The organism is Micromonospora sp. NPDC048898 (assembly GCF_043198035.1).
Taxonomy (GTDB): Bacteria; Actinomycetota; Actinomycetes; order Mycobacteriales; family Micromonosporaceae; genus Micromonospora.
Genome location: NZ_JBICUF010000001.1, coordinates 1,034,122 through 1,083,214 on the forward strand (window position 1 = coordinate 1,034,122; position 49,093 = coordinate 1,083,214).

At 71.9% G+C, this 49,093-nt stretch carries 46 protein-coding genes, 1 tRNA gene and 1 pseudogene (1 of these 48 cut by a window edge); 17 read left to right on the forward strand and 31 right to left on the reverse strand.

Annotated features, from left to right (window positions below; translation table 11 throughout):
- The 5 genes and pseudogenes from ACGFIQ_RS04830 to ACGFIQ_RS04850 all read left to right on the forward strand — a co-directional run.
- Nucleotides 1–21: the 3' portion of an HIT family protein gene (locus ACGFIQ_RS04830; RefSeq protein ID WP_393239216.1), read on the forward strand. Its footprint begins 402 nt before the window's first position; only the last 21 of its 423 coding nucleotides appear in the window; the start codon falls outside the window, past its left edge; the stop codon is at nt 19–21.
- A 76-nt stretch (nt 22–97) separates the two neighbouring features.
- The gene (gene msrA, locus ACGFIQ_RS04835) at nt 98–760 is read left to right on the forward strand and encodes a peptide-methionine (S)-S-oxide reductase MsrA (RefSeq protein WP_393239219.1); all 663 of its coding nucleotides are present in this window, start codon (nt 98–100) and stop codon (nt 758–760) included.
- A 40-nt stretch (nt 761–800) separates the two neighbouring features.
- Nucleotides 801–1,142 carry a hypothetical protein gene (locus ACGFIQ_RS04840; RefSeq protein WP_393239222.1) on the forward strand — a complete coding sequence of 114 codons (342 nt, stop codon included), beginning with the start codon at nt 801–803 and terminating at the stop codon, nt 1,140–1,142.
- 3 nt (nt 1,143–1,145) lie between these two features.
- A complete protein-coding gene (locus ACGFIQ_RS04845) occupies nt 1,146–1,799 on the forward strand; it encodes a nucleotidyl transferase AbiEii/AbiGii toxin family protein (RefSeq protein ID WP_393239227.1) in 654 nt (217 codons plus the stop codon).
- A 29-nt stretch (nt 1,800–1,828) separates the two neighbouring features.
- A pseudogene (locus tag ACGFIQ_RS04850) lies at nt 1,829–1,956 on the forward strand (peptide-methionine (S)-S-oxide reductase); the annotation flags it as partial.
- A 19-nt stretch (nt 1,957–1,975) separates the two neighbouring features.
- On the opposite strand, the gene ACGFIQ_RS04855 reads toward ACGFIQ_RS04850, so the two are convergent.
- On the reverse strand, nt 1,976–2,194 hold the full coding sequence (locus ACGFIQ_RS04855; protein ID WP_393239230.1) for a GntR family transcriptional regulator: 219 nt from the start codon (nt 2,192–2,194) through the stop codon (nt 1,976–1,978).
- Nucleotides 2,195–3,049: 855 nt separating this feature from the next.
- On the opposite strand from ACGFIQ_RS04855, the gene ACGFIQ_RS04860 reads away from it, so the two are divergent.
- Complete coding sequence (locus tag ACGFIQ_RS04860) at nt 3,050–3,979, forward strand: ribonuclease Z (protein WP_393239233.1); 930 nt, start codon at nt 3,050–3,052, stop codon at nt 3,977–3,979.
- Nucleotides 3,976–4,485 carry a GNAT family N-acetyltransferase gene (locus ACGFIQ_RS04865; protein WP_393239236.1) on the forward strand — a complete coding sequence of 170 codons (510 nt, stop codon included), beginning with the start codon at nt 3,976–3,978 and terminating at the stop codon, nt 4,483–4,485. Before ACGFIQ_RS04860 ends, ACGFIQ_RS04865 begins: the two co-directional genes overlap by 4 nt.
- A gap of 174 nt (nt 4,486–4,659) precedes the next feature.
- Here ACGFIQ_RS04865 and ACGFIQ_RS04870 read toward each other — a convergent pair whose 3' ends face one another.
- Nucleotides 4,660–6,030 carry a cystathionine beta-synthase gene (locus tag ACGFIQ_RS04870; RefSeq protein WP_393239239.1) on the reverse strand — a complete coding sequence of 457 codons (1,371 nt, stop codon included), beginning with the start codon at nt 6,028–6,030 and terminating at the stop codon, nt 4,660–4,662.
- Between the two features lie 72 nt (nt 6,031–6,102).
- Complete coding sequence (locus ACGFIQ_RS04875; protein ID WP_393239242.1) at nt 6,103–6,459, reverse strand: YkvA family protein; 357 nt, start codon at nt 6,457–6,459, stop codon at nt 6,103–6,105.
- Between the two features lie 150 nt (nt 6,460–6,609).
- On the opposite strand from ACGFIQ_RS04875, the gene ACGFIQ_RS04880 reads away from it, so the two are divergent.
- The 3 genes from ACGFIQ_RS04880 (at nt 6,610) to ACGFIQ_RS04890 (ending at nt 9,799) form a co-directional block, all read left to right on the forward strand.
- A complete protein-coding gene (locus ACGFIQ_RS04880; RefSeq protein WP_393239245.1) occupies nt 6,610–7,659 on the forward strand; it encodes an SGNH/GDSL hydrolase family protein in 1,050 nt (349 codons plus the stop codon).
- The gene (locus ACGFIQ_RS04885) at nt 7,656–8,468 is read left to right on the forward strand and encodes an SGNH/GDSL hydrolase family protein (protein WP_393239247.1); all 813 of its coding nucleotides are present in this window, start codon (nt 7,656–7,658) and stop codon (nt 8,466–8,468) included. The genes ACGFIQ_RS04880 and ACGFIQ_RS04885 overlap by 4 nt, the downstream gene beginning before the upstream one ends.
- 68 nt (nt 8,469–8,536) lie before the next feature.
- Complete coding sequence (locus ACGFIQ_RS04890) at nt 8,537–9,799, forward strand: acetyl-CoA C-acetyltransferase (protein WP_393239249.1); 1,263 nt, start codon at nt 8,537–8,539, stop codon at nt 9,797–9,799.
- A 252-nt stretch (nt 9,800–10,051) separates the two neighbouring features.
- Here ACGFIQ_RS04890 and ACGFIQ_RS04895 read toward each other — a convergent pair whose 3' ends face one another.
- The 4 genes from ACGFIQ_RS04895 to ACGFIQ_RS04910 form a co-directional block, all read right to left on the reverse strand.
- Nucleotides 10,052–10,372, reverse strand: a complete 321-nt coding sequence (locus ACGFIQ_RS04895; protein WP_393239251.1) for a hypothetical protein — start codon at nt 10,370–10,372, stop codon at nt 10,052–10,054.
- Nucleotides 10,373–10,560: 188 nt separating this feature from the next.
- On the reverse strand, nt 10,561–11,319 hold the full coding sequence (locus ACGFIQ_RS04900; RefSeq protein WP_357078945.1) for a Bax inhibitor-1/YccA family protein: 759 nt from the start codon (nt 11,317–11,319) through the stop codon (nt 10,561–10,563).
- Between the two features lie 151 nt (nt 11,320–11,470).
- Nucleotides 11,471–12,286 (reverse strand): Bax inhibitor-1/YccA family protein, encoded by an 816-nt coding sequence (locus ACGFIQ_RS04905; protein WP_393239256.1) that lies wholly within the window; start codon nt 12,284–12,286, stop codon nt 11,471–11,473.
- A gap of 108 nt (nt 12,287–12,394) precedes the next feature.
- Nucleotides 12,395–12,475 (reverse strand) — tRNA-Leu (locus tag ACGFIQ_RS04910).
- A gap of 101 nt (nt 12,476–12,576) precedes the next feature.
- On the opposite strand from ACGFIQ_RS04910, the gene ACGFIQ_RS04915 reads away from it, so the two are divergent.
- Nucleotides 12,577–14,436 (forward strand): hypothetical protein, encoded by a 1,860-nt coding sequence (locus tag ACGFIQ_RS04915; RefSeq protein WP_393239259.1) that lies wholly within the window; start codon nt 12,577–12,579, stop codon nt 14,434–14,436.
- Between the two features lie 21 nt (nt 14,437–14,457).
- Here the strand turns inward: ACGFIQ_RS04915 and ACGFIQ_RS04920 are convergent, their stop codons facing one another.
- The 13 genes from ACGFIQ_RS04920 to ACGFIQ_RS04980 all read right to left on the reverse strand — a co-directional run bounded on the left by ACGFIQ_RS04920 (nt 14,458) and on the right by ACGFIQ_RS04980 (nt 26,325).
- Nucleotides 14,458–15,789 (reverse strand): NAD(P)/FAD-dependent oxidoreductase, encoded by a 1,332-nt coding sequence (locus tag ACGFIQ_RS04920; RefSeq protein WP_393239262.1) that lies wholly within the window; start codon nt 15,787–15,789, stop codon nt 14,458–14,460.
- Between the two features lie 102 nt (nt 15,790–15,891).
- Nucleotides 15,892–16,455: a hypothetical protein gene (locus ACGFIQ_RS04925; RefSeq protein ID WP_393239265.1), complete on the reverse strand. Its 564-nt coding sequence runs from the start codon at nt 16,453–16,455 to the stop codon at nt 15,892–15,894.
- Nucleotides 16,452–17,891 carry a DUF58 domain-containing protein gene (locus ACGFIQ_RS04930; RefSeq protein ID WP_393239268.1) on the reverse strand — a complete coding sequence of 480 codons (1,440 nt, stop codon included), beginning with the start codon at nt 17,889–17,891 and terminating at the stop codon, nt 16,452–16,454. The genes ACGFIQ_RS04925 and ACGFIQ_RS04930 overlap by 4 nt, the downstream gene beginning before the upstream one ends.
- Nucleotides 17,891–18,898, reverse strand: coding sequence for a MoxR family ATPase (locus ACGFIQ_RS04935; protein WP_357078927.1), 1,008 nt, complete (start codon nt 18,896–18,898; stop codon nt 17,891–17,893). The genes ACGFIQ_RS04930 and ACGFIQ_RS04935 overlap by 1 nt, the downstream gene beginning before the upstream one ends.
- The gene (locus ACGFIQ_RS04940) at nt 18,898–19,482 is read right to left on the reverse strand and encodes a hypothetical protein (protein WP_393239271.1); all 585 of its coding nucleotides are present in this window, start codon (nt 19,480–19,482) and stop codon (nt 18,898–18,900) included. The genes ACGFIQ_RS04935 and ACGFIQ_RS04940 overlap by 1 nt, the downstream gene beginning before the upstream one ends.
- The gene (locus ACGFIQ_RS04945; RefSeq protein WP_393239274.1) at nt 19,479–20,261 is read right to left on the reverse strand and encodes a DUF4129 domain-containing protein; all 783 of its coding nucleotides are present in this window, start codon (nt 20,259–20,261) and stop codon (nt 19,479–19,481) included. Before ACGFIQ_RS04945 ends, ACGFIQ_RS04940 begins: the two co-directional genes overlap by 4 nt.
- Nucleotides 20,262–20,282: 21 nt before the next feature.
- Entirely contained in the window at nt 20,283–21,023 is a 741-nt protein-coding gene (locus ACGFIQ_RS04950; RefSeq protein ID WP_393239277.1) for a uracil-DNA glycosylase, read from the reverse strand.
- Nucleotides 21,016–21,702: a dienelactone hydrolase family protein gene (locus tag ACGFIQ_RS04955; protein WP_393239280.1), complete on the reverse strand. Its 687-nt coding sequence runs from the start codon at nt 21,700–21,702 to the stop codon at nt 21,016–21,018. Before ACGFIQ_RS04955 ends, ACGFIQ_RS04950 begins: the two co-directional genes overlap by 8 nt.
- 197 nt (nt 21,703–21,899) lie before the next feature.
- Nucleotides 21,900–22,694, reverse strand: coding sequence for a hypothetical protein (locus ACGFIQ_RS04960; protein WP_393239282.1), 795 nt, complete (start codon nt 22,692–22,694; stop codon nt 21,900–21,902).
- 130 nt (nt 22,695–22,824) lie between these two features.
- Nucleotides 22,825–23,871: an HAAS signaling domain-containing protein gene (locus tag ACGFIQ_RS04965; RefSeq protein ID WP_393239285.1), complete on the reverse strand. Its 1,047-nt coding sequence runs from the start codon at nt 23,869–23,871 to the stop codon at nt 22,825–22,827.
- On the reverse strand, nt 23,868–24,200 hold the full coding sequence (locus tag ACGFIQ_RS04970) for a PadR family transcriptional regulator (RefSeq protein WP_357078910.1): 333 nt from the start codon (nt 24,198–24,200) through the stop codon (nt 23,868–23,870). The genes ACGFIQ_RS04965 and ACGFIQ_RS04970 overlap by 4 nt, the downstream gene beginning before the upstream one ends.
- Before the next feature lie 150 nt (nt 24,201–24,350).
- Nucleotides 24,351–25,289, reverse strand: coding sequence for an exopolyphosphatase (locus ACGFIQ_RS04975; RefSeq protein WP_393240350.1), 939 nt, complete (start codon nt 25,287–25,289; stop codon nt 24,351–24,353).
- Between the two features lie 52 nt (nt 25,290–25,341).
- The gene (locus tag ACGFIQ_RS04980; protein ID WP_393239288.1) at nt 25,342–26,325 is read right to left on the reverse strand and encodes an ArsR/SmtB family transcription factor; all 984 of its coding nucleotides are present in this window, start codon (nt 26,323–26,325) and stop codon (nt 25,342–25,344) included.
- 106 nt (nt 26,326–26,431) lie between these two features.
- Here ACGFIQ_RS04980 and ACGFIQ_RS04985 point away from each other — a divergent pair, with 106 nt between their 5' ends.
- Entirely contained in the window at nt 26,432–27,304 is an 873-nt protein-coding gene (locus ACGFIQ_RS04985) for an alpha/beta hydrolase family esterase (RefSeq protein WP_393239290.1), read from the forward strand.
- 1 nt (nt 27,305) lies between these two features.
- Here ACGFIQ_RS04985 and ACGFIQ_RS04990 read toward each other — a convergent pair whose 3' ends face one another.
- The 4 genes from ACGFIQ_RS04990 to eno are packed head-to-tail and all read right to left on the reverse strand — an operon-like array spanning nt 27,306 to nt 30,372.
- Nucleotides 27,306–27,827: an amino-acid N-acetyltransferase gene (locus ACGFIQ_RS04990; protein WP_393239293.1), complete on the reverse strand. Its 522-nt coding sequence runs from the start codon at nt 27,825–27,827 to the stop codon at nt 27,306–27,308.
- On the reverse strand, nt 27,824–28,381 hold the full coding sequence (locus ACGFIQ_RS04995) for a DUF501 domain-containing protein (RefSeq protein ID WP_357078896.1): 558 nt from the start codon (nt 28,379–28,381) through the stop codon (nt 27,824–27,826). Before ACGFIQ_RS04995 ends, ACGFIQ_RS04990 begins: the two co-directional genes overlap by 4 nt.
- A gap of 34 nt (nt 28,382–28,415) precedes the next feature.
- Nucleotides 28,416–29,057, reverse strand: a complete 642-nt coding sequence (locus ACGFIQ_RS05000) for a septum formation initiator family protein (RefSeq protein WP_393239295.1) — start codon at nt 29,055–29,057, stop codon at nt 28,416–28,418.
- Nucleotides 29,058–29,088: 31 nt separating this feature from the next.
- A complete protein-coding gene (gene eno / locus ACGFIQ_RS05005; protein ID WP_184181511.1) occupies nt 29,089–30,372 on the reverse strand; it encodes a phosphopyruvate hydratase in 1,284 nt (427 codons plus the stop codon).
- A 213-nt stretch (nt 30,373–30,585) separates the two neighbouring features.
- Here eno and ACGFIQ_RS05010 point away from each other — a divergent pair, with 213 nt between their 5' ends.
- Together ACGFIQ_RS05010 and nudC are read left to right on the forward strand one after the other, a co-directional pair.
- Nucleotides 30,586–31,278 carry a hypothetical protein gene (locus tag ACGFIQ_RS05010; RefSeq protein WP_393239299.1) on the forward strand — a complete coding sequence of 231 codons (693 nt, stop codon included), beginning with the start codon at nt 30,586–30,588 and terminating at the stop codon, nt 31,276–31,278.
- Complete coding sequence (nudC, locus tag ACGFIQ_RS05015; RefSeq protein WP_393239302.1) at nt 31,275–32,135, forward strand: NAD(+) diphosphatase; 861 nt, start codon at nt 31,275–31,277, stop codon at nt 32,133–32,135. Before ACGFIQ_RS05010 ends, nudC begins: the two co-directional genes overlap by 4 nt.
- A gap of 21 nt (nt 32,136–32,156) precedes the next feature.
- Here the strand turns inward: nudC and ACGFIQ_RS05020 are convergent, their stop codons facing one another.
- The 4 genes from ACGFIQ_RS05020 to mfd form a co-directional block, all read right to left on the reverse strand.
- Nucleotides 32,157–33,776 (reverse strand): DUF885 domain-containing protein, encoded by a 1,620-nt coding sequence (locus ACGFIQ_RS05020; protein ID WP_393239305.1) that lies wholly within the window; start codon nt 33,774–33,776, stop codon nt 32,157–32,159.
- 90 nt (nt 33,777–33,866) lie between these two features.
- Nucleotides 33,867–34,859 carry a nucleoside triphosphate pyrophosphohydrolase gene (locus tag ACGFIQ_RS05025; protein WP_393239307.1) on the reverse strand — a complete coding sequence of 331 codons (993 nt, stop codon included), beginning with the start codon at nt 34,857–34,859 and terminating at the stop codon, nt 33,867–33,869.
- Between the two features lie 2 nt (nt 34,860–34,861).
- Nucleotides 34,862–35,686, reverse strand: coding sequence for a hypothetical protein (locus tag ACGFIQ_RS05030; RefSeq protein ID WP_393239310.1), 825 nt, complete (start codon nt 35,684–35,686; stop codon nt 34,862–34,864).
- Between the two features lie 140 nt (nt 35,687–35,826).
- Nucleotides 35,827–39,456 (reverse strand): transcription-repair coupling factor, encoded by a 3,630-nt coding sequence (mfd, locus tag ACGFIQ_RS05035; RefSeq protein WP_393239313.1) that lies wholly within the window; start codon nt 39,454–39,456, stop codon nt 35,827–35,829.
- A gap of 931 nt (nt 39,457–40,387) precedes the next feature.
- On the opposite strand from mfd, the gene ACGFIQ_RS05040 reads away from it, so the two are divergent.
- Nucleotides 40,388–41,299, forward strand: coding sequence for a cyclase family protein (locus ACGFIQ_RS05040; RefSeq protein WP_393239315.1), 912 nt, complete (start codon nt 40,388–40,390; stop codon nt 41,297–41,299).
- A gap of 114 nt (nt 41,300–41,413) precedes the next feature.
- Here the strand turns inward: ACGFIQ_RS05040 and ACGFIQ_RS05045 are convergent, their stop codons facing one another.
- Both ACGFIQ_RS05045 and ACGFIQ_RS05050 read right to left on the reverse strand, forming a co-directional pair.
- Nucleotides 41,414–42,064, reverse strand: coding sequence for a response regulator transcription factor (locus tag ACGFIQ_RS05045; protein ID WP_393240353.1), 651 nt, complete (start codon nt 42,062–42,064; stop codon nt 41,414–41,416).
- A gap of 5 nt (nt 42,065–42,069) precedes the next feature.
- Nucleotides 42,070–43,344 carry a sensor histidine kinase gene (locus ACGFIQ_RS05050; protein ID WP_393239318.1) on the reverse strand — a complete coding sequence of 425 codons (1,275 nt, stop codon included), beginning with the start codon at nt 43,342–43,344 and terminating at the stop codon, nt 42,070–42,072.
- A 294-nt stretch (nt 43,345–43,638) separates the two neighbouring features.
- On the opposite strand from ACGFIQ_RS05050, the gene ACGFIQ_RS05055 reads away from it, so the two are divergent.
- The gene (locus tag ACGFIQ_RS05055; RefSeq protein ID WP_393239321.1) at nt 43,639–44,799 is read left to right on the forward strand and encodes a serine hydrolase domain-containing protein; all 1,161 of its coding nucleotides are present in this window, start codon (nt 43,639–43,641) and stop codon (nt 44,797–44,799) included.
- A 61-nt stretch (nt 44,800–44,860) separates the two neighbouring features.
- Here ACGFIQ_RS05055 and ACGFIQ_RS05060 read toward each other — a convergent pair whose 3' ends face one another.
- On the reverse strand, nt 44,861–45,901 hold the full coding sequence (locus ACGFIQ_RS05060) for a S66 peptidase family protein (RefSeq protein WP_393239324.1): 1,041 nt from the start codon (nt 45,899–45,901) through the stop codon (nt 44,861–44,863).
- A 302-nt stretch (nt 45,902–46,203) separates the two neighbouring features.
- Here ACGFIQ_RS05060 and ppc point away from each other — a divergent pair, with 302 nt between their 5' ends.
- Nucleotides 46,204–48,990 carry a phosphoenolpyruvate carboxylase gene (ppc, locus tag ACGFIQ_RS05065; RefSeq protein WP_393239325.1) on the forward strand — a complete coding sequence of 929 codons (2,787 nt, stop codon included), beginning with the start codon at nt 46,204–46,206 and terminating at the stop codon, nt 48,988–48,990.
- Nucleotides 48,991–49,093: the final 103 nt, after the last annotated feature.

The window sequence follows — 49,093 nt, forward strand, 5'->3', positions numbered from 1 at the left end:
GCGCTCCCCGGTGGGGCCTGACTCACTGTCACGCGGGTAAGGAAGCTGGACCCTCCGGTGTTACACGCTGGGAGAGGTACGAGAGGAGATCCCCACCGTGTTTTTGCGTCGCATGAACGCCGAGATGGTTTCGCCCGACCAGGCCCTGCCTGGCCGCTCGATCGCCATGCCGATCGCCGATCGCCACGAGGTGCTGGGCACCCCGCTGAAGGGCCCGTTCCCGGAGGGCCTACAGGTCGCGGTCTTCGGCATGGGCTGTTTCTGGGGGGCCGAGCGGCTGTTCTGGACGCTGCCCGGCGTCTACACCACCTCCGCCGGCTACGCGGGCGGCAGCACCAAGAACCCGACGTACGAGGAGACGTGTTCCGGCCGCACCGGGCACGCCGAGGTCGTCCAGGTGGTGTACGACCCCAGCAAGATCAGCTATGAGGATCTACTGAAGGTCTTCTGGGAGAACCACGACCCGACCCAGGGCATGCGCCAGGGCAACGACGTGGGCACCCAGTACCGGTCGGCGATCTACACGACCACCGACGAGCAGCGGGCCGTCGCCGAGTCGTCCCGGGACGCCTTCCAGCCGATCGTCACGCGGGCTGGCAAGGGTGAGATCACGACCGAGATCGCCCCGCTCGGCAGCTACTACTTCGCCGAGGACTACCACCAGCAGTACCTGGCCCCGACGAAGAACCCGAACGGCTACTGCAACCACGGCCCGAACGGGCTGAGCTGCCCGGTCGGCGTGGCCCGTACCGCCGGCTGAATCCAGGCGTTAGCCTGATTCGGACGCATGGGAGGGCACGATGAGCGGCGACAGTGCTAGCCGTCCGCACGGTTACGCCAAGCCGGTCGTTGTGCCCGAAACCCTTGATCAGCTTCGCGGGCCCACGTCCGGGGTGGTAGTTCTACCACGCCACTTGAAGTGGTCCGGCAACTCCCGTTACGACCTTGCGCAGCCCGGGCGCATCGGCGACCTGTACCGGACGGTTCTCAACGAGGCCGCTAGTTCGACCGACCTCTACGCCTACGTCAGTCGCGACTCCCTGATCCAGCTCTGGCCGTCGATGTGGTTGCCCCAAGCCGTGCGCCGCGCTTGGGAAGAGCGCTTCCCCGAACTCCGCAGCGCCCCTCGACGCGCGGCCTGAACGATGCTGCCGAGCCATATCAAGATCACCAGAGTCGCACTCGCGGCGGCCGGCAGATTTGGCTTTGCCCTGGCCGGTGGCTACGCGGTGAGCACGCACGGCATGGGCAATCGACTCAGCGGTGATGTGGATCTCTTCACGGCCTGGCACCTTCGCGCCTCGTTCCCGGAAGCGGTCGACAACGTCATCGCGGCTCTAGAAGACCACCGATACGCGGTCACCGCCCTGATTCGGAATGACACGTTCGCCCGTCTGCTCGTCGCGGATCTTAATGAGCCAGAAAGGGAGCCGGACAAGCTGGAGATGTCGGCGGACTGGCGCGCGAACGACCCCGTGATGTCCGCCGTCGGCCCTGTTCTCCATCCCGACGACGCCGTCGCCAACAAGATGTGCGCGCTCTTCGGTCGCGCCGAAGCCCGAGATTTCCTCGACGTGGACGCCGCCCTCCTCAGCGGCCGATACACGAGGAAACGCCTGCTCGAACTGGCCGCGGCCGCAGACCCCGGCTTCGAGCCGCGCGCCTTCGCAGACGCACTGGGCGCGTTGACCCAGATCACCGACGCTGACTTCGACTGCTACGGGGTACCAGCCGCCGAGCTACCCGCTGTTCGCGAGCGTTTCGCGCACTGGCGACGCGAGCTCACCGACGCTCCGTAGGCACAGTTGCTGAGGCCGCGTCTGCCCGGCTCGGCAGCTACTACTTCGCTGAGGACTACCACCAGCAGTACCTGGCCCCGACGAAGAACCCGAACGGCTACTGCAACCACGACCCGAACGGGGTGAGCTGCCGGTCAGCGTGGCCCGAATCGGCGGTGGGCCGGAGGCGGCGCCTGCTACGTCTCGGCGACGTACACGCCCGACCCCCGGACGCCGACCACGATTCCCCGCGCTTTCAACCCCTCAACAGCCCGCGCCACGGTGCGTCGGGCCGAGCCGTATTCATCGGCCAGCGCGTCGTACGTCGGGAGGCGCCGCCCGCGCGGAAACTCGCCAGCGCTGATGCGCCGCAACAGATCAGCCTCGATCTCATGCGCGGTGTGAGGTATCGGCACGCACACAGGCTGCGCCTACCCACAGCTGGGACTACTGACACCCATTGCCCTACTGGCACTACTGGCACTAATATCGATTCTGCGTAATGGGTAGTGGATCCGGGATCGGTGCCCGTCGCTGCACTCAAGGGGCGTCCGCTGGTCTCGCCGATCACGCGGGCGCCCCTCCCATGGGAGGAAGTAGCGATGTTCAGTGCGCGGGCGGGGGGCGATCAGCCGGTACGGGTGCCAGTTGATCTAGGGGTGTCGACATGGAACCTCGTCATCACCGGCCGGGTTACGTGCGGCAAATGCTGGCGGGCGCTACGGATAGACACAGCCACGACACCCGGCGAGATTGCCGAAGTTGTCGGCGATCACCAGAAACGCTGCGCGCGGACGCAGCTACGGCCGGCACGCTAGCCCGCCTTCGCTGCGGCCGGCCGCAGTGACTTCGCCCTGGCTGGCGGGTACGCGGCGAGCGCTCACGGCGCGGGCAGCCAACTCCGCGACGTGACGCGTCCTGACGACCACCCCTGAGCCGGTTGACACCTGGCTGGGCATTCCCGTTTGGCCCTGTGATCGAAATCCGTTGCAGACCCCGCCGGAGACTCGATAACGTGGCCGTACACGTGAAAGGAGGTGGTCCAGACTTGTATAGCAATCGGACTCGTGAGGTGGCTGTCAGCTAGCCGCTGTCCTCGACAGTGATCGGTCCGCCGCAAGGCGGGCACCAGCACCATCGTCGAGACCGTGTGGCAGCGGTGCGGCGAATCCACGACAGCCACCCGACCCCCGGGGTGCCGGCCAAGTCCAGCCGGCCCGCGCACCAGCGCGGAGCGCCCCGGGGGTCGCTCCATATCCGGGGGAGCGGCGATGTCCATGCGCGAGCTGGTGATCCTCGGAACGGCCAGCCAGGCGCCAACCCGTCAGCGCAACCACAACGGGTACGTGCTGCGCTGGGACGACGAGGTGATCCTCTTCGACCCGGGCGAGGGCAGCCAACGCCAGTTCCTCTACACCACCGTCACGGCCACCGACCTGACCCGGATCTGTGTCACCCACTTCCACGGGGACCACTGCCTCGGCCTGCCCGGCACCATCCAGCGCCTCTCCCTGGACCGGGTTCCGCACCCGGTCGCCGTGCACTTTCCGGCCGGCGGCGCCGAGTACTTCGCCCGTCTCCGGCACGCGACCTCCTTCCACGAGACCGCCGAGCTTCAGGTCACCCCGATCGAGGAGGACGGGCAGCGGATCGCCCTGCGCTGCGGCACGCTGGAGGCACGCCGGCTGCGGCACCCCATCGAGACGTACGGTTATCGGCTTGTCGAGCCGGACGGGCACCGGATGCTGCCGGAGCGGCTGTCCGCGTACGGCATCAGTGGGCCGGCCGTCGGCGAGCTGATCCGCGTCGGGCACCTCGACCTCGACGGGCGTCGCGTCACCCGCGACGAGGTGAGCGTGCCCCGGCCGGGGCAGCGGTTCGCGTTCGTGATGGACACCGGCCTGTGCGACGGGGTCTACGCCCTCGCCGAGCACGCCGACCTGCTGGTCATCGAGTCGACGTTCCTGGAGTCGGAGGCCGCGCTGGCCGCCGAGGTCGGCCACCTGACCGCGGCGCAGGCCGCGCGGGTGGCCACCGAGTCCGGGGTACGCCGGCTCGTGCTCACCCACTTCTCCCAGCGCTACCCCGACCCGCGCCGGTTTCACGACGAGGCGCGCGCACACTTCGACGGTGATCTGATCATCGCCGAGGATCTGACCACGGTGCAGCTCCCACCTCGCCGGGTAGCCTCGGCCGGGTGACCGTCACGCTCCGCCCCGCGACTGCTGCCGACATGATGGCGGTGGGGGCCCTACACCAGCGCTCCCGGGTCGCCGCCTACTCCGCCTTCCTCCCCGCCGACGCGTTGGCCGACCCGACACCTGAGGCGATGGGGCGGTACTGGGCGGAGCGGTGGCAGTGGGAGCGGGACACCCACCGGATGATTGTGGCCGAGCGGGCCGGGGCGCTGGCCGGGTTCAGCCACCTGGGCCCGGACGACGAGGGCGACCCGGCCACCGGGCTGCTCAACGCGATCCATCTCGACCCGGCCGAGCAGGGCCGGGGCACCGGCCGCGCGCTCATGGTGGACGCCCTGGACGCCATGCGGGCCCGTTGTTGGCGTCGCGCGGCGCTCTGGGTGCTGGCCCAGAACGCGCACGCCCGCGCCTTCTACGAGCGCGGTGGCTGGACCCCGACCGGCGACGAGCGGGACGAGGCGATCGGATCAGCACAAACCCGCCAGCTCCGCTACACCCGCCCCCTCTAACCAACCCCACCCCACCCACCCCCAGCCCTGCCCCACCCCAGCCCAGCCCCAGCCCTGTCGATCATGGAGTTGTGGTGGGCGCTTTGGGCACGGGTGCCCGTATTGCACACCACCACAACTCCTTGATCGACCAGGCGTGGGGTGGGGGTGCGGGGTGGGGGCGGGAGTGGGGGTCTAGCGGGCGCCCAGGTGGGCCAGGAGGTCCTGGCGGGTGAGGACTCCCTTGGGCTTGCCGTCGACCAGGACCAGGGCGGCGTCGGACTTCTCCAGCATGCCCACCGCCTCGCTCACCGGCTGACCACCGCCGATCATCGGCAGCGGGTCGCCCATGTGCCGCTCGATGGTGTCGTGCAGGTGCGCCTGGCCGGTGAAGAGCGCGTCGAGCAGGTCCCGCTCGGCGATCGAGCCGGCCACCTCACCGGTCACCACCGGCGGCTCGGCCTTGAGCACCGGCAGCTGCGAGACGCCGTACTCGCGCATGTAGTCGATCGCGTCGCGGACGGTCTCGGTCGGGTGCACGTGCACCAGCTCCGGCAGCCCGCCCGGCTTGCTGGCCAGCGCGTCGGCCACCGTCGGCTCGGCGCCGGAGTTGTCGAGGAAGCCGTACCGGGCCATCCACGAGTCGTTGAAGATCTTGGAAAGGTAGCCCCGGCCGCCGTCGGGCAGCAGCACCACCACCACGTCGTCCGGGCCGGCCTTGCGGGCGACCTCCAGCGCGGCGACCACCGCCATCCCGCAGGAGCCGCCGACCAGCAGCCCCTCCTCGCGGGCCAACCGCCGGGTCATCTCGAAGGACGCCTTGTCGGAGACCTCGACGATCTCGTCGGCGACACCCTGGTCGTACGTCTCCGGCCAGAAGTCCTCGCCGACGCCCTCCACCAGGTACGGACGGCCGGTGCCGCCGGAGTAGACCGAACCCTCCGGGTCGGCGCCGATGATGCGCACCCGACCCTCGGACGCCTCCTTGAGGTACCGCCCGATGCCGGAGATGGTGCCGCCGGTGCCGACGCCCGTCACGAAGTGGGTGAGCCCGCCCTCGGTCTGCTTCCACAGCTCCGGTCCCGTGGTCTCGTAGTGCGAGCGCGGGTTGGCCGGGTTGCTGTACTGGTCGGGCTTCCAGGCGCCGGGGATCTCCCGGGTCAACCGGTCGGAGACGTTGTAGTACGAGCGCGGGTCCTCCGGGGCGACGGCGGTCGGGCAGACCACCACCTCGGCGCCGTACGCCCGGAGCACGTCCTGCTTGTCCTGGCTGACCTTGTCGGGGCAGACGAAGACGCACTTGTAGCCCTTGAGCTGGGCCACCAGGGCCAGCCCGACGCCGGTGTTGCCGCTTGTCGGCTCGACGATGGTGCCGCCGGGCTTGAGCAGGCCGGCGGCCTCGGCGTCCTCCACCATCCGCAACGCGATCCGGTCCTTGACCGAGCCGCCCGGGTTGACGTACTCCACCTTGGCCAGCACGGTGGCCCGGATGCCCTCGGTGACGTTACGCAGACGCACCAGCGGAGTGTTGCCGATCATGTCGACGACGTTGTCGTAGTACTGCACGGTGTGCCCTTCGTTGCGGCACCGGCAACGGCGGCCGGGCAGACGTTTCCTCGTCGCCCAGCGTACGTGTCGTCAGGGCACCAGGCCCCCGGGGATGACCGAGCTGCGCGCCGCCTCCCACTCCAGGAACCTGTCGGTCTCGGCGAGCACACTGCCCGCCAACCACGTGATCATGACCGCGTCGTCGGCCAGCCCGAAGATCGCCAGCGGGATCTCCGGGAGCAGGTCGATGGGCGAGACGATGTACGCCGTCGCCGCCGTCATCAGGGCCAACCGGAGGCCGCCGTCGTACTCGCCCCTGGTGGTGGCCCGGATCATCCGGGGCAGGGCGGCCAGCCGGGTGCCCAGCGACGGCCCCCCGCGTGCCCCGGCCATCAGTGCCCGCGCCAGGGCCGTGAACGCCGCGCTGCGCTTCAGTGTCTTACCCATCGTCGCGCTCCTCTCCGCCGGATCAGCGTGGCGGGTCGGCGCAAATCGGCCGGCCTCTGCCGCAGAGATACCCCGCCGCGTCGGTTTCCAGGCACCCGGGTGCCGTCACGACGACAGCGGCGTGTCGGGGCGGCGCGATAATGTCGCGGTATGGGGGTGGCTGATTCCGTCGTACCCGGTGAGCGCTGGCGGCAGACCTGGCGCTTCGCCCGCCTGGCCGCGATCGGGACGGGCGCCACCGCGGCGGCCGTGGTGGCGACCGGCGGGGTGCTGCTCGGTCAGGCCCGACAGGCCCGGCGCACCATCCCGATGGCCGAGGCGCCGCCACCGCGCTGCGACGGGATCTACGGCGCGAAGTTCCCCGGCCCGGCGCTCACCATGGTCGTCCTTGGTGACTCGTCGGCTGCCGGCTACGGGGTGCACCGCCGTCGGGAGACGCCCGGGGCGCTGCTCGCCACCGGCCTGTCCCGTCGACTGCACCGGCCGGTGCAACTGCACCGCTTCGCGGTGGTCGGTGCCATCTCCGCGGCGCTGCGCCACCAGGTCGAGGCGGCGCTGGAGTGCCGACCCGACATCGCGGTGATCCTCATCGGCGGCAACGACATCACCAACCGAACCCCGCGCGGGCTGGCGGTGCGCTATCTCGTCGAGGCGGTGCGCAGGCTGCGCGACGCCGGGTGCGAGGTGGTCGTCGGCACCTGCCCCGACCTGGGTGCGATCCGCCCGATCCAGCCTCCGCTGCGGTGGTTGGCGCACCGGTGGAGCCGCCAACTCGCGGCCGCCCAGACGGTCGCGGTGGTCGAGGCGGGCGGCTGGACGGTCTCCCTCGGTGATCTCCTTGGCCCCCGGTTCGTGGCGGAACCGACCCGGATGTTCGCCTGGGACCGCTTCCATCCCTCCGCCGAGGGGTACGCGATGGCCGCCGCCGCACTCCTGCCGACGATGCTGTCCGCGCTCGGCGCAGGGCAGGAACGACGGGCCACGCCGACGTGGGCAGAGGGCGTACGGTCGCTGCCGGAGGCCGCGCAGGAGGCGGCCCGGCACGCCGGCACCGAGGTCAGCGGCACCCAGGTCCGGGGCCGTGACCGGGGGCCGGCCGGCCGGTGGGCGCAGTTGCGCCGCCGGGCGTTCTTCGGTGTCGGCGCGGTGCCGCAGCACGGGTCCGCCCCGGACACCTCGACAGTGGAGGGACTGGCATGAACGAGCGCAGCGAGCGGGGCGTGATCACCGGCCTCGCCGGCCGGCTGGGTCGGGCGGCGGCGTTCTCGCTGCTCGCCGGCACCGTCGGTGGGGCCGCCGTCCTGGCCGGTGAGGCGTTCGTCGCCCGGCACCGGCGCTACGCCCAACCGGAGCTGGGGTTGGCCCTGCGGGCCACGATCGGCCGGGCGGGTGCCCCGCCGCTGCGGCTGGTGCTGCTCGGCGACTCGTCCGCGCTGGGGGTGGGTGTCGACCGTCTCGAGGACACCATCGGTGGGCAGTTGGCCCACCTGCTCGCCGAGGGTCCGAGCGGCCGGCGCGTGCACCTGTCCAGCGTCGGCGTCTCCGGTTCCCGCTCGACCGACCTGGCCACCCAGGTGGCTCGGGCTCTGCTCGGTGAGCGGCCCGACGTGGCGTTGATTCTGATCGGCGCGAACGACGCCACCGGGTTGCGCCGACCCGCGGACGCCTCGGCCTATCTCGCCGCGGCGGTGCACCGGCTGCGTGAGGCGCGGGTCGAGGTGGTGGTGGGCACCTGCCCCGACCTCGGCGCGGTGCGTGCCATCGCGCCGCCGCTGCGCCAGGTGGTCGGCTGGTCGGGGCGTCGGATGGCCCGCGCGCAGACCGCAGCCGTGCTGGACGCCGGTGGCTCGGTGGTGGACCTCGCCGCCGAGACCGGGCCGGTGTTCCGGGCCGACGCGGGGACGCTCTGCCACGACGGCTTCCACCCGTCGGCCGACGGCTACCGGGTGTGGGCGCACGCGTTGCTGCCCGCCATCGTCGCCGCGGCGGCGGTCGCGACCCGACGCTAGTCAGGGGTGACATTTCCCGCCGTGCCGGCTTCTTCCGCGCAATGTTACTGGCGGGTTAACGTTGGCTCATGCCGATTGAGTCGTCCCGCGACGCCGTCATCGTCGCCACCGCCCGCTCCCCCATCGGCCGGGCGCACAAGGGGTCCCTGCGCGACGTCCGCTCCGACGACCTCGCCGCGACAATCGTCCAGGCGGCCCTGGACAAGATCCCCCAGCTCGACCCGACCACGATCGACGACCTCTACCTCGGGTGCGGCCTGCCCGGGGGCGAGCAGGGCTTCAACATGGCCCGGGTGGTGTCCACCCTGCTCGGTCTGGACACGGTGCCCGGTGCGACGCTGACCCGCTACTGCGCGTCGTCGTTGCAGACCACCCGGATGGCGATGCACGCGATCCGGGCCGGCGAGGGTGACGTGTTCGTCTCCGCCGGTGTGGAGATGGTCTCCCGTTACGCCCGGGGCAACTCCGACGGGTTGCCTCCCGAGGCGCAGGCCCTGGTCGGCGGCAGCTGGGAAAATCCGCGCTTCGGCTCAGCCGGCGAGCGCTCGAAGCGCCGCGCCCAGGGCGGCGCCGAGGTGTGGACCGACCCGCGCGAGGCCGGTGAGCTGCCGGACATCTACCTGACCATGGGGCAGACCGCGGAAAACCTGGCCCAGGTGTACGACGTGACCCGCGCCGACATGGACGAGTTCGGCGTACGCAGCCAGAACCTCGCCGAGAAGGCCATCGCCGACGGCTTCTGGGCCCGGGAGATCACCCCGGTCACCACGCCCGACGGCACCGTGGTGAGCACCGACGACGGCCCCCGCGCCGGTGTGACGCTCGACGCGGTCTCCGGCCTGAAGCCGGTGTTCCGCCCGGATGGTCGGATCACCGCGGGCAACTGCTGCCCGCTCAACGACGGCGCGGCCGCCGTGGTGGTGATGAGCGCCCAGCGGGCCGAGGAGTTGGGGCTGACCCCCCTCGCCCGGATCGTCTCGACAGGTGTGACCGCGCTGTCGCCGGAGATCATGGGCCTCGGGCCGGTCGAGGCGTCCCGGCAGGCGCTGCGCCGCGCCGGCATGACCATCGACGACGTCGACCTCGTCGAGATCAACGAGGCGTTCGCCGCGCAGGTCATCCCGTCCTACCGCCAGTTGGGCATCCCAGAGGAGAAGCTGAACGTGATGGGCGGCGCGATCGCGGTCGGCCACCCGTTCGGCATGACCGGCGCCCGGATCACCGGCACCCTGCTCAACGCCCTGGAGTGGCACGACAAGACCATCGGCCTGGAGACCATGTGCGTGGGCGGCGGCCAGGGCATGGCCATGGTGCTCGAACGGCTGAGCTGAGCTGACGCCGGGCCCGCCCCGCGGCTCGCCCGGGTGGACCTTCGAGCGCATCGCAGCTCGCGGGGTGGGCCGCAGAGCACGCCGCGGGTCGCGGGATGGGCCTTCGAGCACCGCGGGTCGCGGGGTGGGCCGCAGAGCACGCCGTGGGTCGCGGGGTGGGCCTTCGAGCACCGCGGGTCGCGGGGTGGGCCGCAGAGCACGCCGTGGGTCGCGGGGTGGGCCGCAGAGCACGCCGTGGGTCGCGGGTGAGGCTCAGAGCACGCCGCGGGTCGCCGTCACCTCGGCGGCGGCCCGCGCCAGCACCTCGTCGTCGGCTCCGACGGCCATCAGGTCGGCGGCCACCACCCGTAGCTGATCGGGCAGGGCCAGGTCGTTGTCGAGCCGGGGCACCACCCGGCGTGGCTGCCCCTCGGCGTCGGCGGCCAGGTTGGCGACCTCCTGCACCAGACGGTGCACCAGGTCGGCGCGGGGCACGTTGCCGGTGGTCGCGACCGCCGCCCACCGTGGCTGCTGCCAGTGCCCGACCTGACCGACCAGCAACCGCACGGCCTGGTCCAACTCTGCTGCGCTCATCGGCACCGAGTCTACGGCCGGCCGACGCGTCGCCCGAGATCGACTCGACTTCCTGAAAACCGTGGCATCACCGCGACCGGGACACCCCGACTTCATGAAAACCGAGTCGATCATCCGGCCGAGCGGGGGCGGGCCGGGACCGGGCCAGGCCGGGACCGGGCCAGGCGGGGCAGGCCGCGCCGGGGCGGTCAGCGGCGTAGGTAGCTGAGCAGCCGTAGCAGCTGCCAGTACAGGAAGACCAGCCCGGTGAGCAGGCCGAACGCGCTCAGCCACGCGTACCGGCGGGGTCGACCGTCGCGCACCGACCGCTCGACGAGGTCGAAGTCCAGGATGAAGCTGAATGCCCCGGCGATGATGGCCACCACCGAGAAGGCGTACGGGAGCCAGCCCACCTGCCCACTGACGCTGTAGACCTCCAGACCCGGCCGGCCGGAGATCAGGTACGACACCAGGTTGACCACGCTGAGCACGGCGATCCCGAGCAGCGTCCCGATCACCAGGCGGGCCAGCCGGGGCGTCGCCCGGATCACCCGGGCACGGTAGAGCGCCGCCATGCCGAGGAAGACGCCGAACGTGCCGGCCACCGCCTGCACCACGATGCCCGGGTAGACCTGCTCGAAGGTGCGGCTCGCCACCCCCAGCAGCAGGCCCTGGAGCACGGCGTAACCGACGATCGGCACCGGGTTGGTGATGCCTCGCAACGAGATGACCAGGACCAGCGCGATCGAGGCGAGCGCGCTGCCGGCCAGCGCGGCGCCAAGCCAGGCCGCGTCGGGGATCACCGCCCAGGACACCGCCGCGGCCACGCCGGTGACCAACAGCAGTCCGACGGTACGGGTCACCACGTCGTCGACGGTCATGGGCTCGACGTCGCGGGCACCGAGCACCCGAGCCTCCACCCGGCCGGTCTCGTCCAGCCGGTTGAGCACCGGGTTGTTGCTGCGCACCGCCGCCTCCTTCGCCCGCGTACCCCGCAGGGCGGGTGCCCTCGCAGTCACTCTGCCCCGGACGGACCGGCGGCGGCGGGGAAACGGCGCCGACGACGGCGCCCGCCCCCACCGAAGCGGGAGCGGGCGCCGGTCGGCAGTGCGGACGAGGTCAGTCGTCGCCCTGGAAGTAGCTCAGCAGGCGCAGGATCTCGATGTAGAGCCAGACCAGGCTGACCAGGATGCCGAACGCGGCAGTCCAGGAGTAGCGCTGCGGCAGGCCCATCCGGACGCCGTCCTCGATCTCCTTGAAGCTGAGCACGAAGCTCAGCGAGGCGACCACGATGCAGACCAGGCTGAAGCCGATGGCCAGCGGGCTGCCGTCGCGCAGACCCGTGTTGACGCCGAACAGCGCCAGCACCAGGTTGATCAGCATGACCGCGAAGAGGCCGACCATCACCGCGATCATGCCCTTGACGAACGCCGGGGTGGCCCGGATGACCTTCGCCCGGTAGAGCATCGCCATCAGGAAGAAGATGCCGAAGCTGGCGGCGGCGGCTTGGAGCACGATGCCGTCGTACGCCGTCTCGAACGCCTTGCTGACCATGCCGACGAAGACGCCCTCGACCACCGCGTACACGATGACGAGCGCCGGGTTGGCCATCCGGGAGAACGAGATGATCAGGCCGAGGACGAGGCCGACCACTGCCGCGCCGATCCAGGCGGTGCCGACCAACGAGTCGGGCACGAGCACCCAGGCTGCCGCGGCGGTGATGCCGAGGATGCCGAGGAGAGCGACGGTCTTGACGACGACGTCGTCGACAGTCATCGGCGCCACGGTGGGCGGCGCGGCCGGGTAACCGGCCTGGGACGGGTACTGCTGGGGAATGCCGGGCTGTCCGTACGGCCCGGCCGGGGCGTACCCGGCGGAGCGCTCCCGCTCGGCCGCCTGGCCGAGCCGGGCGAGCACCGGGTTCGAGGTCTTCACTGTCTGGCCTCCCTCAGGGGGTCGTTAGCACGTGAACGTGCCCTTCAAGAGTAAACGGCACAGCCAAGTACTGGTGATCGCGAATGAGAATGGGTCGAGCTGGTTGGGTGCCCGGGGCGGGGGTCGAACCCGCACGCCTTGCGGCAGCCGCTTTTAAGGCGGCCGTGTCTGCCTTTCCACCACCCGGGCAGGTGGCACCGGCGCGCCGACACGCACGGTGCAGTGTCACCGTAGCGGGTTGGCGGCGTCCCGACGTACCCAGCAGGGCTTGCCACATTAGGGTCGAGGCCGTGAGCAGCGCAGCCCCCACGGCCCCCGACGCCGCCCCTGAGCGGGCCCTCCGCCTCGCTGGTCGGGTCGACCGTCGGGACCGCGTCGCCCGGCTGCTGGCCGCCGTCAACCGGCACCGTGCCGATCTGCTCGTCGCTCTGGTCTGGGTGGTGCTCGCCGGCTGGCTCACCCACGGGCTGTGGCCCGATCCGGCCGGCCGCACCCTGGCGCTCAACCCGGAGGACCAGACCCTCTACGAGTGGTTCCTGACGGTCGACGCCCGCGCGCTGCTCGGCGATTTCCACCTGCTCACCGACCGACTCAACGCGCCCGACGGCGTCAACCTGATGGCCAACACCACGGTGATCGCGCTCGGCATCGCCGTCGCGCCGGTCACCCTGCTGCTGGGCGCACCGGTCAGCTTCGCGCTGCTCGCCGCCGCCAACCTCGCCGGCACCGCTCTCGCCTGGTACCTGCTGTTCCACCGGACGCTGCGCGCCCGCCGGCTCGCTGCCGCGCTCGGCGGCGGGCTGTGCGGGTTCGGCCCCGGCATGGTCTCGCAGACCAACAGCCACCTGCACATGACCGCCCAGTGGCTGGTGCCGGTGATCGTCTGGCTGGTGGTCCGCCTGCTGCGGGCAGCCGACCCGGGTCCGGCGGCACCCGACGGAACCGATCGGGCCCAGCCCGTCGGGCCGGACCGCCGGCGGATGTTCACCTCGGCGGCGGGGCTGGCCGGCGCGGTCAGCGCGCAGGTCTTCATCGGCGAGGAGGTGCTGTTCCTCACCGCGCTCACGCTGCTGCTGATGGCGATCGGCTACGCCGTTGCGGACCGGGAGTTGGCTCGGCGCGTACTACCCGGCTTCGCCGGTGGGCTGGCGGTCGCCGCCGGGCTCGCCCTGCTGGTGCTCGCCTATCCGCTGTGGTTCCAGTTCGCCGGGCCACAGGGTGTTGCCGACGGACTGTTCAGGCCGGCGAACTTCTCCGCCGACCTGGGCAGCTGGTGGGCGGTTTCCCCACTGTCGGTGGCCGGCAGCGCCGAGTCCGCCCGGCTGACCACCGGTCCGGCCGAGTACAACACCTTTCTCGGCTGGCCTCTCCTGCTGGCCGCCGTGGCCTGCGCGGTCTGGGTCGGGCGACGCCGGCTGGTCTTCGCCTGCGTGGTGGCGGGCCTGGTGATGGGCACGCTCTCGCTCGGCCCCGAGGTGGTGCTCGGCGGCACCCGGACGGCACTTCCCGGCCCGTACGCCCTGATCGGCGGGTTACCGGTGGTGGACGGCGCGTTGCCGATGCGGTTCGCGCTGGCGGTGCTGCCGATCGTCGCGACGCTGCTGGTGCTGGCGGTCGACCGGGCCCTGCGCGGCACCGGTCGGGCGCGGCGGCTGGTGCCACTGGCCGTCGGCGCGGCGCTGCTGCCGATCTTCCCGACTCCCCTGCCGACGATCGAACGGCCCGCCGTGCCGGAGTTCGTCACCGGCGGGCACTGGCGGCAGTGCGTACGCCCCGGCGGGGTGTTGGTGCCGGTGCCGCTGCCCACGCCCAGGGAACCCGGGCCGATGCGCTGGTCGACCGCCGCCAACGCCGCCTTCGGCCTGCCCGAGGGGTTCTTCATCGGCCCGTACGGGCGGGGTGGCACCGCGGCGATGGGCACGTTCAAGCAGCCCACCTCGGCTCTGCTGGCGGACGTGGCCCGGCGCGGTGACCAGCCGGCCATCGGCGACGAGCAACGCCGCCAGGCCGCCCGGGACGCGGACTTCTGGGGTGCCTCCTGCGTGGCGCTCGCCGACGACGCCCCGCACGTGGAGAGCCTGCGAAACACCCTGGAGCAGCTCTACGGCCCCGCGACCCGAGTAGCCGACGTGTGGGTCTGGCGCGTCTGACCCCCGTCAGGGCGGGGCGGGTCAGACGCGGGGGGCGCCGGCTGGCTGGGACGCCTCGACGAACTCCTCGCGCGGGTCGTGCAGCTGCCCCAGGGCGACCACCTCACGCTTGAGGAAGAACGCCAGCGACCAGTCCACCACGACCCGGACCTTGCGGTTGAACGACGGGATCCGGCTCATGTGGTACGTCCGGTGCATGACCCAGGCCGGCCATCCGGTCATCTTGATCCCGTACACCTGGGCGACGCCCTTGTGCAGGCCGAGGCTCGCGACGCTGCCCACGTGCTTGTGCTTGTAGTTGACCGGCTCGCGGCCACGGATCACGGCCACGATGTTGTCGGCCATCCGGGCGGCCTGACGCACCGCGTGCTGCGCGCTCGGCGAGCAGAAGTTACCCGGCTCCTTGGTGAGGTCCGGTACGGCGGCGCAGTCGCCGGCGCTCCAGGCGCCCTCGACCAACCGGTCGCCGTCGACCACCTGGAGAGTGGGCAGGCAGGTGATCCGCCGACGGTCGTCGCGCGGGAAGTCCGTCGCGTCCAGCATCGGCGACGGCTTCACGCCGGCCGTCCAGACGATCGTGTCGGACCGGAAGCTGTCACCGTCGGAGAGCTTGACCAGCCCGTCGACGCAGGACTCGAGCCGGGTGTCCAGCCGGATGTCCATGTTGCGCTTCAGCAGCTGCTGGACGGTGTAGGCGCCCATGTCCCGGTCGACCTCGGGCAGCACCCGCTGGGTCGCCTCGACCAGCACCCAGCGCACCTCGTCCTGCTTCAGCTCCGGGTAGTAGCGCAGGGCGTCGCGCGCCATGTCCTCCATCTCGGCGAGCGCCTCGATGCCGGCGTACCCACCGCCGACGAAGGTGAAGGTCAGCGCGGAACGGCGGACGTCCGGATCCGGTGTGGCGGCCGCCACGTCGAGCCGGTCCAGTACGTGGTTGCGCAGGTAGATCGCCTCGCCGATGGTCTTGAACCCGATGCCCTGCTCGTGCAGGCCGGGGATCGGCAGGGTGCGGGAGACCGACCCCGGGGCGACGACCACGTGGTCGTACGGGATCTCCCGGGCCGGGCCGCTGATCGGCTGGACGGTGGCCACCTTGCGGTCGTGCTCGATCCGCGTGACCGTGCCGGCCACCATCTTGCACCGGCGCAACTCGCGGCGCAGCGGCACCACGGAGTGCCGTGGGGAGATGTTGCCCGCCGCGGCCTCGGGCAGGAACGGCTGATAGGTCATGTGTGGCTGGGGGTCCACCACCATGACCTCAGCCTCACGGGAGCTGAGCTTCTTCGACAGGCGCAGCGCCGCGTAGAGACCGACGTGCCCGGCACCAACCACAAGGATCCGCTTCGGATTCACGTTGTCTATCTTTCCCCGGCCGGCTCGGGTAATGCCGCTCGCGCCCCCCATCTGTGACGGAGCACAACCCATGTGACCTGCGTAACCCTCCTGTCGCAGGGGTCACCGGCGCCGCAGGAGCCAGCCCAGTAGCCCTGCGGTCCCCACGGCCACCACCAGCCCCAGCAGTGTCACCCACTGGTAGCCGCTGTCCCCACCCATGCCCGCGGCCTGCAACAACACCACCCCCAGCACCGCGCTGCCCAGCAGCACGGCAGCCGCCCGCAGCAACCAGCGGGTGATCAGCTCGGGGTCCACCACCGCGTCGTAGGGCAGGAGTGCGGCGAGCGCGCAGAGGGTGTGCCCCAGGTAGAGCAGGGCGGCGACGGCGAGCAGCCGCCAGAGGGCGACCGGGCGACCGTACCCGTCGGTGGCCAGCAGCCAGCCACCGACGGTGACCAGGGCCGTGAAGGTCGCCCAGATCCGGCGCGGACCGAAGGCGGGCAACAGCGCGGCGACCGCCAGCAAGAGGAGCGGCCGGCCGGACAGCACCTCGGCGGGAAAGGCCAGGGCGAACCCGGCAAACACGATGACGAAGATCCCGGCCCGAACCAGCAGCGGGGCGACGCTGACGCGGGCCACCGCGTTCTTGGCGGCCCGCGCCCGCCCGGTCACCACGTCGATCATCTGCCACCAACCCTCGGAGCCGTCGCCAACCGGGCCACGTCCCGCAGCACCAGGTCCAGGCTGCCGGCACCGGCCCAACGCACCACCGGTACGCCGTGCTCCCGGAGCTGCCCGATCATGACGTCACGATCCAGGCGCCACAGCCGGTACGCCACCTCGGCCCAGCCCCGGTCCTTCGGCGACGGCAGATCGGTCGGCAGTGTGTCGACGGCCACCACGAACCGCCCGGCGCGGGCCAGCCGGGCGAGCATCTGCGCCGACCGTTCGTCCAGCAGCGGAGTCAGCACCACCACCAGCGCGTCCGAGGAGAGCAGTTGTGGGCCGAAGACCTGGTCGTACGGCTCGTGCGAGGACGGGTGGACCCGGACGTCGAGCAGCCACTCCAGCACGGTCAGGTACTGCCGACGCCCGGCGGCCGGACGCAGCCGGCGAGCGGCCGGCCCGTACTCCAGCAGCGACACCCGGTCGCCGCGGTGCAGGTAGTGCTCGGCGATCGCGGCCGTGGCCCGGACTGTGGTGTCCAGCACCGAGGCGGCGCCACTCACCCCGCCGGAGCGGCCAGCCTCGGCGAGCACGTCGAGCAGCACCACCACCTCGGCGTCGCGGTCGGAGAGCGTGGCGGCCACGTGCAACTGCCGGGCCCGCAACGACACCCGCCAGTCGATGCGACGCAGCCGGTCCCCGGGGCCGAAGCGCCGTACGCCGGCCAACTCGCCGCCCTCGCCGGGCCGCCGGGAGTGGTGCGCCCCGACCAGACCGGCGGCGCGGGGCATCGCCTCGACCGCCTCGAACGGCTCGGTACGCGGATAGACCCGCACCCGGACCGGCTCGGTGATCACCGCCCGGGAGACCAGCAGGCCGCCCGCCGTGGCGACCCGGGCACCGGCCGGACCCACCGGATGCCGGCCCCAGCGCAGGGCGTTGCCGGCCAGTTCGAGGTCCACCACGGCGCCGGTGGGCACCGACGTCACGAACGGCCGGTCGGCCACGGAACGGCCCGTGTGGGCCGGAGCCGTCGCATCGGTCGCCGCAGTGGTGCTCGGCGGCACATCCTCGACGCCATCGTTGCGGGCGAAGCCGGCCCGGACGATGCGCAGCCACGGCGACACGCGGGAACGCACCACCACCAGGTCGTAGTCGACCGTGTCCGGGTTGCCGACGCTCACCGCCGCCGTCACGTCGCCGCCCTCGACGAGCGGCCCGCCCGCGTCCTGGGTGACCCACACCTGCGGCAGCGCGGTGGGCCGCCGGCGCAGCGCGTACGCGGTGCCCAGCGCCAACGGGGCGGCCAGCACGATCAGGTCGACCCGGCCCAGCAGCACGCCCGCCACCAGCAGCAGGCCGGCGAGCAGCACCGCCCGGCCGAGCGCCCGGGTGGGTGCCCAGCCGGCAGCCGGTTCCGGCTCGGTGGCCATCGGCACGGTCGGTCCGGTCATCAGTGCCGAGGCCCGCCCGCGGCGTAGCTGGGCAGCGCGCCACTCGCCGGGGCGGGAGTGGACTCCAGCACCTCACCGACCACGAACGCCGGGTCGACCCGGCGCAACCACATCTCCGGGCGCAGGGTGATCCGGTGGGCCAGCGCGGGAGCCGCCACCTCCTTGACGTCCTCCGGCACCACGTAGTCCCGTCCGCCGAACACCGCGCGGACCCGGGCCAGCAGCAGGAGCGCCAGCGAGCCGCGAGGCGAGGCACCGACCAGCACCGACGGGTGCTCACGGGTGGCCGCGGTGAGGGACACGATGTAGCGGCCGATGGAGTCCTCCACCACCACGTCCTCCAGGGCGGCCTGCATGGCCCGCAGCGTGGCCGCGTCGACCACCGCCTTGATGTCCGCCTCCTCGCGGCGACGGCTCATCCGGCGGCGGAGCACCTCCCACTCCTCCTCGTGCTGCGGATAACCGAAGGAGACCCGCAGCAGGAACCGGTCCAGCTGCGCCTCGGGCAGCGGGTACGTGCCCTCGTACTCGATGGGGTTGGCGGTGGCCAGCACGTGGAACGGTTCGTCCAGCTTGTAGGTCACGCCCTCCACCGAGACCTGCTTCTCCTGCATCGCCTCCAGCAGCGCGGACTGGGTCTTCGGCGGCGTCCGGTTGATCTCGTCGGCGAGCAGCAGGTTGGTGAAGACCGGCCCGGCCCGGAAGGTGAAGTCGCCGTTGCGCTGGTCGTAGAGGAACGAGCCGGTGACGTCGGCGGGGAGCAGGTCGGGGGTGAACTGCAACCGGCGGAAGTCCAGACCCAGCGCCTGGGCGAACGAGCGTGCGGTGAGCGTCTTGCCCAGCCCCGGCAGATCTTCGAGCAACACGTGACCGCCCGCCAGGATGCCGGCGAGGACCAGCTCCAACGCGTCCCGTTTGCCGACCACGACGGTGCCGACCGCGTCCAGGACCGCCCGAGCCAGGTGACCAACCTCGGCGGGGGCAATGCTCCGGTCCACGTCGTTCATCAGATTTTCTCCAGTTCGGCGACGATCACCGCGAGGTCGCGCGGCGACGGGGTGCGGTGAGGCGGGGTCTCCAGGAACGTCCACAGCCGGTCACCCAGCAGGACACGGGCACGGGCCGGATCCGACTCACGGGTGACGCCGTGCTTCAGGCGCATCCGCTCGTCGGCCAGTTCGCCGATCCGGGGCAGGACCACCCCGGTGAAACGTTCGGGTCGGGTCATGGACCAGTCCAGTGGCCATTCCCAGCGGTTGATCGCGGTGCGCAACGCGTCCCGGGCGCCCCAGTTGTAGCTGCCGTCGTCGTCACCCGTCCCGGCCCGGCCACCCGCCGGCGGCGGAGGTGGCGGCGCGAGCAGGGCGGTGACCCTGCGGATCGCCAGCACGGCGAGCACCCCGGCGATGAGCACCGGCAGCGAGACCTGGAGGCCGACCGCGCGCAGGCCGACGAGCAGCACCGCGACCACCGCGGCGGCCCACGCGATCGCGCGCACCACCGGACCGGTCCGGGAACGGGGCTCCTGCGGGCCTCTGGGCGCCGCTTCCTCCTCGAACGCGAGCAGGTCGTCGATGCTGGTGCTGCTCATGGGATCACCACCGTGAGCTCTCCGCGCAGCCGGCGAAGTGCGGAGCGGGCCTGGTCGCGGGTGCGTTCGTCGACCGGTCGGGTCGCGTAGCGGGCCTCCCGGTAGACGTGCGCGAACTCGGCCAGCACGTCGGCGCTGACGATCGCCGGAACACCGGCTGCCGGGTCGCCGCGCAGCAGCCGGCTGACCAGGTCGGTGGGGGTGTCCCCGGTGAGCCGTGGCACACCGGCCGCGGCGGCGGCCTCCTCCAGGCGCACCCAGCAGGCGATCACCGCCACCCGGGGATCGGTGTCCCGGTCGTCGAGTTCCACCAGGCCGGCGTCGAGGGCGGCGGCCACCTCGCGGGCGGTGCCCTCGGCGGTACGCCGGGCCCGCTGCGCCGGCAGCGCCCGGGTGGTGCGGCGCAGCGCGCCCCGGATCAGCACCCAGGTCAGGTAACCGAGGGCGGCGAGGATGGCCAGCCCGAGCAGGACCATCGCCACCTTGGCGATCCACTCCGGTATGTGTGCCTGGGTGGCCTGACCGGCATCACGCGGCTCGACCCGAATGGACGGTGACGGCTCGGCGGTCGGATACTCGGGCACCCACGGAACGTTGTCCGCGGCCGGCGGGATCCGGCTGGCCCCGATCGACGAGTGGGCGGACGCCAACGCGGCACCGGCGAGCAGTGCGGCGATCGCGGCGACCGGCCACCACCGGCGAAGCAGGCCGAGCGCCGGGCGCAACACCCCCGGCTCGGTGGCCGCGAACGGCGTGGGGGGCTGTGTCCGGTCTGTCATCGCCACCGCCCCACGCGTGTCTCAGTCCACCCCGGCCAGCTGCTTAGCCTGGCCGAAGACGTCGTCCAGCATCTCTGGTGTCAGCCGCCCGGTGAAGGTGTTCTGCTGGCTGACGTGGTAGCAGCCCAGCAAGTCCGGAGCGTCCGTGCCGGACCAGTGTGCCCCATGACCGAACGCCGGTCGCGGGCTGGGCGGGCGCTGCCCGTACACCTGGCGAAGCACCGGCCACCACGCTGCCCAGGCGAACGCGCCAAGCGCGACGACGACGCGCAGCGTGGGCCGGATGAGCGTGACCTCGCGGTGCAGCCAGGGTGCGCAGGTGTCCCGTTCCGGCGGGGTCGGCTTGTTGTCCGGAGGCGCACACCGCACGGCCGAGAAGATCCGCAGGTCCCGCAGGGCGAGCCCGTCGTCGGCGGCGACACTCGTCGGCTGGTTGGCCAGCCCGGCCCGGTGCAACGCGGCGAACAACACGTCACCGGACCGGTCACCGGTGAAGATCCGGCCCGTGCGGTTGCCGCCGTGCGCGGCGGGCGCCAGCCCGAGAATGGCGATCCGGGCGTCGCCGGTGCCGAAGCCCGGCACCGGTCGACCCCAGTACTCCTGGTCACGGAAGGCGGCCCGGCGGGTGCGGGCCACCTCCTCCCGCCACTGGACCAACCGGGGGCAGGCGAAACAGTCGCTCACCGCCGCGTCCAGGTCGGCCAGGCCGGTCGCCCGCGCCGCGCGGGCGACCACCTGCTCGGGGGTACGCGACTCAGCCAAGCTTGGCCCGGAAGAGTTCCAGGGTGCGGGCCCAGGCGCTGGACGCGGCGCGCTGGTCGAACGCCTCCGGACGGTCGTCGTTGAAGAAGGCGTGCGAGGTGCCCGGGTAGTCGTAGAGGTGGCAGTCGCCGCCGGCCTCCTCGATGGCCCGGCGGGCGGTCTGCACGCCCTCGGTGGCCGAGGTGCCGTCCTCTTCGGAGCAGTGGATGACCGCGGCCTTACCGGCGTAGTCGGCCCAGTCGGGGCGCATCGACTCCCACGGCAGCACGGGATAGAAGCCGACGGTGGCGACGATCCGCTCGGAGATCGTGGCCGACCAGAGGGCGAGGCTGCCGCCGGCGCAGAAGCCCACTGCGCCGACCTTGCCGGTGACCTCCGGCCGCCCGGCGAGATAGTCGGCCGCGCCGGCGATGTCCTTCGCCGCCTCGTCCATCCGCATCGCCATCAGCAACCGCTGCGCCTCGTCCGGCTCGCTCGTCGTCTCACCGTGGTAGAAGTCCGGGGCGAGGGCGACGAACCCGGCCTCGGCGAACCGCTCCGCGACCGACCGGATGTGCGGAACCAGGCCCCACCACTCCTGGATGACGATGACGGCGGGGCTGGCCATGCCACTCGCGGGTATCGCGAGATACCCCTCGCTCGTCCCCCCGTTGCTGCGGTAGGTCACCATTTCGCCCATGGGCCGTCCTCCTAGCGGTCAGTCATCGTTGGCTGGTCGCCCAGTGGTCCTAGTGCCGGTAGCCTGCCATGCCGCGCCGCCCCCGGGAAGACGCCGGAACAGTGGCATTCACCTCCCGTTCGCCCACCGATGACTCTGGGTACGCCGACGGCGGCGGGTAGGCTCCCGCCGCCGTCAATGCTGGTCTACCGCCCCGGTCAGGCCTTCTTGGTCAGGCAGAGCACGTAGCCCGTCTTGCCCGGCTTGATGCTGGAGTAGATGTACCCCTCTTCGCCCGGCTTGAAGAACTGCTCGCAGGCGGTGGGGGCCTTGGCCTGGGCCTCGGTCTGGTCGTCGACCCGGCCGACCACGTTGTACGCCGCCTCGGTGGAGGTGCACTCGACGATCCTGGCGTTGGTGACCTTCTCCTGCTTGGTGCCGGTGACCTCGGGCAGCTTGGCGATGCAGTCACCGGCCTTGGCGGCCGCCGTCTCGTCCCTGTTGACCAGGTTGCCGACCGCCGAGACGACGCCGAACTTCAGGCCGGCGACGACGACCACCGCGAGGATCGCGCCCACGATGCCGAGGGCCTTCACCGCACCGAACTTCTTCGCCTCCGGCTCAGCCGCCTCCGGCTCGCCAGACTCGGGCTCAGCCGACTCGGGCCCGGTCGACTCGGGCCCGGTCGACTCGGGCCCGGTCGCACGCGGCTCGCCCGACTCCGGCTCGGCCGACTCCGACTCCGACTCGGCCGGACGCGACTCGCCCGACTCCGGCTCGCCAGACTTCGGCTCGGCCGCTTGCGACTCGGGTGACTGCGACTCGGGTGACTCCGGCTCGGTTGGACGCGACTTGGTCAGTTCCGGCCCGGTCGACTTCGGCTCGGCGGGACGCGACACCCCCGCCGGCGGCTCGGCCGACCGGGGCGTCTCGACGGCCGGCTCCGGCGTCGCGTTGGCCGGCTCGGCTGGTGCACCATCGGAGGCGGGGGGCGTTGCGACCTGCTCTGGCACGGGGGTTCCTTCCGAGGGGTGGATGAGCAGACGACACCGTAACGATCATTGATTTCCGGTGTCGTCCCGCCCGCCTCGTCCGTTCAGTTATTTCCCACCCTCGCCCGCATGATCCAGTTCACACCGTTACTCAGCTCGTCGGAGTGGGGTTCGGCGTGCCGGCCGGTGTCGCGGTCGGGTCCGCCGAGGGCTCGTCGGTCGCCGTCGGCGTGCTGGTCGGCGTGGCCGGCGGCGTGCTTGTCGGATTTGCCGTCGGCGTGCTTGTCGGCTCCGCCGGCGGCGAGCTGAACGCGGGCGGCGACAGGTTGGGGTTGGACCCGGCCGGAGCGCGAGGGCCGAAGGGCGCCCGACCCACGCAGTACGGGTACGGACGCAGCAAGGGGGCGCCGTAGTCGTTGACCGAACTCGCACAGTCCGGGTAGCCGAGGCGGATCGGGTTGCCGTCCTGGTCGAAGAGCCGGGCGTTCTCCACCAACCGGCCCTCACTGTCGTAGACGAAGACGTCCCGGACCCGGCTGTACTGGCTGTCGACCGAGGTCTGGTCGTAGTAGTAGTCGTTGGCGTGCCGACCCTCGGCGTCGACAAGCCCGACGAGTGCGAAGACCACCAGCACCGCGCCGCCCACCTGCACGGCCGAGCGTGGCCAGCGGGTCAGCCGGGCGGACCGGCGACCGAGCCAGATCGAGGCGAGGACGAAGCCGACCAGCATGATCAGGCCGGCCAGCAACTCGCCACCGAAGCGGGGCAGCAGACCAACGCCGCCGCCGCTGCTGATCACGCTGACCAGCATCGCCGCCAGGTAGCCGCGCAGCACCCACCAGCCGGGGCGCAGCAGTCGGAGGAAGTCGCTGGCGTGCGCGTACCCCAGGGGTGGACCGAGCCGGGTGTCGATCGCGCCCAGCCGGCCGCGGACCCGGACCAGCGCGGCGGCGACCCGTTGGTCGAGGTTGCGCCCACCGCCGCCCGGGGCGGCGCCGGCCGCGGCGCGTAGCTCGGCCGCGTACGTCTCGGGCTCGCCCAGCCGCTCGACGAGGGTGCCCTCGGCCTCGGCGGCGACCTCGGTGAGGTGGTCGGCGAGGTCCTCGGTCAGCTCGTCGCGTTGGGTGGGCGGCAGGTCGGCGAGGGCGGCCCGGACCCGCGCCACGTAGTCGGTGATCTCCTGCTCCGTGACGGTCATGCCGCCAACCCCCGATCGTCGAGCAGAGTGTCCATTGTGGTGGCGAACGAGCGCCAGAGCTTGCCGGAGCGGGTCAACTGGTCACGCCCCGCGGCGTTGAGTGAGTAGTACTTGCGGTGCGGCCCGGATTCGCTCGGCACCACGTAGGTGGTGAGCAGACCGGCGGCGAAGAGGCGGCGCAGCGTCCCGTAGACCGAGGCGTCTCCGACCTCCTCCAGGCCGGCCTCGCGCAACCGGCGCAGGATGTCGTAACCGTAGCCGTCCTCCTCTCGGAGCACGGCCAGGACGGCCATGTCGAGCACGCCCTTCAGCAACTGTGTGGTGTCCACGCAATGCACACTACTGTGCAATGCGAAGTAGCGTCAACGATCTCGGCCCCGACACGCACACGAGCAGGCGCACGCGTGATCAACTCGGTTTTCAGGAAGTCGGGGCGTCCCGGCGACCCGGACACCGCGACTTTCAGGAAGACGAGTCGATCAGGCGGCAGGCTGGAGACTCCAGGCGATGCCGTCGAGGATGTCGTGCTCGGAGGCGACCACCGACGGCATCCCGGCCCGCTCCATGATCACGCGGAGCACGAGGGCACCCGCGCCGATCACGTCGGCCCGGCCCGGGTGCATCACCGGAATCGCCAACCGCTGCGCACGGGTCTGGCCCAGCAGGTCCGCGGTCACCTGGGCGACCGCCTCGTACGACACCCGGGCGTGGTGGATGCGCTCCGGGTCGTACTCCCGCAGGCCCTGGGCGATGGCGACCACGGTGGTGACCGACCCGGCGAGGCCGACCAGGGTGGCCGCCTCGCGGCCGGGCACCACGGCGAGCGCCCGGTCCACCGCGGCCGCGATGTCGGCCTGCGCCGCCGCGACCTGCTCGGCCGTCGGCGGGTCGCCGGGCAGGTGCCGCTCGGTCATCCGGACACAGCCGATGTCCACGGAGATCGCCGCGCGCACACCGTCGGCCCGGTCACCGACCACGAACTCGGTCGAGCCACCACCGATGTCGACGACCAGGAACGGCTCCTTAGCGTCGGCCGGCAGGCCGCGCACCGCGCCGGTGAACGACAGCCGGGCCTCCTCGTCGCCGGTGACGACATCGGGCGCGACGCCGAGGGTGCTCCGCACCATCTCGGTGAAGTCGTCCGCGTTGGCGGCGTCCCGGGAGGCCGAGGTGGCACACATGCGAACCCGCTGTGCGCCCAGCTTCTCGATGTCCGCCGCGTACGACGACAGCGCCACCCGGGTCCGTTCGATCGCCTCGGGCGCCAACCGGCCGGTGCGGTCCACACCCTGGCCAAGCCGGACGATCTCCATCCGCCGGGTCAGGTCGACAAGCGGCGCCGGGGCCCCGGTGGACTCCTCGGGCAGGTCGGCGACCAGCAGTCGGATCGAGTTGGTCCCGCAGTCGATGGCCGCCACGCGCGTCGTCACGGCAGTAACCCTACGGCAGGACGGGCCGGCACCCCGCCGCCTAGCCGGCGGCCGAGCCGCTCGACAACAGGGCGCCGAGCGCGGTCAGGTGATGCCGAACCGCCCCGCCCTCCCGCTCGCTGGCCACCAGACCGGCCGAGCGCAGCGCGGTGGCGTGCTCCGAGGCCGAGGAGAGACTGATCCCGACGGCCTGGGACAGCACGGTGGTGGTCAACCCGCCCTCGGCCGCCAGCCGACGCAGCACCAGCGCCCGGGTGGCGCCGAGCAGCCGGCCGAGGGAATCACCGCCGGTGGTGGCCCCGAGCGCGGGCAGCACCGTCGGATAGACGAGCAGGATCGGTTGACCGGGCTGCACCAGCACCCGGGGGCGGGGTCCGGCCAACGGGGAGGGCAGCAGGATCAGCCCGTGGCCGGTGCCGGGCAACTCCCCACTCCACCACGTCCGCACCTCCAGCACCGGCTCCCGCCACCGGATCGCCGGGTGCAACCCCGCGAAGAGGCCGTCCAGGCCATGCTGCGCCAGCCGTTGGCTGGCACAGGTCACCTGCTGGCGGTACGCGGACGTCAGATCCGGCCAGAGTGGTGCCAGGACCGCGTCGAACCAGGTGCGGACGGCCCCGCCGAACAGGTCCAACACCTCCGGATCGGCAGCCGCGAACCGCCGCCGCAGCGGGGAACTGGCCGAGTGCGCGTACGCCTCGGTGGTCTCGACGCGGATCCGCTCCGCGGGAGTGGCCCGGATCGCGTCCAGGCCGGCCTCGACCGACTCCATGCCGGACAGTGGGGTGACGAAATCCGGCAGCCGCCCCCGGGCGGGCAGCAGGTGCCGCAGCGTCGCGGTGGCAGCCTGTGCGTCGCCGGTGCCCTCGACCGCCGCCGCCCGCTCGGCCAACGTCGGTGCCATCGCCGCGACCGTCGGGTCCCGCAGCCACTGACCGGCCAGCAGTGCGGTGCCGACCGGGTGCAGCCGGTCGGCGAACCGTACCCGGCAGAGGTCGGCCGGCCCGAGTTGGAGACGAAGCATGAGGGACAGCCTGCCTCCCTTCGCCCAGGGCCGAAAGGGTTGATCCGTGCGCGTGCCACCTCCAGAGTGGACCGCAGGTCTACGGGGGGTGGCCGAAGTGCGGCGAATGATGGCAGCGTTAACGGGGCTCTGCCTCATTGTCCTGGTTGCGGCTTGCGGTGAGCGGGGGCGGCCCGCGCCGGCCCCGCCCTCCGCATCCAGCGAACCCCTGACCGCAGGTGACCACGACCTCACCCTGAGCCACAACGGCCAGGACCGCACCTACCTGCTGCACGCACCCGCCGGGTACGACCCGAACCGGTCGCCCGCGCTTGTCATCGCGCTGCACTTCTATCCCGGCAGCGCCACCGGCATCCAGGAGCTGGCCGGCCTGGACGCGAAGGCCGACAAGGACAACGTGCTGGTGGCCTACCCCGACGGGGTGAGCGGCGGCTTCAACGCGCTGGTCTGCTGCGGCAGCGCGGACGACGTCGGCTTCCTCACCGCCCTCACCGACCACCTGGTGCGGACCTGGCACGCCGACCCGAACCGGGTCTTCCTCACCGGCATCTCGAACGGCGGCGACATGAGCTTCCGGGCTGCGGTGGAGAGCACCGGCACGTTCGCCGCGATCGGGGTGGTCAGCGGTGGGTACAGCGGAAAACTGACCACGGCCGAGAGTTACGTGCCGAAGAGCCCGGTCTCCGTGATCACCTTCATCGGCGGCCAGGACCGGTACGCCTCGACGTTCCAGACCGGCATGAAGACCTGGCAGCAGCGGCTCTCCTGCCGGCCGGGCCCGAAGGCGTCCGGGGTGCCGGGCGTGACGCACACGGTGGCGAGCTGCGCGGACGGCAGCGAGGTCAGCGTCTACACCCTGCCCGAGATGGGCCACAGTTGGCCGGGGGCGACGATCGGGTCGCTCGCCGCGTCCTCCGCGGGGCTGTCGGCCACCGATCTGATGTGGGAGTTCTTCGCCGCGCACCCCCGCAAGGCCTGACCTACAGGCGCAGCAGCATCCGGGTGTTGCCCAGCGTGTTCGGCTTGACCCGCTCCAGGTCCAGGAACTCCGCGACACCCTCGTCGTACGAGCGCAGCAGCTGCTCGTACACCGGTTGCGGCACCGGTGCGCCGTCGATCTCCTGAAAACCGAACGCGCCGAAGAACCGCGTCTCGAAGGTGAGCACGAAGATCCGGGCCACCCCCAGCTCCCGGGCCGCGTCGATCAGCTCACCGACCAACCGGTGCCCGATCCGCCGGCCCCGACAGACCGGATCCACCGCGACCGTGCGGATCTCGGCCAGGTCCTCCCACATGACGTGCAGCGCGCCGCAGCCCACCACCGTGCCGTCGGAGGGGTGCACCGCCACCCGGAACTCCTGCACCTGCTCGTAGAGGGTGACTGTCGCCTTGCTCAGCAGCCGCCGGTCGTTGGTGTAGGTGTCGACGAGCCGCCGGATGCCCCGCACGTCCCCGGTGCGGGCCCGCCGCACCGTGATCTGATCCGCAGCCTGCGCGCTCATTCGCCCGCCGGGACGTCCACGCACGGACCGGCCGCCCACCAGGGCTCGACCAGCTCCAACGTCTCGTCACCGAACGGGTTGACCCCGGGGCCGGCACCCAGCGCGTGCCCCAGGTGCACGTGCAGGCACTTCACCCGACCCGGCATCCCGCCGGCCGAGATACCGGCGATCTCCGACACCTCGCCGATGGCCTCGCGGCGGGCGAGGTAGTCCTCGTGCGCGGCACGGTAGTGGGCGGCCAACTCGGGATCCGTCGTCAGCCGGTCCGCCATCTCCTTCATCAGCCCCGCCGACTCCAGCCGGCTGCACGCCGCCGTGGCCCGGGGGCAGGTCAGGTAGTAGAGCGTCGGGAACGGCGTGCCGTCGGAGAGACGGGGAGTCGTCTCCACCACGTCCGGGAGCCCGCACGGGCACCGGTGGGCCACCGCCCGGGTGCCCCGGGGCGTGCGGCCGAGCTGCGCGGCCACCGCGGCCAGGTCGGCCTCGGTGGCCGGCTCGCGCTGCGGCGGAGGTACGGAATCCGCCGCCGGCTTCGACGGTGGTACGACAGTCACGGTGCCCATCTCTCCTGGTGCGCTGGTCGGTGGATCACTTACCCGGCTGCTGGCTGTCCGCCGCCCGCACGCTCGACCAGAGCGTGTCATACCAGGTCACCGGCCCGCTCGGGGCAGCCGCTCCGGCCGACTTTCCGGCGTCCCGGGCGGCACCCTCCGCGTCGTGCAGCACCACCATCATCTTTTCGCCCGGCGGACCCATGAAGAACCGCTCCCGGGCCTGCGTCTTGATGTACTCCTCGTCGTTCCAGTTGGCGGCCTCGGCGGCGAGCTTGGCGATCTCCGCCTCCTGTGCCTCCTGGGCCGCCTCCATCCGCTCGATGTCGGCCTGCTGGTCCAGGTAGACCCGGACCGGGTACGTGTAGGCCAGCGCGAGCGCGATCAGGACCGCGAAGAGCACGGTGGCCCGACCGGTGAAGCGACGGGGGTGGGGTGCGGCGAGCCGCTTGACGGAACCACCGGCGGCGGTACGCCGAGCGGCGGCCGGACGATTCGCGGAGCGCACGCCGTCGGCGCCCCGGGACGCGCCCGGAGCCCGACCAGCGGTGCCGCGCGGCTCGGCACGTACGCCGGCCTCGCGGACCGACCCCCGCGTGGCCCGGCCACCACCCGGCCGACCGGACTGACCCGGCCGGCGGATGGGACGCTGACCACCCGGTGTGCGGCGCTGCTGCATCGTCACACCCCTCCCCCGAGGCTTCCCGTGCTCAGGCCGAACGGTAGCGCGGGAACGCGCCGGCGCCGGCGTAGCGCGCCGCGTCGGCCAGCTCCTCCTCGATCCGGAGCAACTGGTTGTACTTCGCGACCCGGTCCGAGCGGGCCGGTGCGCCGGTCTTGATCTGGCCGCAGCCGGTGGCCACCGCCAGGTCGGCGATGGTGGTGTCCTCGGTCTCGCCGGAGCGGTGGCTCATCATGCACTTGAAGCCGGCCCGGTGGGCCAGGTCCACCGCGTCCAGGGTCTCGGTCAGCGAACCGATCTGGTTGACCTTCACCAGGACCGCGTTGGCCGACTTCTCCGCGATGCCACGGGCGATGCGCTGCGGGTTGGTCACGAACAGGTCGTCACCGACGATCTGCACCCGGTCGCCGATCGAGGCGGTCAGCGTCTGCCAGCCACTCCAGTCGTCCTCCGCCAGCGGGTCCTCGATCGACACGATCGGGTAGTCACCGGCCAGCTTGGTGTAGTAGTTGCTCATCTCCTCGGCGGACTTCGCAGCACCCTCGAACGTGTAGGTGCCGTTGTCGAAGAACTCCGTGGCCGCCACGTCGAGCGCGAACACGATGTCGGTGCCGAGCCGGTAACCGGCCTTCTCGACCGCCTCGGCGATCAGGTCCAGGGCTGCCGCGTTGGTCGGCAGATTCGGCGCGAAGCCACCCTCGTCGCCGAGCCCGGTCGACAGGCCCTTCTTCTTCAGCACCGACTTCAGCGCGTGGTAGACCTCGGCGCCCGAGCGCAGCGCCTCCCGGAAGGTGGGCGCACCGATCGGCGCGACCATGAACTCCTGGATGTCGACGTTCGAGTCGGCGTGCGCGCCACCGTTGAGGATGTTCATCATCGGCACCGGCAGGAGGTGGGCGTTCGGGCCGCCCAGGTAACGGAAGAGGCTCAGCTCGGCGCTGCCGGCAGCGGCCTTCGCCACCGCCAGGGAGACCCCGAGGATGGCGTTCGCGCCCAGCTCCGACTTGCTGTCGGTGCCGTCGATGTCGAGCATCTTCTGGTCGATCAGCCGCTGCTCGCTGGCCTCGTACCCGATGATCTGGTCGACGATCTTGTCTTCGACGTTGGAGACCGCCTTCTCCACGCCCTTGCCCTGGTAGCGGTCGGCGTCACCGTCGCGCAGTTCGATCGCCTCGAAGGCGCCGGTGGAGGCGCCGGAGGGCACGGCGGCGCGGGCGACCGTGCCGTCGTCCAGGCCGACCTCGACCTCGACCGTGGGGTTGCCCCGCGAGTCGAGAATCTCCCGGGCGACGATTCCCTCGATGGTTGCCACTAAGTCGCTCCTCGTTGTTGTGATCCGGTCCGTGGGTGGGCCGCGACGGTGCGGCTGAGGCAGGTGTTGAACGCAGCGTATCGGGCCGCGCGAACGGGCACGGCGTCGCCCGCGCACCCGAGTCGCCCCGCGTTGACGGACATTCCCGGATTTCCGGGCGTCAACCGGCAACGGGTTTGCGCTGCGCGGACCAGATCCACCAGGCTGGTCGCCATGCCCGCCGCCTCGACCACTCTCCGCATGCTCGCCGTGTCGGTCATCGCGTCGCTCACGGTCACCGGCTGTCAGACATTCGAGGACGCCGGTGTCGCCATGGGTCGCTCGGAACTCGTCAACGACCTCGCCGCCCGGCTCGACCGGGCGCTGGAGTTGACCTACTCGGCCGACTACCAACTCCCGGGCGGCCAGAGCGCCGCCATCGTGCAGGCGCAGGACCCGGCCAGGTCCGCGTACACCTACCCGGGTGGGCGACTCACCGTCACCCCGGAGGCCATCACCCGGTGTACGACCACCGGCACCCGCCCCGCGTGCACGGTGCTCGCCCCGCCCACCCCGGGCAGCAAACCCACGGTGACGCTCTTCGGCGAGGCCAACCGCCAGGGCCTCGTCACCCCGCCGGTGGTGGTCGGGCTGCTGACCGCCGCCGCGCTCGACCCGCAGGCCGTCATCAGGCAGAGCGACACCACAGTCGCCGGGCACCACGCCGCCTGCGTCGAGGTGCAGAGCTCGTCCGGCGACTTCACCGCCTGCGTGACGACCGAGGGCGTGCTCGGCAGCTTCGTCGGGCCGGTCGACGGCAAGCCGGTGGACCTGGCGCTGAGCCGTTACTCCGCGACTGTCGACACGGGTGCGTTCGACCCGCCCACCGGCGCCGGTGTCGTGGACCGTCGCCCCGGCGGCTCGTGACCGACCGGACGGCTGGGCCCACACCAGGGCGCGGTGGGTTTCGGCCGGGAGCCGACCGGAGCCGCCCGCCGGCACCCGGTGACCTGGCCCTGCCGGTCACCGGGACGAAGCTGCTGACCGGCACCGACGGCCGACCGCTGCGGGTGGTCGACCTGCCCGCCGACACCGACTGGGTGCCGCTGGGCACCCTCGACGGAACACCCGCGTGGGCCACCGAGCTGTCCACCGCCGACGGCCTGCCCGGCCGGGCGCGCGGCTGGGCCTCGCTCGCCGCCGAGGTGCCAGAGCCACACGCCACGCTCGCCGGCCGGGCGTTGGCGGTGCTGACGTGGCGGCGTACCCACCGGTGGTGCGGTGCCTGCCGTGCCGAGCTGACCGACCTGCCCGGCGAGACCGCCCGACGATGCCCCGACTGCGACCTGTACGTGCCGATGCAGCTCTCCGCCGCGGTGCTGGTGGCGATCACCCGGCCGGGCCCGGCCGGTCACGCAGACGAGCTGCTGCTGGTCCGGCACGCGACCGGGCCGACCGGGCTGTGGGCACTGGTGGCTGGCTTCGTCGAGGCCGGCGAGACACTGGAGGCGGCGGTGCACCGGGAGGTTGGCGAGGAGGTCCGGCTGCCCGTGGACGGACTGGCCTACTTCGGCAGTCAGCCGTGGGCGATCTCCGGCCCCGGTGTGCTGCTCGCCGGGTTCACCGCCCGTGCCGCGGACCCGCACGCCGAACCGGTGGTCGATGGCGAGGAACTGACCCAGGCTCGGTGGTTCGGCCTGGACGCGCTGCCGGCGGAACTGCCGCCCGCGTACTCCATCTCGCGCTGGCTGATCGACGCGACGGTGACCGCCCGGCGGCGCTGACCCGCGCGCTCCGCGCCGTGTCTAGACCTCCAGGAGGGTTCTCAGGTGGCGCGGGGGCGGGCAGTCGTGGGCGAGCATGGCGTCGTGCCAGTCGCGGACCGACACGCCGTCCGGACGGGCGGCGGCGATCTCGGCGACCTCGCTGTAGCCGACGAAGTAGGTGGAGAGCTGGGTGGAGGTGAGCAACGCCCGGCGCCACTTACCGGCCGCCTCGCCCTCCTCCTGGAAGCCGCGCCCGGTCATCAACGCCATCGCCTCGGCCTCGGACAGGTCCTCGGCGTGCACCAACTGGTCGAGCAGCGCGTTGATGGTCATCCGCAGCTGCATCTTGAGTTGCTGCAACCGCACCGGCAGGCCGCCGAAGCCGAGCCCCGCCATCAGCTCCTCCGCGTACACCGCCCAGCCCTCGATGAACGGGCCGGACTCGGCCAGTGCCCGGACCCGGGTGCCACCGACGTAGCGGCGGGCGTGCGCGAGCTGGAGGAAGTGCCCCGGCATCGCCTCGTGCACCGTCAGATTGCGGATCATGTGGTCGTTGTACTCGCGGTAGAACGACTCGACCCGGTGCGCCGGCCAGTCCGACGGGGTGGGCGCGATGCAGTAGAAGGTGGGCACGTCCGCGGTCTCCAGCGGGCCGGGCGAGTCGCAGTAGGCCACCGCGACACCACGCGCGAACTCCGGCATCTCCTGGATCACGCACTTGTCGCCGACGAGCGTGACCAGGTCGTGCGCGCGGACGAAGTCGGTGGCGTCATCCAGGGTCACGCCGGCCAGCTCGACGATTGTCGCGTCGTTCGGGTGCTCGGCGGCGAGCAGGTCCAGCGCCTGGCGTACCGCCGCGTCGTCGGCCCGACCACCGACCAGCTCGACGGCCGCCTCGCGGATCTCGGCGGTGACCCGGTCCAGGTTGGCCCAGGCGCGGCGCTGGATCTCGGCGGCGCCCAGCTCGGTGTCCAGGGTGTGCCAGAGGCGGGCCTCCCAGCGACGGCGGCCCAGTCGCGGATCACGGCCGGGGCCGGTGTCGGCGGCCAGGCCGGCCCGCAGCCAGGCGACGAACTCCTCAAGCGCGGCGATCGCCGCGGTCGCCGCCGGCTCGACCCGGTCGAGCTGGCTCGGCGCCTGGGCGAGCAGCGCCGGCAGCTCGTCGCGGATCAGCGCCGCCGTGCCGGTGAACTGCCCGACCGCCGTCTCCGCGTGGATCCGCGGCATGTCCCGCAGCGTCGCGCGGGCGGTGGCGAGAGCATCCGGTACGGCGGAGAGCCGGCCGGCCAGTTGGGTCAGCCGCACCTCCGCCGGGGCGTACGGGCGGGCGAGCAGGGCGTGCAGCAGTGGGCCGGGGTTGTGGCGCAACGGATCCCACTCGTGCGACCGGATCTCGGTCAGCTCGAACAGCTCCCGATCCACGAATGAGGTGAGCAGCGCGTGGTCGACCTGCTCGTCGACGTCGAGCGAGTCCGGATCCAGTTCGGACAGCGCGTTGGCCGCGTCGGAGAGCATCGCCCGATCGGCCGTGAGCGCGTCGGCGGAGAGATCCGGCAGCCGGTCGTCGAACCGGTGATCCCCCGCCGAGGTGGCAACCCCCGGCCGCGACTCCAGCAGAGCCTCGACAACCCGCTCAGCCAGTACCCCAAACGCTTCCACCGGCCCACCCTACCGACCGTGCCCGTCACCCTCGGTTGATCATGAAGTTATTGCCATCCACCTCGGCGTGTCGCGGCAATAACTTCATGATCAACGCGGGTCTGCGGGTGGGGGTGGGGGTTCGGCTTTGCGGATGACCTCGGCGTGGGCGAGGGTGGTGCGGCGCAGGGCTGCTTCGGGGTCGATTCCTGCCTCGCGGGCCGCCGCGACCGCGGCCAGCAGGCTGGCGCCGAGTCTCGCTTCGGCGTCCACCTCGGCGTCGGCCACCGGGAGTGGGACCTCGATGCCTCGGCGACCGGCGCGGTCCAGGATCTGCGCGGCCAGGGCCAGCGCGGGCTGGCTCAGGGCCACACCGTCCAGCACCGAGTTGCGTGCCTTCTCCGCGCGCTTGATCCGCTCCCAGTTCTCGGTGATCTCCTCCAGCGTGCCCGCCTCCGCCCCGGCGAAGACGTGCGGGTTGCGCCGGATCATCTTGTCGACCAGGCCACCCGCCACGTCGTCGATGCTCCACCGCTCGTCCTCGGGCAACTCCTCGGCGAGCCGCGCGTGCAGGACCACCTGCAACAGGACGTCGCCCAACTCCTCGCGCAGCGCGTCGGTGTCGTCGGCGCTGATCGCGTCGTACGCCTCGTAGCTCTCCTCCAGCAGATAACCCGCGAGGCTGCGGTGCGTCTGGGCCCTCTTCCACGGGTCACCGCCCGGCGAGGCGAGTCGGTCCAACACGGCCACCGCGTCGAGCAGCCGGGCGCCCGGCGGGTCCCACGAGCCGTACATCAGCTCCATCTCGGCCAGCCCCGGCTGCCGGGCCAGCCGCAGACCCAACTCCCGGGCCAGCGCCTCGTCGCCGGCCGGGCCGGCCAGCCACACCACCGTGCCGTGCGTCGCCACCGCATCCAGCAGCGGCTGCGTCGCCGGACCGTCCACAACTGTCACGTCGGCGCCCGCCTGGCGCACGGCCGTGGTCATCTCGCTCTCCGCACCTGTCAACACCGGGTGCTGGCGTACGACGTCCCAGGCCGCGGAGGTCAGCAGGCCGGCCGGGAGCCGGGGTGAGGTGACCAGCAGGACGATCCGTGCCGTCATGCTCAGCTGGCCGTGCCCTCGGTGCCCGGGCCGGCGTCGGGGCCAGCGCCTGGGCCGGCGTCCGGGTCAGCGGTCGACGACACGGGCTCCGGGGTGGAGATGTCGGTGACCGGGCCGTCCTCGTTGATGAACGGCAGCGAATAGAAGATCAGCGACTGACCGTTACTCACCACCGACGGCACCCCGACCGCCCGGTAGCGCGGGTTGATCGACACGTCGACCCGATCCGCCTCCGCCTCCAGAGCGGCGCTGAGGGCGGTGGCGCTGCGCACGAAGCCACCGTCGCCGAACGCCTTGCGGACGTCGGCCACCGACATGCCGCCGTCGATCGCCCCGGCCTTCGCGAGGGCGTCGTAGACGGCCATCAGCGAGTCGTCGCTCAGCTCGGCCGGCGGGAGCTGCTGGTTGAGCACCTGAAGCATGTCGATCCACTCGCCCCAGAGCGTGGCGTACTCGGTGGTGGCCGGCACCCGCAGGTTCTGTTCGAGCTGCTGCGGGGTGATCTCGTCGGGCACCTGCACGTTCTTCGTCGCCACGAGCCGCTTGCCCAGATCCAGGCTGACCAGCAGGTCGACCACGTCCTGGCGAGTGATCTTGGAGCGCAACTGCTCCGGCGACGGCGTCGCACCCGCCTGGACCGCCTGCTGCCGGACCGTCTCGCCGTACTTCGCCTGCACGTCGTCGTAGATCGCGTCGACCCGATCCAGTGAATAGGTGGTGTCACCGACGTACGCGGCGACGTCCGGCGCGGACCTGCCGCAGGCAGCGAGGGAAAGGACACCCAGGGCCGCGACGCTGGCGGCGGCGATCACACGGCGAGCACGCATGCCCGTCACTCTCTCATGCCCACGTCCGTGCGGTGACGGCCCCCACCGCACACCGGTCTCCGCCACACCCCGCCGCACGCTGCCTCCCGCCCAACGCTGACTCCCGCCGCCGCTGGCTCCCGCCGCCGCTGGCTCCCGCCTCAGCCCGCCGCGACGGCGAGCGGGGCGGGGGCACCCAGCACATCGGAGAGCAACTGCGCGCACCACTGGAGCAACGCCTGATCACGCAACGGCTCGCCACCGACCCGACGGGTGCTCGGGCGGGGCACGCTGACCTGGTCGGTGGCCTGCTTGTAGACGGCGTCCGGGTGGTAGCGCTTGAGCCGCATCTGCTTGGAATCCGGCAGGGGCAGCGGGCCGAACCGCACGTGCTTGCCCTGCATGGACACGTCGGTCAGGCCGTACCGGCGGGCCAGCAGGCGGAACCGGGCCACCTCCACCAGGTTCTGTACCGGGGCCGGCGGCTCGCCGTACCGGTCGGTCATCTCGGCGATCACCTCGGTCAGGCGCTCCTCGTCGCGGGCCTCGGCGAGCTTGCGGTACATCTCCAGGCGCAGCCGTTCCACGCTCACGTAGTCGTGCGGCAGGTGCGCGTCGATCGGCAGGTCGATCTTGACGTCGGGCTCGTCCTCCACCCGCTCACCCTTGAACGCGGAGACCGCCTCGCCGACCATCCGCACGTACAGGTCGAAGCCGACCCCCTCGATGTGCCCGGACTGCTCGCCGCCGAGCAGGTTGCCGGCGCCCCGGATCTCCAGGTCCTTCATCGCCACGTACATGCCGGCGCCCAGCTCGGTGTGCTGGGCGATGGTCGCCAGCCGCTCGTGGGCGTGCTCGGTGAGCGGCTTCTCCGGCGGGTAGAGGAAGTACGCGTACGCCCGCTCGCGGCCCCGGCCGACCCGGCCACGGATCTGGTGCAACTGGGCCAGGCCGAGCAGGTCGGCACGCTCCACGATCAGCGTGTTGGCGTTCGGGATGTCGATGCCCGACTCGACGATCGTGGTGCAGACCAGAACGTCGAACTCCTTCTCCCAGAAGCCGACCATGACCTTCTCCAGGGCGTCCTCACCCATCTGGCCGTGCGCCACCGCGACCCGCGCCTCCGGCACCAACTCCCGCAGCCGCCGCGCCGCCCGGTCGATCGACTCGACCCGGTTGTGCAGGTAGAAGACCTGCCCGTCGCGCAGCAACTCGCGGTGGATGGACGCGGCCACCTGCCTGTCGTCCTGCGCGCCGACGAAGGTGAGCACCGGGTGCCGCTCCTCCGGCGGGGTGGCGATCGTGGACATCTCCCGGATGCCGGTGATCGCCATCTCCAGGGTCCGTGGAATCGGGGTGGCCGACATGCTCAGCACGTCGACAGACGCGCGCAGCGTCTTCAGGTGCTCCTTGTGCTCGACGCCGAAGCGCTGCTCCTCGTCGACGATCACCAGCCCGAGCTGCTTGAACCGGGTGGCCGTCTGCAACAGCCGGTGGGTGCCGATCACGATGTCGACGGTGCCGTCGGCGACCATCTCCAGCGTCCGCTCGGTCTCCTTCGGGGTCTGGAACCTCGACAGCTGCCGGATCTGCACCGGGAACTGGCTCATCCGCTCGGCGAACGTGTTGTAGTGCTGCTGCACCAGCAACGTCGTCGGCACCAGCACCGCCACCTGCTTGCCGTCCTGCACGGCCTTGAACGCCGCCCGTACCGCGATCTCGGTCTTGCCGTAGCCGACGTCGCCGCAGATCAGCCGGTCCATCGGGACGGTCTGCTCCATGTCCCGCTTGACCTCGTCGATCGCGGCGAGCTGGTCCGGCGTCTCCTGCCAGGGGAAGGCGTCCTCCAGCTCGCGTTGCCACGGGGTGTCCGGGCCGAACGAGTGGCCCTTGGACGCCTTGCGTGCGGCGTACAGCTGGATGAGCTGCGCGGCGATCTCCCGGACCGCCTTGCGGGCCCGCGCCTTGGACTTCTGCCAGTCCGAGCCGCCCATCTTGTGCAGGGTCGGCTGCTCGCCGCCCACGTAGCGGGAGAGCTGGTCGAGCTGGTCGGTCGGCACGAACAGGCGGTCGCCGGGCTGGCCCCGCTTGCTGGCCGCGTACTCGATGACCAGGTATTCGCGGCTGGCGCCGTTGACTGTGCGCTGCACCAGCTCCACGTAGCGGCCGATGCCGTGCTGCTCGTGCACCACGTGGTCGCCGGCCTTGAGCTCCAGCGGGTCGATGGTGTTGCGTCGCCGGCTCGGCATCTTGCGCATGTCCCGGGTCGAGGTGCCCCGACCACCTGTCACGTCGTTGCCGGTGAGCAGCACGAAACGGGACGCCTCGTCGACGAACCCACTGGTCAGCGCGCCACAGGTCACCACCAGCTCACCCGGGACGGGTGCGGTCGGCACCTCCTCGGTCAACCGCGCGCCCAGGCCGGCGTCGCGCAGCACCTCCACCGCACGCTGGGCCGGGCCGTGCCCCTCGAAGACCAACGCGATCGACCAGCCCTCGCCGGCCCAGCGCTTGAGGTCGTCGACCACCCGCGACGTTTCGCCGTGGTAGAGCGGGGCCGGCTGGGCGGACAGGGTCACCGCGATGGCGTCGTCCGGAGTGACGGCGGTCTCCTCCGGCGCGTCCTCCCAGGGCTGCCGCGCCTCGGCGGTGTCGGTCTCCACCAGTCCGAACGGGGACAGCGTCCACCACGGCTGGCCAAGCTTGCCGGCGGCGGCACGCACCTCGCCGAGGGTGCGGAAGGCGGCGGCGCCGACGTCCACCGGGGCCTGACCGCCGACCGCGGCGGCAGCCCAACTGGCCTGCAAGAACTCCTCCGAGGTACGCACCAGGTCGTGCGCCCTCGTGCGGATCCGCTCCGGATCACAGAGCAACACGTGGGTGCCGGCCGGCATGGCGTCCAGCAGCAACTCCAGCGAGTCGGGCCCGACCAGCACCGGCGCCAGCGACTCCATGCCCTCCACCGGGATGCCCTCGGCCAGCTTGTCCAGGATCTCGGCCAGCTCGGGGTGTTGCTCGGCGAGCGCGGCGGCCCGGTCCCGGACCGCCGGGGTGAGCAGCAGCTCACGGCAGGGCGGTGCCCAGAGCAGCGGAACCTGCTCGATGGTCCGCTGGTCGGCGACGGCGAAGGTGCGGATCTCCTCCACCTCGTCGCCCCAGAACTCGACCCGGGACGGGTGCTCGTCGGTGGGCGGGAAGACGTCCAGGATGCCGCCGCGCACCGCGAACTCGCCGCGCTTGGTGACCAGGTCGACCCGGGCGTACGCCATGTCGACCAGGCGGTGGGCGACCTCCTCCAGGTCCGCCTCCTCCCCTGCGGCGAGCTGCACCGGCTCCAGGTCGCCGAGCCCCTTGAGCTGCGGTTGGAGCAGTGAACGGACCGGGGCCACGACCACCCGCAGCGGCCCGGTGCCGCCGTGCGCGTCGGTCGCCTCCGGGTGTGCGAGCCGGCGCAGCACAGCCAGCCGACGACCCACCGTGTCCGAGCGTGGGGAGAGCCGCTCGTGCGGCAGCGTCTCCCACGATGGGAAGACCACCACCTGCTCCGCAGGCAGCAACCCACCCAACGCGGCGGCCAGGTCGTCGGCCTCGCGGGTGGTGGCGGTCACGGCGAGCACCGGCCGCCCGGCACCGTCGTTGTCCGCGGCGACAGCCGCGACGGCGAACGGGCGCAGCGCGGCGGGGGCGGTGATGTCGAGGCCGTCGACCTGGGCGGCACCGGAGCGCGCCAGGTCACGCGCGCGGGTCAGCCCCGGGTCGGCCAGGGCGGCGGAGAACAGACCGGTGAGCAAGGGAAACCTTCCAGGGGAGTCGACGCACACGACGGCGGCCCCGCGTCCAGCCGGACGAGGGGTGCACGACGACAAGCCTATCCCCGCGCACCGACACACGACCCCTTCCGTCGAGGTCCGCGTCGCGTCGCGCTCGACACCCCACCCGCGAACCCGTTCGCCCAGGCATGCGCCAGGCTGCCGCGCCCCGACACACACGCCCACGCCGCGGAACCCCGGTCCGGGCCACGCCCCCGCGTCGCGGAACCCCGGATCCGCGCCACGCCCCCACGCCCCGATGCCCCGCGCCCGCAGCCCTCGCGCCTCGCGCACCCGCGCCCAGCCCCCGCACCTCACACACCCGCGCCCAGCCTCACGCCTCACGCCTCACGCATTCGCGCCCAGCCCCCACACCTCACGCACCTGACACCTTCCCCAAGATCCGCGCAACTTCTCGGAAACTGCTTCCGGGACGCGGGAGGCAGCAGTTTCCCCGATGTTGTGCGGATCTTGGCGGCGAGCGCACACGTGGCCACCTGGGGAGGGGCCGCTCGCACTGCCGCTCTCGCTTGCCGCCTCAAGATCGTGCTCGATCCAGGATGTCAACGCCGTTGCGTTAGGTGGAACGGCTGTTCGTCGACCAGCACTGCCTCGCCGATCATGGAGTTGTGGTGGGTAACAGAACGCCCGTAAAACCCCCAAAGTCGGCACCACAACTCCATGATCGCCAAGCCGGGCCCAACCCGCTCCCCGATCGGGGCACTTCCTGTCCCGGCTTGACCCGCCGGCTACAGCCCTAACGCAACGGTGTTGTCCAGGATGTAGTGGCCTCCAGGCCGAGGGAACCCACTCTTTCCTGGATCGAGCGTGATCTTCTCCGATCGCGGTGCGAACCTCACCAGCGGAAGCGTGGATCTTGACCGGTGGGTGGTGTCTGTGGTCGGGTTTTGTGATGGGGCAGTGGCGGGCACAGTTCGACGCGCAGGTGAGCTTCGCCAACGGCGGCGGGCTGCGTACCGAGGAGTTCCGGCTGGACATTCCGGGTCCGGAGATCAGCGACGACGACCTGGCGGCGTTGTTCGTCCGGCACCTCGGGCTGCTGATGGTCGCCGAGGTCCGGATCAGCGCGAAGACGATCATCGAAGAGTCGCACAAGGGTGGCCGGGGCGTCGGCGTCGAGGAGTCCGGCTCCGATCGTCGACTTGTCGAGTTGAGCCATGTGATCAGCGACGGGATGAGCACCCTGCCCGGCTGGCCGGCACCGCGGATCAGTGACTGGCTGACCTTCGCGGCGTCCCGGGCGAACTACGCGCCGGGCACCGAGTTCCACGTGGCCCGGATCGACATGATCGCCAACACCGGCACGTACCTGGACACCCCCGCCCACCGCTGGGCCGGCGGCGACGACCTGGCCGGGGTGTCACTGAGCCGCCTCGCCGACCTGCCCGGTGTGGTCGTTCGCGTGCCGGCCGGCACGCGGGCCGTGGACCGGCTGATGTTGGCGCCGTACGAGGTGGCGGGGTGTGCGGTGCTGCTACACACGGGCTGGGACGTGCACTTCGGCACCGAACGGTACGGTGCGCCGGAGGCGCCCTACCTGACCGGGGACGCCGCCCAGGCGCTGGCCGACGCTGGCGCCGCCCTGGTCGGCATCGACTCGATCAACATCGACGACATGAGTCCGGCGGCCGACGGCGTACGCCCCGCACACAGCACCCTGCTCGCCGCCGGCATCCCGATCGTGGAGCACCTGACCGGCCTGGACGCGCTGCCGCCGAGCGGATTCCGGTTCACGGCGGCCCCACCGAGGGTGGCCGGCATGGGCACCTTCCCGGTCCGCGCCTTCGCCCTCGTAACCCCCTGAACTCCGCCCTCCACCCCCGCGATCTTGCACTTTCTGTCCCGACGCAAGTGGCATATCCGCCCAGGTCGACGACAGAAAGTGCAAGATCGGCGGAGGTTGTGTCGGAGCGGCGGGTCAGGACCCGGCCTGGAGGTGGCGCAGCACCGCGATGACCCGGCGGTGGTCGCTCTCGGACCGGGGCAGGCCGAGCTTGCCGAAGATGCTGGTTATGTGTTTCTCCACCGCCCCCACGCTGAGGAACAGCGCGGCGGCGATCGCCACGTTCGACCGCCCCTGGGCCATCAGGGCCAGGACGGTCCGTTCCCGCTCGGAGAGGCCGGCCAACTCCTCGCCACCGCGGGCCGCACCGAGCAGTTGCGTCACCACCTCCGGGTCGAGCACTGTCGCCCCGGCGGCGACCCGGGTGAGCGCGTCGACGAACTCGCCGACCTCGGCGACCCGGTCCTTGAGCAGGTAACCGACTCCCCCGGCACCGCCGGCGAGCAACTGTGCCGCGTACCGGGTCTCCACGTACTGGGAGAAGAGCAGCACCGGCGCTCCGGGATGGGCCGCGCGGACGGCGAGCGCCGCCCGCAGCCCCTCGTCGGTGTACGTGGGCGGCATCCGGATGTCGATCACCGCGATGTCCGGCCGGTGCTCGTCGACGGCGGCCCGTAGCGCCTCCGGATCGGCCACGGCGGCGAGCACCCGGTGCCCCCGGTCGCTGAGCAGGTAGGTGAGCCCGTCGCGCAGGATCCCGGAGTCCTCGGCGAGGACCACTCGCAGCCCGGTCACGGCCGTACCGGGAGGTCCACGGTGACAAGCGTCGGCCCGCCGGGTGGGCTGTCTATCCGCATCGTGCCGTCCACGGTACGGGTTCGGTCACGCAGGCCGGCCAGCCCGCCGCCGGGCAGGGCGTGGGCCGTCGACCCGATCCGGGCTCCTCCGTCGCCGTCGTCGGAGACCCGCACCCGCAGCAGGCCACCCTCCTGGCGTACCTCGACTGTCGCCCGCCGGGCGGTGGAGTGTTTGGCGACGTTGGTGAGCAACTCGGCGACGCAGTAGTAGACGATCGTCTCCACGGCCGGCGACGGCCGCTCACGCAACGCGACCCGCAACGTGACGGGTACGGCGCCCCGGGCCACCAGGGTGGCCAGTGCCGCCTCCAACCCGTTGTCGAGCATCGGCGGGTGGATGCCCCGGGCCAGGTCCCGTAGGTCGGTGATCGCGGTCTTGGCGTCCCGGTGCGCGGTCTCCACGAGTGCCCGGGCTTCCGGCCCGACTCCGTCGGCGAGCTTCTCCTTGACCATGCCCAACTTCATGGCCAGGGCCACCAGTTGCGCCTGGGTGCCGTCGTGCAGGTCGCGTTCGATGCGGCGCAGCAGCGCGGCGGCGTCGTCGACGGCCAGGGCGCGGGTCCGTTCGAGGGTGTCGACCCGGTCGTCGAGACCGCTCGGGCCGAGCAGGCCGCGGATCAGCAACTCGTCCAGGAACAGTACGCCGCGCAGCAGCCAGGGGCCGGCGAGAAGCAGCCCGGCACCGATCCCGGCCAGCAGGAACGACCGGGGCCAGGTGTCGAAGAAGAAGTCCCCGAGTTGCAGGGCGGCGCGGTGCGGCCGGCCCATGCTGTCGGTGTTGACCGGCTGGATGAACTTCCACCAGAGCGGATGGCTGAGCAGGAACACCGGGTAGCAGAGGAAGACCGCGACCACCGCGGCCGCGAGCACGGTCACCGGCAGCTTGACGATCAGATAGGCCATCGCCCGCCACCCCGTGGCATCGCCCAGGCCGGCACGGACGTACCCCACCGGGCCGGGCCGTCGGCGGACCGGGCGTGGCGCGTCGACCCGCAGCCCGAGCGCCGCGCGGGCGAGAGCGCGGTGCAGCTGGCCCCAACCGCGAGCGCCGAGGACGCCCGAGGACAACAGCGGCAGGCCGAGCAGCGTCAGCGAGAGCAGGCCGCCGACCACGACCGTGAGAGCGGCGTACGCGAAGCCGACGACCGCCAGCGGCAGGCCGACCAGCACGTACCCGATCTGGTGGCGGAGTTGCCGTAGACGCGTCATCTGATCCTCCCGACCTGCCGGACGACACCACGGCGGGCGAGACCGTGCCGGTCGACACGACGCCGGACGCCAACGCGCCGGCTGATCGCGCGCCGACCCGCGCCGACCCGCGCCGACCCGCGCCGAAGTGTCCGCTCAGCATGCCGGGGCACGAGCCACCCGCCCAGCCGGGCAACCCGTCGTGATCTGTCGGGTTAACCCCACCCGACCGGCGGGAGATCCGCATTCACCCGCGCTCGGCACTTCGACAGGGTCGACGGGGACAGACGTCGTCACGTCGATGGGAGCAAGATCATGAAGCGTCAGCTGTGGGCCGTGGTGGTGTCGGTCGGCTCGTTGGTCGCCACACTCGCCGTCGCACCCCTGCCGGCTCGTGCCGGCCGACCAGGGGCGGAACGCCAGGCGATGGTCGCCGCGCTCGACCAACTGGTCGCGGACGGCTTCCCCGCCGCGGTGGCGTACGGCCGGGTGGAGGGCCGACGGTGGCAGGTGGCGGCGGGGATGGCCGACCGGGCCACCGGGGCGCGGGCCCGGCCGGACGACCGGTTCCGGATCGCCAGCAACACCAAGGCGTTCGTGTCGACAGTGCTGCTGCAACTGGTGGGCGAGGGTCGGTTGACCCTCGACGATCCGATCGAGCGGTGGCTCCCCGGGGTCGTCCGGGGCAACGGTAACGACGGTTCGACGATCACCGTCCGGCAGTTGCTCAACCACACGAGTGGCATCTGGGACCCGACCGGCGAACGGAGCTTCTGGGCGCCGTACCTCGACGACCACGACTGGGACCGGGTCATCGCACCCCGCACGGTGATCGCCCTGGCGGTGGCTCATCGACCGGACTTCGCCCCGGGCACCTCGTGGGGCTACTCGAACACGAACTACCTACTGGCCGGTCTGATCATCGAGGCGGTCACCGGCCGGGACGCGGCGACCGAGGTACGCCGGCGGATCATCGGCCCGCTGGGTCTGCGGCACACCTCGTTCCCGGTCACCGACCCGGAGATCCACGGTCGCCACCTGCACGGCTATGACCTGGCCGGGCGAGATGTGACCACGTTCAGCCCGTCCTACGACTGGACCGCCGGGGCGATGATCTCGACGGCGGCGGACCTGGCGCGGTTCCACCAGGCGCTTTTCGGCGGGCGACTGCTCGCGCCGGCACAGCAGCGCGCGTTGGAGACGCTGGTGGCCACCGACGACGGGCCGGACGGGTACGGGCTGGGCGTGCAACGAATGACGGTCCCCTGCGCCGCGGGCCCGACGTCGGTGTGGACGACCGACGGCGGCGGGCCGGGCTTCACCAGCATCGCGGCGACCAGCCTGGACAACTCCCGGCAGCTTGTCCTCGCCGGCAACGTCTACGACATCGACGCCGACGTTCGGGGCCTGCCGCCGGTGCCGGCGAGCGCGGGCGCCCTGGCCGCGCTGCGGTCGGTCCTCTGCGCGGCCGGCTGACACCCGCGGATTCCGGTGCACGCACCTCCCCACCGGGTGCGTGCACCGCGTGCAGGTCCCGTCAGTAACGCACCGAGATCCGGCGGTCGACGGCGTCGACAAGGATCTCGCCGCCGTACGGGATGATCAACTGCGGGTCGGTGTGACCGAGGTCGACGTCGAAGACCACCACCACCTCCGGGTTGTACGGCGTGCAGGCGCGGATGATCGCCTCCCGCTGGGCCGCGCCCCACGCCGAGCGCTCCGGCACCGACAGCGGTTTGTCGAAGTCCCACGCCTTCGGACGACCGACGACGATCGCCGCGAACGCGGCGATCAGGCCCCGCTCCCCCATGTTGCGCACGATCCGGAACACCTCCTGCGCGCTGGGCATCTCCTGTGAGGTCTCGACGACCAGCACGGCCCCGGCCAACTCGTCGACGGTCGGCACCCGGTCGGTGGCCATCAGCCAGTGCAGGATCTCCAGACAGCCACCCCAGGTGCGCCCCCGCACCACCCGTTCCGGTCCCCGCCAACGCCAGCCCTCGCCGGGCAGCATCTCCGGCTCGTACGCCAGCGTCTCGGGCTCGGTCCACGGGTTCGGCCGGTCACCCCAGGCGGGCGCGGGCGTCAGCGCGTACCAGTCGGAGCCGAACAGCGCGGCGCGCAGCGAGTCGAAGGTCAGCGGGTGCGGCGCGCCCGGCCGGCCGAGGTGCACCAGCACCGACCCGCCGTGGTAGGCGACGATGCCCAGCCGGTACAGGTGGTTGAGCACGTTGGTGTTGTCGGAGTAGCCGAAGTAGGGCTTCGGGTTGGCCCGCAACACGTCGTCGTCGAGGTGCGGGGTGACCGTGATCAGGTCGCTCCCGCCGACCGTGGCGAGCACTGCGGTGACGCTCGGGTCGGCGAAGGCGGCGGTCAGATCGCGGGCCCGGTCGCGCGGGTCCGCCCCCATGACCCGGGTGGTCGGATACTCCACCGGCTCCAGTCCGAACTCCTCGCGCAGCCGGCGCAGCCCCAACTCGTACACGTGGGGGAAGATCGCCGGTAGGCCGGCGGACGGTGAGACGACCGCGACCCGGTCGCCCGGACGCGGCTTGGGCGGGTAGCGCAGCGACACCATGATCAGAAGCTAACCGACCAGCCAAGCGGTTTTCGCCCGGTGGATCGCGAACCGCCGCTGGTCAGCGCGAGCCCGGTTCGGGACCGCCGGGCCGTCGCGGCCGGGCCCGGATCGTCCCGCCCCGGCCCCGGTCAGCCTCCGGCGGCCCCGGATCAACCCGAAACGGTGGCTGAGATCACGCCCGAAAACACCGCCCCGGGGGCAGTGGATCACCCGGGGGTCTCCAGACATACGGTGGGCGCGGATACCATCCAGTGAGTCGGACAGCGCTGTCCTTCGCATCCACGTGAGGGAGCGCACCCGTGACTGACCAGCACGACCACGACGGCCCCGACGCCGCGCTGCGTGCCGACATCCGCCGACTCGGCACCCTGCTCGGTCAGACCCTGGCCCGCCAGGAGGGTCGCCCCCTGCTCGACCTCGTCGAGGAGATCCGCGCCCAGGTCCGCAGCGACGCCCCGGCGGCCGCCCAGCGCCTCGGCGGGCTCGACGTGACCACCGGCACCAAGCTGGCCCGCGCCTTCTCCACCTACTTCCACCTGGCCAACATCACCGAGCAGGTGCACCGCGCCCGGGACCTGCGCCGCCGTCGCGCGGTGCAGGGCGGCTGGCTGGACCAGGCGGCCAAGATGATCGCCGAACGTGGGGTGCCGGCCGAGGAGATCGCCAACGCGGCACGTCGGCTGGCGGTCCGCCCGGTCTTCACCGCCCACCCGACCGAGGCGGCCCGCCGCTCGATCCTGTCCAAGCTGCGGGCGATCGCCGACGAGTTGGACACCGAGACCGCCAACGCGATCCTCTACGGCGCCAGCGACGAGGGCCCGGCCAACCGCCGCCTGGCCGAGTTGCTGGACCTGATGTGGCAGACCGACGAGCTGCGCCTCGACCGACCGGACCCGACCGACGAGGCCCGCAACGCCATCTACTACCTGCGCGACCTCTACGCCGAGGCCGCCCCGCAGGTGCTCGACGATCTGGCCGACACGCTGCGCACCCTCGGCGTGGAGACCTCGCCGACGGCCCGGCCGCTGAGCTTCGGCACCTGGATCGGCGGCGACCGCGACGGCAACCCGTTCGTCACCCCGGCGGTCACCCGCGAGGTGCTGACCATCCAGCACGAGCACGGCATCGCGGCCACCGAGAAGGCGATGGACCACCTGATCAACGAGGTCTCGGTCTCCCGCCGACTGCGCGGGGTGTCACTGGACCTCTCCGCCAGCCTCGCCGCCGACCTGGACGCCCTGCCCGAGGTGGCGACGCGGTTCCGGCGGGTCAACGCCGAGGAGCCGTACCGGCTCAAGGCGCGCTGCGTGAAGGCGAAGCTCGCCAACACCCGGCAACGCCTGCGCCAGGGCACCCCGCACGTGCCGGGCCGGGACTACCGGGGCTCCGCCGAGCTGATCGCCGACCTGGACCTGCTGCGCGCCTCGCTGGCCCGCAACTCCGGGCAGCTCACCGCCGTCGGCCGGTTGGCCTCGACCATCCGTACCGTCTCCGCGTTCGGCCTGCACCTGGCCACCATGGACGTCCGCGAGCACGCCGAGGCGCACCACGCGGTGCTCGCCCAGCTCTACGAGGCCGTCGGCGAGGTCTCCGACTACCCGGCGCTGAGCCGACTGGAACGCACCAAGCTGCTCGCCGACGAGCTGACCGGGCGGCGACCGCTGTCCACCCTCGACACCCCGCTCACCAAACCCACCCAGAAGACGTTCGACGTGTTCAGCACGATCCGAGAGGCCCAGGACCGGTTCGGCACCGAGGTCATCGAGTCGTACATCATCTCGATGACCATGGGCATCGACGACGTGCTGGCCGCGGTGGTGCTGGCCCGCGAGGCCGGCCTGGTGGACGTGCACAGCGGGCGCGCCCGGATCGGGTTCGTGCCGCTGCTGGAGACCCCGGCCGAGCTCAACGCCGGCGGCGAACTCCTCGACGACCTGCTGTCGCTGCCCGCGTACCGGGCGCTGGTGCGGGCCCGGGGCGACGTGCAGGAAGTCATGCTCGGCTACTCCGACTCCAACAAGGAAGCCGGGATCACCACCAGCCAGTGGTCGATCCACCGGGCGCAGCGCGCGCTGCGCGACGTGGCCGCCCGGCACGGGGTGCACCTGCGGCTGTTCCACGGCCGGGGCGGCACGGTCGGGCGCGGCGGCGGGCCGACGCACGAGGCGATCCTGGCTCAGCCGTACGGCACGCTGGACGGCGCGATCAAGGTGACCGAGCAGGGTGAGGTGATCTCCGACAAGTACACCCTGCCGTCCCTGGCCCGGGAAAATCTGGAGCTCACCCTCGCCGCGGTGCTCCAGGCGACCCTGCTGCACACCGCGCCCCGGCAGCCGGCCGAGATGCTGGAACGCTGGGACGCCACGATGGACGTGGTCTCCGAATCGGCGTACCGGTCCTACCGGTCCCTCGTCGAGGACCCGGACCTGCCGGCGTACTTCTGGGCGTCCACCCCCACCGAGCTGCTCGGCGCACTGAACATCGGCTCCCGGCCGGCGAAGCGCCCGAACACCGGCGCGGGGCTGTCCGGTCTGCGGGCCATTCCGTGGGTGTTCGGCTGGACGCAGACCCGGCAGATCGTGCCGGGCTGGTTCGGCGTCGGCTCCGGGCTGGCCGCCGCCCGCGAGGCCGGTCTGGCGGACGTGCTCGCCGAGATGCACCGCAACTGGCACTTCTTCCGCACGTTCCTGTCGAACGTCGAGATGATGGTGACCAAGACCGACCTGAGCATCGCCCGCCGGTACGTCGAGACCCTGGTCCCGAAGAAACTGCACCCGATCTTCGAACAGATCGAGCAGGAGTACGAGCTGACCAAGCGGGAGGTGCTGGCGGTGACCGCCTCGCCCGCCCTGCTGGAAAACTCGCCGGTGCTCCAGCGCACCCTGGCCGTCCGCGACACCTACCTGGAGCCGCTGCACCACCTCCAGGTGGCGCTGCTGCGGCAGTACCGGGAGTCCGGCGCCGCCGGGCGGGCGATCGCCACCGCCCCGGGCGGCCGACGCGCACCGAGCGACGGCACCGCCCTGGAACGCGCGCTGCTCACCACGGTCAACGGCATCGCCGCCGGAATGCGCAACACCGGCTGACGAACCCGGGGACGGGGGGGGGGGGGGGGGGCGCCCCCCCCCCCCCCCCGCCCCCCCCCCGCGCCGGAACCCAGTGGTTGTGGCGCGGGGCACGCCAAAAAAA

Coding starts and splice junctions, on each gene's coding strand:
- ACGFIQ_RS04840 (WP_393239222.1), top strand. CDS start 801: ATGAGCGGCGACAGTGCTAGCCGTCCGCACGGTTACGCCAAGCCGGTC.
- ACGFIQ_RS04845 (WP_393239227.1), top strand. CDS start 1,146: ATGCTGCCGAGCCATATCAAGATCACCAGAGTCGCACTCGCGGCGGCC.
- ACGFIQ_RS04860 (WP_393239233.1), top strand. CDS start 3,050: ATGTCCATGCGCGAGCTGGTGATCCTCGGAACGGCCAGCCAGGCGCCA.
- ACGFIQ_RS04875 (WP_393239242.1), bottom strand. CDS start 6,459: ATGGGTAAGACACTGAAGCGCAGCGCGGCGTTCACGGCCCTGGCGCGG.
- ACGFIQ_RS04880 (WP_393239245.1), top strand. CDS start 6,610: ATGGGGGTGGCTGATTCCGTCGTACCCGGTGAGCGCTGGCGGCAGACC.
- ACGFIQ_RS04885 (WP_393239247.1), top strand. CDS start 7,656: ATGAACGAGCGCAGCGAGCGGGGCGTGATCACCGGCCTCGCCGGCCGG.
- ACGFIQ_RS04890 (WP_393239249.1), top strand. CDS start 8,537: ATGCCGATTGAGTCGTCCCGCGACGCCGTCATCGTCGCCACCGCCCGC.
- ACGFIQ_RS04895 (WP_393239251.1), bottom strand. CDS start 10,372: ATGAGCGCAGCAGAGTTGGACCAGGCCGTGCGGTTGCTGGTCGGTCAG.
- ACGFIQ_RS04925 (WP_393239265.1), bottom strand. CDS start 16,455: ATGATCGACGTGGTGACCGGGCGGGCGCGGGCCGCCAAGAACGCGGTG.
- ACGFIQ_RS04930 (WP_393239268.1), bottom strand. CDS start 17,891: ATGACCGGACCGACCGTGCCGATGGCCACCGAGCCGGAACCGGCTGCC.
- ACGFIQ_RS04935 (WP_357078927.1), bottom strand. CDS start 18,898: ATGAACGACGTGGACCGGAGCATTGCCCCCGCCGAGGTTGGTCACCTG.
- ACGFIQ_RS04940 (WP_393239271.1), bottom strand. CDS start 19,482: ATGAGCAGCACCAGCATCGACGACCTGCTCGCGTTCGAGGAGGAAGCG.
- ACGFIQ_RS04945 (WP_393239274.1), bottom strand. CDS start 20,261: ATGACAGACCGGACACAGCCCCCCACGCCGTTCGCGGCCACCGAGCCG.
- ACGFIQ_RS04955 (WP_393239280.1), bottom strand. CDS start 21,702: ATGGGCGAAATGGTGACCTACCGCAGCAACGGGGGGACGAGCGAGGGG.
- ACGFIQ_RS04965 (WP_393239285.1), bottom strand. CDS start 23,871: ATGACCGTCACGGAGCAGGAGATCACCGACTACGTGGCGCGGGTCCGG.
- ACGFIQ_RS04980 (WP_393239288.1), bottom strand. CDS start 26,325: ATGCTTCGTCTCCAACTCGGGCCGGCCGACCTCTGCCGGGTACGGTTC.
- ACGFIQ_RS04985 (WP_393239290.1), top strand. CDS start 26,432: ATGATGGCAGCGTTAACGGGGCTCTGCCTCATTGTCCTGGTTGCGGCT.
- ACGFIQ_RS04990 (WP_393239293.1), bottom strand. CDS start 27,827: ATGAGCGCGCAGGCTGCGGATCAGATCACGGTGCGGCGGGCCCGCACC.
- ACGFIQ_RS05000 (WP_393239295.1), bottom strand. CDS start 29,057: ATGCAGCAGCGCCGCACACCGGGTGGTCAGCGTCCCATCCGCCGGCCG.
- ACGFIQ_RS05010 (WP_393239299.1), top strand. CDS start 30,586: ATGCCCGCCGCCTCGACCACTCTCCGCATGCTCGCCGTGTCGGTCATC.
- ACGFIQ_RS05025 (WP_393239307.1), bottom strand. CDS start 34,859: ATGACGGCACGGATCGTCCTGCTGGTCACCTCACCCCGGCTCCCGGCC.
- ACGFIQ_RS05030 (WP_393239310.1), bottom strand. CDS start 35,686: ATGCGTGCTCGCCGTGTGATCGCCGCCGCCAGCGTCGCGGCCCTGGGT.
- ACGFIQ_RS05040 (WP_393239315.1), top strand. CDS start 40,388: ATGGGGCAGTGGCGGGCACAGTTCGACGCGCAGGTGAGCTTCGCCAAC.
- ACGFIQ_RS05050 (WP_393239318.1), bottom strand. CDS start 43,344: ATGACGCGTCTACGGCAACTCCGCCACCAGATCGGGTACGTGCTGGTC.
- ACGFIQ_RS05055 (WP_393239321.1), top strand. CDS start 43,639: ATGAAGCGTCAGCTGTGGGCCGTGGTGGTGTCGGTCGGCTCGTTGGTC.
- ACGFIQ_RS05060 (WP_393239324.1), bottom strand. CDS start 45,901: ATGGTGTCGCTGCGCTACCCGCCCAAGCCGCGTCCGGGCGACCGGGTC.